Annotated in this window: 44 protein-coding genes, 39 tRNA genes, 4 rRNA genes and 4 pseudogenes (2 of these 91 only partly in view); 21 read left to right on the forward strand and 70 right to left on the reverse strand. The window is 40.4% G+C overall.

All coding sequences use genetic code 11. The annotated features are described in order from the left end of the window. The 6 genes in view from NST76_RS16615 to NST76_RS16640 are tightly spaced (at most 50 nt apart) and all read right to left on the reverse strand, a layout consistent with a single transcriptional unit that may run on beyond the window. A protein-coding gene (locus NST76_RS16615; protein WP_342544170.1) for an ArgE/DapE family deacylase crosses the window boundary here: on the reverse strand, window positions 1–817 show its 5' portion. The gene continues 452 nt to the left of window position 1, outside the view; 817 of the gene's 1,269 nt are visible here — the first part of the coding sequence; its start codon is at window positions 815–817; the stop codon falls past the left edge of the window. Then, window positions 810–1,763 (reverse strand): DUF1177 domain-containing protein, encoded by a 954-nt coding sequence (locus NST76_RS16620; RefSeq protein WP_036118738.1) that lies wholly within the window; start codon window positions 1,761–1,763, stop codon window positions 810–812. Before NST76_RS16620 ends, NST76_RS16615 begins: the two co-directional genes overlap by 8 nt. A 50-nt stretch (window positions 1,764–1,813) precedes the next feature. Further along, window positions 1,814–2,821 carry a dipeptide ABC transporter ATP-binding protein gene (locus NST76_RS16625; protein ID WP_036118734.1) on the reverse strand — a complete coding sequence of 336 codons (1,008 nt, stop codon included), beginning with the start codon at window positions 2,819–2,821 and terminating at the stop codon, window positions 1,814–1,816. Beyond that, the gene (locus NST76_RS16630; protein WP_036118732.1) at window positions 2,805–3,827 is read right to left on the reverse strand and encodes an ABC transporter ATP-binding protein; all 1,023 of its coding nucleotides are present in this window, start codon (window positions 3,825–3,827) and stop codon (window positions 2,805–2,807) included. Before NST76_RS16630 ends, NST76_RS16625 begins: the two co-directional genes overlap by 17 nt. A 17-nt stretch (window positions 3,828–3,844) precedes the next feature. Further along, window positions 3,845–4,711 carry an ABC transporter permease gene (locus NST76_RS16635; RefSeq protein ID WP_058845041.1) on the reverse strand — a complete coding sequence of 289 codons (867 nt, stop codon included), beginning with the start codon at window positions 4,709–4,711 and terminating at the stop codon, window positions 3,845–3,847. Between the two features lie 2 nt (window positions 4,712–4,713). Next, entirely contained in the window at window positions 4,714–5,676 is a 963-nt protein-coding gene (locus NST76_RS16640) for an ABC transporter permease (RefSeq protein ID WP_036118726.1), read from the reverse strand. A 216-nt stretch (window positions 5,677–5,892) separates the two neighbouring features. Between NST76_RS16640 and NST76_RS16645 the strand changes: the two genes are divergently transcribed. The 4 genes from NST76_RS16645 (at window position 5,893) to NST76_RS16660 (ending at window position 10,443) form a co-directional block, all read left to right on the forward strand. Next, complete coding sequence (locus NST76_RS16645; protein WP_141905357.1) at window positions 5,893–7,494, forward strand: ABC transporter substrate-binding protein; 1,602 nt, start codon at window positions 5,893–5,895, stop codon at window positions 7,492–7,494. Window positions 7,495–7,556: 62 nt separating this feature from the next. Then, window positions 7,557–8,627: an amidohydrolase family protein gene (locus NST76_RS16650; protein ID WP_036118719.1), complete on the forward strand. Its 1,071-nt coding sequence runs from the start codon at window positions 7,557–7,559 to the stop codon at window positions 8,625–8,627. Continuing rightward, window positions 8,624–9,766, forward strand: coding sequence for an amidohydrolase (locus NST76_RS16655; protein ID WP_342544172.1), 1,143 nt, complete (start codon window positions 8,624–8,626; stop codon window positions 9,764–9,766). Before NST76_RS16650 ends, NST76_RS16655 begins: the two co-directional genes overlap by 4 nt. Continuing rightward, window positions 9,763–10,443: an AroM family protein gene (locus NST76_RS16660; RefSeq protein ID WP_342535045.1), complete on the forward strand. Its 681-nt coding sequence runs from the start codon at window positions 9,763–9,765 to the stop codon at window positions 10,441–10,443. Before NST76_RS16655 ends, NST76_RS16660 begins: the two co-directional genes overlap by 4 nt. Window positions 10,444–10,844: 401 nt before the next feature. Here NST76_RS16660 and NST76_RS16665 read toward each other — a convergent pair whose 3' ends face one another. Further along, window positions 10,845–11,162: a hypothetical protein gene (locus NST76_RS16665; protein WP_016992524.1), complete on the reverse strand. Its 318-nt coding sequence runs from the start codon at window positions 11,160–11,162 to the stop codon at window positions 10,845–10,847. Window positions 11,163–11,299: 137 nt separating this feature from the next. On the opposite strand from NST76_RS16665, the gene ytzI reads away from it, so the two are divergent. From ytzI to NST76_RS16685, 4 genes are all read left to right on the forward strand, one after another. Then, window positions 11,300–11,446 (forward strand): YtzI protein, encoded by a 147-nt coding sequence (gene ytzI, locus NST76_RS16670; RefSeq protein WP_271910751.1) that lies wholly within the window; start codon window positions 11,300–11,302, stop codon window positions 11,444–11,446. Window positions 11,447–11,476: 30 nt separating this feature from the next. Then, window positions 11,477–11,638: a hypothetical protein gene (locus NST76_RS16675; RefSeq protein WP_180957787.1), complete on the forward strand. Its 162-nt coding sequence runs from the start codon at window positions 11,477–11,479 to the stop codon at window positions 11,636–11,638. Then, window positions 11,635–11,868, forward strand: coding sequence for a membrane protein insertion efficiency factor YidD (gene yidD / locus NST76_RS16680; protein WP_036123166.1), 234 nt, complete (start codon window positions 11,635–11,637; stop codon window positions 11,866–11,868). Before NST76_RS16675 ends, yidD begins: the two co-directional genes overlap by 4 nt. 109 nt (window positions 11,869–11,977) lie before the next feature. Continuing rightward, complete coding sequence (locus NST76_RS16685) at window positions 11,978–13,039, forward strand: zinc ABC transporter substrate-binding protein (RefSeq protein ID WP_089934515.1); 1,062 nt, start codon at window positions 11,978–11,980, stop codon at window positions 13,037–13,039. On the opposite strand, the gene NST76_RS16690 is transcribed toward NST76_RS16685, so the two are convergent. The 6 genes from NST76_RS16690 to NST76_RS16715 form a co-directional block, all read right to left on the reverse strand. After that, complete coding sequence (locus NST76_RS16690; RefSeq protein WP_271910752.1) at window positions 13,036–14,259, reverse strand: transglutaminase domain-containing protein; 1,224 nt, start codon at window positions 14,257–14,259, stop codon at window positions 13,036–13,038. The two genes, NST76_RS16685 and NST76_RS16690, sit on opposite strands and share 4 nt — an antisense overlap. Before the next feature lie 131 nt (window positions 14,260–14,390). Further along, window positions 14,391–15,815 carry an o-succinylbenzoate--CoA ligase gene (locus tag NST76_RS16695; protein ID WP_342544173.1) on the reverse strand — a complete coding sequence of 475 codons (1,425 nt, stop codon included), beginning with the start codon at window positions 15,813–15,815 and terminating at the stop codon, window positions 14,391–14,393. 713 nt (window positions 15,816–16,528) lie between these two features. Next, entirely contained in the window at window positions 16,529–17,347 is an 819-nt protein-coding gene (menB, locus tag NST76_RS16700; protein ID WP_036123154.1) for a 1,4-dihydroxy-2-naphthoyl-CoA synthase, read from the reverse strand. Window positions 17,348–17,410: 63 nt separating this feature from the next. Beyond that, window positions 17,411–18,220 (reverse strand): 2-succinyl-6-hydroxy-2,4-cyclohexadiene-1-carboxylate synthase, encoded by an 810-nt coding sequence (gene menH, locus NST76_RS16705; protein ID WP_089934524.1) that lies wholly within the window; start codon window positions 18,218–18,220, stop codon window positions 17,411–17,413. Next, window positions 18,217–19,932: a 2-succinyl-5-enolpyruvyl-6-hydroxy-3-cyclohexene-1-carboxylic-acid synthase gene (menD, locus tag NST76_RS16710; protein ID WP_342544175.1), complete on the reverse strand. Its 1,716-nt coding sequence runs from the start codon at window positions 19,930–19,932 to the stop codon at window positions 18,217–18,219. Before menD ends, menH begins: the two co-directional genes overlap by 4 nt. Next, entirely contained in the window at window positions 19,925–21,310 is a 1,386-nt protein-coding gene (locus NST76_RS16715) for an isochorismate synthase (RefSeq protein ID WP_271910758.1), read from the reverse strand. Before NST76_RS16715 ends, menD begins: the two co-directional genes overlap by 8 nt. 247 nt (window positions 21,311–21,557) lie before the next feature. Between NST76_RS16715 and NST76_RS16720 the strand changes: the two genes are divergently transcribed. Then, on the forward strand, window positions 21,558–22,478 hold the full coding sequence (locus tag NST76_RS16720; protein ID WP_058845030.1) for a 1,4-dihydroxy-2-naphthoate polyprenyltransferase: 921 nt from the start codon (window positions 21,558–21,560) through the stop codon (window positions 22,476–22,478). 13 nt (window positions 22,479–22,491) lie between these two features. Here NST76_RS16720 and NST76_RS16725 read toward each other — a convergent pair whose 3' ends face one another. From NST76_RS16725 to NST76_RS16850, 26 genes and pseudogenes are all read right to left on the reverse strand, one after another. Continuing rightward, the gene (locus tag NST76_RS16725; RefSeq protein WP_089934526.1) at window positions 22,492–23,418 is read right to left on the reverse strand and encodes a dipeptidase; all 927 of its coding nucleotides are present in this window, start codon (window positions 23,416–23,418) and stop codon (window positions 22,492–22,494) included. A 47-nt stretch (window positions 23,419–23,465) separates the two neighbouring features. Beyond that, window positions 23,466–23,915 (reverse strand): TraR/DksA C4-type zinc finger protein, encoded by a 450-nt coding sequence (locus NST76_RS16730; protein WP_342544177.1) that lies wholly within the window; start codon window positions 23,913–23,915, stop codon window positions 23,466–23,468. Window positions 23,916–23,990: 75 nt separating this feature from the next. Then, complete coding sequence (locus NST76_RS16735; RefSeq protein WP_036123132.1) at window positions 23,991–24,752, reverse strand: MerR family transcriptional regulator; 762 nt, start codon at window positions 24,750–24,752, stop codon at window positions 23,991–23,993. Between the two features lie 844 nt (window positions 24,753–25,596). Further along, window positions 25,597–26,799 (reverse strand): diaminopropionate ammonia-lyase, encoded by a 1,203-nt coding sequence (locus tag NST76_RS16740; RefSeq protein WP_342544179.1) that lies wholly within the window; start codon window positions 26,797–26,799, stop codon window positions 25,597–25,599. A gap of 260 nt (window positions 26,800–27,059) precedes the next feature. Then, window positions 27,060–27,131, reverse strand: a tRNA-Glu gene (locus tag NST76_RS16745). A 2-nt stretch (window positions 27,132–27,133) separates the two neighbouring features. Continuing rightward, a tRNA-Ser gene (locus NST76_RS16750) sits at window positions 27,134–27,222 on the reverse strand. 9 nt (window positions 27,223–27,231) lie between these two features. Next, window positions 27,232–27,308, reverse strand: a tRNA-Asn gene (locus NST76_RS16755). 7 nt (window positions 27,309–27,315) lie between these two features. Next, window positions 27,316–27,389, reverse strand: a tRNA-Ile gene (locus tag NST76_RS16760). Window position 27,390: 1 nt separating this feature from the next. Beyond that, a tRNA-Gly gene (locus NST76_RS16765) sits at window positions 27,391–27,464 on the reverse strand. 5 nt (window positions 27,465–27,469) lie between these two features. Next, a tRNA-Phe gene (locus NST76_RS16770) sits at window positions 27,470–27,545 on the reverse strand. 57 nt (window positions 27,546–27,602) lie between these two features. Next, a tRNA-Asp gene (locus tag NST76_RS16775) sits at window positions 27,603–27,678 on the reverse strand. A 3-nt stretch (window positions 27,679–27,681) separates the two neighbouring features. After that, window positions 27,682–27,755, reverse strand: a tRNA-Met gene (locus tag NST76_RS16780). A 53-nt stretch (window positions 27,756–27,808) separates the two neighbouring features. Then, window positions 27,809–27,901 (reverse strand) — tRNA-Ser (locus NST76_RS16785). Between the two features lie 15 nt (window positions 27,902–27,916). Then, window positions 27,917–27,993: transfer RNA gene (locus NST76_RS16790), tRNA-Ile, on the reverse strand. Window positions 27,994–28,000: 7 nt separating this feature from the next. Beyond that, window positions 28,001–28,074: transfer RNA gene (locus NST76_RS16795), tRNA-Met, on the reverse strand. Between the two features lie 27 nt (window positions 28,075–28,101). Next, window positions 28,102–28,177: transfer RNA gene (locus tag NST76_RS16800), tRNA-Ala, on the reverse strand. 16 nt (window positions 28,178–28,193) lie between these two features. After that, window positions 28,194–28,270 (reverse strand) — tRNA-Pro (locus tag NST76_RS16805). Window positions 28,271–28,277: 7 nt separating this feature from the next. Continuing rightward, window positions 28,278–28,354, reverse strand: a tRNA-Arg gene (locus tag NST76_RS16810). 8 nt (window positions 28,355–28,362) lie between these two features. Then, window positions 28,363–28,446 (reverse strand) — tRNA-Leu (locus tag NST76_RS16815). A gap of 13 nt (window positions 28,447–28,459) precedes the next feature. Further along, window positions 28,460–28,534, reverse strand: a tRNA-Gly gene (locus NST76_RS16820). Window positions 28,535–28,569: 35 nt separating this feature from the next. After that, window positions 28,570–28,654, reverse strand: a tRNA-Leu gene (locus tag NST76_RS16825). A gap of 17 nt (window positions 28,655–28,671) precedes the next feature. After that, window positions 28,672–28,747: transfer RNA gene (locus tag NST76_RS16830), tRNA-Lys, on the reverse strand. Between the two features lie 8 nt (window positions 28,748–28,755). Further along, window positions 28,756–28,835, reverse strand: a tRNA-Thr gene (locus NST76_RS16835). Between the two features lie 3 nt (window positions 28,836–28,838). Next, a tRNA-Val gene (locus NST76_RS16840) sits at window positions 28,839–28,914 on the reverse strand. Window positions 28,915–28,924: 10 nt separating this feature from the next. After that, window positions 28,925–29,040 (reverse strand): 5S ribosomal RNA (rrf, locus tag NST76_RS16845). 319 nt (window positions 29,041–29,359) lie between these two features. After that, window positions 29,360–30,429: pseudogene (locus tag NST76_RS16850) on the reverse strand (cysteine desulfurase family protein). Between the two features lie 100 nt (window positions 30,430–30,529). Between NST76_RS16850 and NST76_RS16855 the strand changes: the two are divergent. The 6 genes and pseudogenes from NST76_RS16855 (at window position 30,530) to NST76_RS16880 (ending at window position 34,632) form a co-directional block, all read left to right on the forward strand. Next, the gene (locus NST76_RS16855; RefSeq protein ID WP_342544182.1) at window positions 30,530–30,859 is read left to right on the forward strand and encodes an FAD-binding protein; all 330 of its coding nucleotides are present in this window, start codon (window positions 30,530–30,532) and stop codon (window positions 30,857–30,859) included. After that, complete coding sequence (locus NST76_RS16860; RefSeq protein ID WP_342544183.1) at window positions 30,850–31,434, forward strand: FAD-binding protein; 585 nt, start codon at window positions 30,850–30,852, stop codon at window positions 31,432–31,434. Before NST76_RS16855 ends, NST76_RS16860 begins: the two co-directional genes overlap by 10 nt. Continuing rightward, the gene (locus NST76_RS16865; protein WP_342544185.1) at window positions 31,431–32,114 is read left to right on the forward strand and encodes an FAD-binding protein; all 684 of its coding nucleotides are present in this window, start codon (window positions 31,431–31,433) and stop codon (window positions 32,112–32,114) included. Before NST76_RS16860 ends, NST76_RS16865 begins: the two co-directional genes overlap by 4 nt. Then, window positions 32,071–32,930: pseudogene (gene nadC / locus NST76_RS16870) on the forward strand (carboxylating nicotinate-nucleotide diphosphorylase). The gene NST76_RS16865 and the pseudogene nadC overlap by 44 nt, the downstream one beginning before the upstream one ends. After that, window positions 32,917–34,019: pseudogene (gene nadA / locus NST76_RS16875) on the forward strand (quinolinate synthase NadA). The pseudogenes nadC and nadA overlap by 14 nt, the downstream one beginning before the upstream one ends. A gap of 197 nt (window positions 34,020–34,216) precedes the next feature. Then, window positions 34,217–34,632 (forward strand): annotated as a pseudogene (locus tag NST76_RS16880) (VOC family protein). A gap of 60 nt (window positions 34,633–34,692) precedes the next feature. Here NST76_RS16880 and NST76_RS16885 read toward each other — a convergent pair. From NST76_RS16885 to NST76_RS16995, 23 genes are all read right to left on the reverse strand, one after another. Continuing rightward, window positions 34,693–34,764 (reverse strand) — tRNA-Glu (locus NST76_RS16885). A 2-nt stretch (window positions 34,765–34,766) separates the two neighbouring features. Continuing rightward, window positions 34,767–34,859: transfer RNA gene (locus tag NST76_RS16890), tRNA-Ser, on the reverse strand. A gap of 9 nt (window positions 34,860–34,868) precedes the next feature. Beyond that, window positions 34,869–34,945: transfer RNA gene (locus NST76_RS16895), tRNA-Asn, on the reverse strand. 7 nt (window positions 34,946–34,952) lie between these two features. Beyond that, window positions 34,953–35,026: transfer RNA gene (locus NST76_RS16900), tRNA-Ile, on the reverse strand. Between the two features lies 1 nt (window position 35,027). After that, a tRNA-Gly gene (locus tag NST76_RS16905) sits at window positions 35,028–35,101 on the reverse strand. A gap of 5 nt (window positions 35,102–35,106) precedes the next feature. Further along, a tRNA-Phe gene (locus tag NST76_RS16910) sits at window positions 35,107–35,182 on the reverse strand. 57 nt (window positions 35,183–35,239) lie between these two features. After that, window positions 35,240–35,316, reverse strand: a tRNA-Asp gene (locus NST76_RS16915). Window positions 35,317–35,319: 3 nt separating this feature from the next. Further along, a tRNA-Met gene (locus tag NST76_RS16920) sits at window positions 35,320–35,394 on the reverse strand. Between the two features lie 53 nt (window positions 35,395–35,447). Then, window positions 35,448–35,540: transfer RNA gene (locus NST76_RS16925), tRNA-Ser, on the reverse strand. A gap of 15 nt (window positions 35,541–35,555) precedes the next feature. Continuing rightward, a tRNA-Ile gene (locus NST76_RS16930) sits at window positions 35,556–35,634 on the reverse strand. 7 nt (window positions 35,635–35,641) lie between these two features. Next, window positions 35,642–35,715: transfer RNA gene (locus tag NST76_RS16935), tRNA-Met, on the reverse strand. Window positions 35,716–35,742: 27 nt separating this feature from the next. Then, window positions 35,743–35,818, reverse strand: a tRNA-Ala gene (locus NST76_RS16940). Window positions 35,819–35,834: 16 nt separating this feature from the next. Next, window positions 35,835–35,911, reverse strand: a tRNA-Pro gene (locus NST76_RS16945). Window positions 35,912–35,918: 7 nt separating this feature from the next. Then, window positions 35,919–35,995, reverse strand: a tRNA-Arg gene (locus NST76_RS16950). Window positions 35,996–36,003: 8 nt separating this feature from the next. Continuing rightward, window positions 36,004–36,088 (reverse strand) — tRNA-Leu (locus NST76_RS16955). Window positions 36,089–36,101: 13 nt separating this feature from the next. Next, window positions 36,102–36,176, reverse strand: a tRNA-Gly gene (locus tag NST76_RS16960). Window positions 36,177–36,211: 35 nt separating this feature from the next. Beyond that, window positions 36,212–36,296 (reverse strand) — tRNA-Leu (locus NST76_RS16965). Window positions 36,297–36,313: 17 nt separating this feature from the next. Then, a tRNA-Lys gene (locus NST76_RS16970) sits at window positions 36,314–36,389 on the reverse strand. A 90-nt stretch (window positions 36,390–36,479) separates the two neighbouring features. Next, window positions 36,480–36,555, reverse strand: a tRNA-Val gene (locus NST76_RS16975). Between the two features lie 10 nt (window positions 36,556–36,565). After that, a 5S ribosomal RNA gene (gene rrf / locus NST76_RS16980) occupies window positions 36,566–36,681 on the reverse strand. A 190-nt stretch (window positions 36,682–36,871) separates the two neighbouring features. Further along, window positions 36,872–39,791, reverse strand: a 23S ribosomal RNA gene (locus NST76_RS16985). 307 nt (window positions 39,792–40,098) lie between these two features. After that, window positions 40,099–41,646, reverse strand: a 16S ribosomal RNA gene (locus tag NST76_RS16990). The 16S, 23S and 5S rRNA genes sit together here with 19 tRNA genes alongside, the layout of an rRNA operon. Before the next feature lie 269 nt (window positions 41,647–41,915). Next, complete coding sequence (locus NST76_RS16995) at window positions 41,916–42,815, reverse strand: DMT family transporter (protein WP_340811942.1); 900 nt, start codon at window positions 42,813–42,815, stop codon at window positions 41,916–41,918. A 369-nt stretch (window positions 42,816–43,184) separates the two neighbouring features. Here NST76_RS16995 and NST76_RS17000 point away from each other — a divergent pair, with 369 nt between their 5' ends. Further along, complete coding sequence (locus tag NST76_RS17000; protein WP_340811944.1) at window positions 43,185–43,907, forward strand: MgtC/SapB family protein; 723 nt, start codon at window positions 43,185–43,187, stop codon at window positions 43,905–43,907. Between the two features lie 14 nt (window positions 43,908–43,921). Beyond that, window positions 43,922–44,905 (forward strand): cation diffusion facilitator family transporter, encoded by a 984-nt coding sequence (locus NST76_RS17005; protein WP_036119886.1) that lies wholly within the window; start codon window positions 43,922–43,924, stop codon window positions 44,903–44,905. 54 nt (window positions 44,906–44,959) lie between these two features. On the opposite strand, the gene NST76_RS17010 is transcribed toward NST76_RS17005, so the two are convergent. The 5 genes from NST76_RS17010 to pruA form a co-directional block, all read right to left on the reverse strand. Continuing rightward, the gene (locus NST76_RS17010; protein ID WP_342503510.1) at window positions 44,960–45,697 is read right to left on the reverse strand and encodes a hypothetical protein; all 738 of its coding nucleotides are present in this window, start codon (window positions 45,695–45,697) and stop codon (window positions 44,960–44,962) included. A gap of 364 nt (window positions 45,698–46,061) precedes the next feature. Then, window positions 46,062–47,225 carry an iron-containing alcohol dehydrogenase gene (locus NST76_RS17015; protein WP_342544188.1) on the reverse strand — a complete coding sequence of 388 codons (1,164 nt, stop codon included), beginning with the start codon at window positions 47,223–47,225 and terminating at the stop codon, window positions 46,062–46,064. Window positions 47,226–47,495: 270 nt separating this feature from the next. Continuing rightward, window positions 47,496–48,740: a Glu/Leu/Phe/Val dehydrogenase gene (locus NST76_RS17020; RefSeq protein WP_036119879.1), complete on the reverse strand. Its 1,245-nt coding sequence runs from the start codon at window positions 48,738–48,740 to the stop codon at window positions 47,496–47,498. 83 nt (window positions 48,741–48,823) lie between these two features. Next, window positions 48,824–50,017, reverse strand: a complete 1,194-nt coding sequence (locus tag NST76_RS17025; protein ID WP_036119876.1) for an ornithine--oxo-acid transaminase — start codon at window positions 50,015–50,017, stop codon at window positions 48,824–48,826. A 251-nt stretch (window positions 50,018–50,268) separates the two neighbouring features. After that, window positions 50,269–51,813, reverse strand: a complete 1,545-nt coding sequence (gene pruA, locus NST76_RS17030; protein ID WP_036119871.1) for an L-glutamate gamma-semialdehyde dehydrogenase — start codon at window positions 51,811–51,813, stop codon at window positions 50,269–50,271. Window positions 51,814–51,958: 145 nt separating this feature from the next. On the opposite strand from pruA, the gene NST76_RS17035 reads away from it, so the two are divergent. After that, window positions 51,959–53,266, forward strand: coding sequence for a sigma 54-interacting transcriptional regulator (locus NST76_RS17035; RefSeq protein WP_058844857.1), 1,308 nt, complete (start codon window positions 51,959–51,961; stop codon window positions 53,264–53,266). A 43-nt stretch (window positions 53,267–53,309) separates the two neighbouring features. On the opposite strand, the gene yugI is transcribed toward NST76_RS17035, so the two are convergent. Continuing rightward, complete coding sequence (yugI, locus tag NST76_RS17040; protein ID WP_036119858.1) at window positions 53,310–53,687, reverse strand: S1 domain-containing post-transcriptional regulator GSP13; 378 nt, start codon at window positions 53,685–53,687, stop codon at window positions 53,310–53,312. A gap of 366 nt (window positions 53,688–54,053) precedes the next feature. Continuing rightward, window positions 54,054–54,314, reverse strand: coding sequence for a sigma factor (locus tag NST76_RS17045; RefSeq protein WP_244504873.1), 261 nt, complete (start codon window positions 54,312–54,314; stop codon window positions 54,054–54,056). 219 nt (window positions 54,315–54,533) lie between these two features. Here NST76_RS17045 and NST76_RS17050 point away from each other — a divergent pair, with 219 nt between their 5' ends. Beyond that, the gene (locus NST76_RS17050; protein ID WP_036119854.1) at window positions 54,534–55,874 is read left to right on the forward strand and encodes a sodium-dependent transporter; all 1,341 of its coding nucleotides are present in this window, start codon (window positions 54,534–54,536) and stop codon (window positions 55,872–55,874) included. 81 nt (window positions 55,875–55,955) lie between these two features. Here NST76_RS17050 and NST76_RS17055 read toward each other — a convergent pair whose 3' ends face one another. Beyond that, window positions 55,956–56,216 carry a DUF1871 family protein gene (locus NST76_RS17055; protein ID WP_080717041.1) on the reverse strand — a complete coding sequence of 87 codons (261 nt, stop codon included), beginning with the start codon at window positions 56,214–56,216 and terminating at the stop codon, window positions 55,956–55,958. Window positions 56,217–56,288: 72 nt separating this feature from the next. Between NST76_RS17055 and NST76_RS17060 the strand changes: the two genes are divergently transcribed. Both NST76_RS17060 and NST76_RS17065 read left to right on the forward strand, forming a co-directional pair. Continuing rightward, window positions 56,289–57,458, forward strand: coding sequence for a MalY/PatB family protein (locus tag NST76_RS17060; RefSeq protein WP_036119849.1), 1,170 nt, complete (start codon window positions 56,289–56,291; stop codon window positions 57,456–57,458). Between the two features lie 112 nt (window positions 57,459–57,570). Continuing rightward, window positions 57,571–57,671 carry the beginning of a hypothetical protein gene (locus NST76_RS17065; protein ID WP_271910771.1) on the forward strand. It continues 1,318 nt past the right edge of the window, so only the first 101 of its 1,419 coding nucleotides appear in the window; it begins with the start codon at window positions 57,571–57,573; its stop codon lies off the right edge, out of view.

Raw genomic sequence — 57,671 nt, forward strand, 5'->3', positions numbered from 1 at the left:
TAATTTTCTCTAAAACTTCTTGATATTTCAAACGATCTTTTTCCACCTCTCGCATGTATTTTTTAGATACCTCGATAAGTGGCAGTACCTCTTCTGGGATCGTAATTTCCAAATCCCATAGTGTACGAATCTCTTGAATAGCTCGAATGGCATCGACAATAGCATTTCTCCCAGCTAAAGGTGATAGGCTTCCATGTCCAGGTTCCCCACGAACCTCTAATTCAAACCAATAAGAACCCTTTTGCCCAATGGTTGGATTTAGCGGTGAAGAAGGCTCAGCGATTAAGCAACCATCTCCTTGCACAAAACCTCGCTCTAACAACCACGGAACACCAAATTCGCCGCCTGTTTCTTCATCTGGCACAATCGCCAATGTTAGTTTCCCTGGTAATTCAATATTCAATTTCTTTAGTAGCTTTGTTGCAAAAATAATACCAGCTAAACCAGCTTTCATATCACTTGCACCACGGCCCAGCATCCAGCCATCCTTCACCTCCCCTGAAAATGGATTGAATTCCCACTTTGATAAATCACCAACAGGAACAACATCTGTATGACCACAATAAATGAGTTCCTTTCCCTCACCACTCCCAATAGAAGCTACTAAATTAAACATTTTATCTGCAGCTTCGTATTTTTGATAAGTAATGCCAACATCCTGTAAATAGTTTTCGATAAAAGCAGTTATTTCAGTCGTATCTCCTGGAGGATTGACACTAGGAATTTGAATGAGTTTCGAACAAAATGCAATCAGTTCATCTTGATGCTTTTCAACTGCCTCTAATAATTGCGCTTTGAGTACTTGTAAATCATTCATGTGTATATACCTCTTTTCCTTTCGTTTGTAGATGATGCATGCTTCCATATAAATTTTTCATATGTGTAAACTGCTTTTCGTCAAAGAAGGAACATTTATGAGCTCCATACGTTTTTGCTACTTCTAATACAAATCGAACTACATTTTCTACATCTGTTACATGTGTGGCGCCTGTTGCACAGCCTGCCACGACAGATTCTGTTGTGATAGCCACACCTACAACAGGGCTTGTTGTTGCCACAGCTGGTTGTAAAATACTATTAATATGGAATAAACCATTGCCATATGGTGTAATGTCTTGCATGGTAATCGGTAGTACAACTGGAGAAATTCCTGCTGCTTGTGTGTAAACGTGCAATAAATCATCACTGATTTTTAATATGTAACCTTCTTTGACTGTTGGCGTAATGGCAAACCCTTTATGGTTACATACTTGATTGCCTTTCGTTGTATCGATTGATAGAATGGCATCCATTGTTTCTTCCACTTCATTTTCGTTCATGACACTAATATCCACTGGAGAGTTCATAAATGGCACTGGCTCATGTGGCAAAGTGGGTGCTGTTGGACAAATATGCGTTGAGAAAATAACATCTCCTTCTAACTGATCACCCTTTAACGCCATATCAATGGCTTTGGCTGCACCTGCCATACATGCTAGTGCTCCATCTCCATCTGATACAAAGCCTGTCATTTCAGGACGTGCTCCAATACCACCGAGACGACCAATAATGCCTAACGTCGGTGCCTGACCACCAGAGGATTTTCCTTGCTTTCCTTTCACTAGTACACGCACAAAATCCGTTGAGCCACTTTCACCTTTAATCGTTTTGATCTTCACATCTGCTGTTGGATCAATGCTGTGTAAATAGGCTTTAATCGTTTCTCCGTTAACATGGAAATTATCCATTACCTCGTATAATTCAATAACATGCTTCAATGACATAATCAGTCCGCTCCTTTTTACTTCTATAATTTATTCAATTACTTTCTGCTCTAAGTCGTCGACACTTCTTGCTGTATCGACGAAAATAAATGACAAGAAACTTGATGTGTAGCTGTCACAGTATCGAGTGTCGGTTGGACGTCTGCACATTTGTCTGTAGCAAAACGACAACGCTTGTGGAATGCACAGCCACTCGGTGGATTTACTGGACTGGGAACATCTCCAGATAAAATAATACGGTCCTTTTTATCAAAGGGATTTTCCTTAGGAATTGCCGATAATAAGGCTTGTGTGTAGGGATGTTGAGGGTTCTCATAAATTTCCTTATATGTCCCGATTTCCACAATTTTACCCAAGTACATGACGGCAATCCGATCACACATATAATTCACAACATTTAAATCATGTGAAATAAAAATATATGTTAAACCGAAGTCTCTCTGTAAGTCTTTTAATAGATTGATTACCTGTGCTTGTACAGAAACATCTAATGCTGAAACAGGTTCATCGCATACAACAATATCTGGATTAAGCGCAAGGGCACGAGCAATATTGATACGTTGTCTTTGTCCCCCAGAAAATTCATGTGGATGGCGCTTTGCATGATAAGCACTTAATCCTACTGTTTCAAGTAATTCAATAACACGCTTTTTACGTGATGCTTCATCACCAATACCATGGATGACTAATGGCTCGGCAATGAGATATTCAATCGTTTTTCGAGGATCGAGTGATGCATATGGATTTTGGAAAACCATTTGTATCGACTTTCGAGCAGAGCGAATATCCTTTGTATTTAAGCTTGCTAAATCCGTACCCTTAAACTCTACGATTCCCTCTGTTGGAGAAATCAGCTGGTTGATTAAACGAGCAACCGTCGATTTCCCACAACCTGATTCACCTACAATCCCAAGTGTTTCGCCCTTATATAATTCAAAACTGACGCCATCTACTGCTTTCACAAATTGTGTTGATTTTTTAAAAGGGATTGAACTTTTAATGGGAAAATGCTTTTTTAAATTACTTACCTTTAAAACAAGTTCATTGTGCTGTTGCATTAAAAATTCCCTCCTTCCTTGCGACAATTTGATTTTTCGCTTGTAAATGGCAGGCTACAAAATGGTTGTCCTGCACTTCCACTAAGTCGGGTACTGTATGACGACAAATATCTGTTGCTAAAGGGCAACGTGATGAAAAGTGACAGCCGCTATGTGGCATTGTTAAATCCGGTGGACTACCTGGAATGGCTGGCAATCTTTGTTGCTCCTGTGTGCCCATTGTAATTTGAGACTCTAATAATCCCCACGTATAAGGATGTAAAGGTTTTTCATAGAGCTGTCTTGTTGTAGTCGACTCAACTGTTCGACCTGCATACATAACATTTACTTTGTCACATAACTCCCAAACCACACCTAAATCGTGTGTAATCATAATGATGGCTGTATCATGGTCTTGTTGTAATTTTTTCATTAAATCAAGAATTTGAGCTTGTACAGTTACATCCAGTGCAGTTGTTGGCTCATCAGCAATGAGTAGTTTCGGGTTACAAGCAAGAGCAATAGCAATCATGACACGCTGACGCATGCCTCCTGAAAATTCGTGAGGATACATTTTTAATCGTTTCTCTGGCTCGGGAATACCAACCATTTTTAACATATCGACAGCTTTGATAGCGGCATCTTTCTTCGAGATCTTTTCATGTGCTTGGATGACTTCAATAATTTGATTGCCCACTGTTAATACAGGATTCAAACTTGTAATAGGATCTTGGAAAATCATTGAAATATCATTACCTCGCACATTGCGCATTTCTTTTTCAGAAATGCCAATTAAATCACGACCATTAAAGTCAATTTTTCCATTCGTTATTTTTCCTGGCGGAGATGGAATTAAACGCATGAGAGCAGTGGCTGTAACACTTTTTCCCGACCCTGATTCTCCAACAATCCCTAGTGTTTCCTTCTTATTTAATTGTAAATTTACTCCATTGACAGCTTTCATTGTAGAGCCGCCACTTTTAAATTCTACTGTTAAATTTTCTACATCTAGTAAACGTTCAGTCATGACTCCACCCCCTTCCATTAAACTTTCATTTTCGGATCTAACGCATCACGTAATCCATCTCCTAAAAGGTTAATACCAAGAACTGTTAATAAAATACAGATTCCTGAAAATGTCGCCATTTGAGGATTTAATACTAAAAAATCTTTACCATCTTTTAAAATACTACCCCACGAAGCTGTTGGCGGTTGAACTCCTAATCCTAAAAAGCTCAGTGCCGCCTCCGAAATAATAGCGCCCGCTGTACTCATCGTTCCATAAACAATTAAAGGAGCTAAACAGTTCGGTAATATATGGCTAAAAATAATTCGACTATGTGTAGCACCTAGAGAATGCGTCACTTCGATGAATTCTTCTTCTTTTACACTTAAAACCTGACCACGAACAAGTCTTGCGAACCCTGGAATGTTTGCAACACCAATAGCAACAATAACGTTGACAAGTCCTTGCCCTAATACCGTCATTAGTGTAATAGCAAGTAAAATGAATGGGAATGCAAAAAGACCATCCATCGTACGCATAATGATCGAATCAATGCGACCACCGAAATACCCTGCCACTAACCCTAATAATGTTCCAAACACAGCTCCAAATAGCACCGCTGCAATGCCGACAATCATCGATATTTGTGTACCGTAAACTAAACGACTAAACAAATCACGTCCATAATTATCCGTTCCTAGCAAATGCCCTTCTGTGTTCATTGGTAAAAATGATTTACCGACAATCATTTCATTTGGTGGATGGGTAGCAATCAATGGTGCAAAAATTGCAACAATGGCCATCAAGGTGACAATGACTAACCCAATTGTCGCTAATTTATTTTTTAGCAACTTGCGCAACAACGTATTTCTTTTTCTTGTTTCATTGACGATTGCTTGAGTCATTGTTATTTTTTCCCTCCATCCGATTCTAAATTGACCTTAGGATTGACAACTTTATAAAGCACGTCCACTACTAAGTTAACAAGTACAAAGATAAATGCGATGAAAATAACAGTACCTTGTACAACAACAAAATCACGTTTATCAATGGCATCTACAATTAGTCGCCCCATTCCAGGCCAACTAAAAATCGTTTCTGTTAAAACCGCTCCCCCCAGTAAATTGGATATCTGCATCCCTAATACCGTTAAAATAGGTGTTAGCGCATTTTTAAAGGCATGTTTACCAATCACTAAATATTCTTTAATGCCTTTAGAACGAGCTGTTTTAATATAATCTTGCGAAATAACCTCTAACATGCTTGAACGGGTAATCCGTGCAAATGTCGCCATTGGAATCGTTGCTAATGCAAATGCTGGCAAAATTAAATGTTTCAAATAGGTCCATAGACCATCACTGATGTTGCCCATTCCAGTGGCTGGGAACCAACCAAGATTGACACTAAAGAATAAAACAAGCATGATCCCCAACCAAAAAATGGGCATGGATACACCAACTAATGATACAAGCATGACAATATAATCAATGATTGTATTTTGCTTTCTAGCAGCTAATATTCCTGCTGGGATACCGACCACAACCGCTATAAACAAGGCTGCCAATGCTAGTATCACTGTGTTAGGGAATCTTTCTATAATAAGCCCGATGACAGACTCACTATAAGAATAGGAATATCCTAAATTTAACTGTGCTAAGTCTCCTACATATGAAATAAATTGCGAAGGCATTGATTTATTTAATCCTAGCTCTTCTCTTAAATTCTCTACATCTTCCACACTGGCTTGTGGCCCAAGCATTACTGAAGCTGGGTCACCTGGAATCATTCGCGTAATAATGAAGACGATGATTCCTACTACTAGCAGTGTCGGGATAAGGTTGACTAACCTTTTTAAAATAAATGAGCCCATCTTATTAAGACCTCCTTTTCATTATTAGAATCAGTGGTTCATATTGTGAATAACCACATACTACACCATGTGATAATTATTTGTAAATATATTTTTTCTGAATTTTTTTAATTTTATATTTACTTTCTATTTACAAATGTGCTAATTTTAATTCGAACCTATCATTTTTGAATCAACGGTTCATATTGTGAAACAAAATAAAGGAGGCTTATGCAGATGAAGAAGATAAACGTAAAAAAACCTTTACTACTACTCTTTTTAACTTTATTAATTGGTGTTTTAGCAGCTTGTGGTGGGAACACAGAAAAAAGTAATTCTTCAAATGAAAAAGATGGAGAAGTCACTTCAGGTGGCAAATTAAATGTTGGTCTTTCAGCCAATGCCAAAACATTTGACCCTATCAAATATACAGGGGTTTATGAATCGCAAGTTATGCGTCAAATGGGTGATACTTTAGTTGTTTATAACAAAGATCTATCAGATATCATCCCCTCTTTAGCAACAGAATGGAAAGTGTCAGATGATATGTTAGTCTATACGTTCAAATTACGTGAGGGTGTGAAATTCCAAAAGGGGCAATACCAGGATGGCCGTGAAATGACAGCGGAAGATGTGAAATATTCTTTAGAGCGCTCCGCCAAAGAATCCGCTATGAATCGTTTAAGTGGTGTGACAGAAGTTAAAGTGTTGTCAGATTATGAAATAGAAATTCACTTAACTACACCGAATGCTGCCCTTCTTGCTATGCTAACGGATGCAGGAAATATCATTATTCCAAAAGAAGAGGTTGAAGGCTGGGGCGATAACTTCTCAGAACACTTCATTGGTACAGGCCCATTCCAGTTAACAGAATGGAAAAAAGACCAAGAAGTAAAACTAGTTCGCCATGACAATTATTGGGGTGAAAAACCTCACGTTGATAATTTATCCATGAAGTTTATCTCCGATCAAAATATGATGACAAATGCATTACGTTCTGGTGATATAGATATTGCCATGGATGTCAAAGGCCAAAACAGAGAAATTATTAACCAAGATAGCAACCTTGAGCTTTTAACGAATCCAGGTTTATCTATTGTTTATCTTGACCTTAACAACAAAGTTGGTCCGACTGCTGACAAACGTGTTCGCGAGGCACTTTATATGGCAACAAATGTTGAGGAAATCATTTCTGGTGTTAACCAATGGGGTGGCGGTGATGTTTCTTATTTACCATTACCACCAGGTTCATGGGGATATGATAAATCATTAGTTGATTTAGTACCAAAATATAATCCAGAAGAAGCAAAAAAATTGCTAGCAGAGGCTGGTTATCCTGATGGCTTCAAAACAGAGATTTATGTATCAGAAGCACGTGTGCCTTACGCAACGATTTTCCAAAGTCAATTAAAGAAAAACTTAAACATTGATGTGGAAATTAAAGTGCTTGAATGGGGTACTTACAGTGATACTGTTGCAAAAGGGAACGCTCCAATGAATATTGGTGGCTGGACTTGGTATCCAGATCCTTATTTCTTCCTATATCAATTATTCCACACAAATCAAATCGGTGCGTTAGGTAATGGGAAAGGCTATAGCAACCCAGAGGTAGATAAATTATTAGAGCGTGCCGTATCTGAAACAGTGGTACAGGAAGAACGTGCTAAATTATACCAAGAAGCATTAAAACTGATTTTAGCAGATGTTCCGCGTATTGAATTAGAAGCAACACAAACCGTTGCAGGTGTAAACAAAAAAGTACAGGGCTTTGAGGTTTCTACTGACAACTCCGTACAAATTGTACATCCAAACGGTACGAACGTATCCATTTCTAAATAATTAACTGGAAAAGTGGAGATGCTTGTCTCCGCTTTTCTCTTCATAAGGAGAGATTTAATCCCATGACTCGATATATAAATGGACTTGTTTTTAACTCTGAGACACGTAGCTTTAACAAACAGTCATTTCAAGTACAGGGGCAATACTTTGCTCCATCTTCTACAACGTCTGAAATAGACATCGATTTAGATGGCTATTATATTACACCTGGCCTTATCGACAGTTGTTCACAAATTGGCTTAGCTGAAATAGGGATTCGTTGGGAGGGAGATGATAGCTATGAATTTGACTCACATCTGGACTATTCTGTAGTTGATGGCATTTATCCATTCGATGCTGCCTTTCAAAAAGCTATCTCCCATGGGGTGACAGCCTCTCATATCGTTCCCTCCCCTAAAAGCTTGGTCGGTGCAAAAACAGCTATTATTCATCATACACATACAACGGTTGATGAAATGGTCATTGCCAAAGATATTGCTTATTCCTTCTCCATTGGACACCAAGCAAAAAGCACTTTTTTCGCTGAAAAGAGAAAGCCACTAACCCGTATGGGGATTGCCAAAATTTTAAGAGAAACATTGCAACAGATTCAGCAGCAAGAACCTTTAATTAAGAAAATTGTCATACGGGCACATAAAGCTGTGGATCTTGAATTCATTGACCGTCTTCAACAAGAGTTTAAGTCTACTTTTGATTTTCATATTATTCACGGCACTGAAGCTTCACTGCTTCAAGGGACATCCTTCAATACGGTCATTGCTGGCCCAACGTTTCGATATATCGAGCATAACGAGATGATGGCATTATCACCAAAACTATACCGCCAGTTGTCCCAACAACATACTCCGTTTGTTTTTTGTACGGATCATCCTGTTAGTAGCACCTCTCACCTAACATTAGAAGGTTGCTTAGCTGTAAGAGAAGGGCTGACACGTCAGGATGTTCTGTATGCACTAACAACAGGAGCTGCTAATTTCCTTGGAATCGCTCATAAAACTGGCACTATTCGTGATGGCCTTCTAGCTGATTTTGTCATATGGGATAAGCATCCATTAAATTTAGATGCACAGGTTGTAGCTACTTTTATTAAAGGAACAAAAGTTTATGCAAGGGAAGAAGGGTTCTCAGAATGATTATTTATCATCATGCAAAGTTTCTCACAGTCAATGAACAAAATGATATTTTTGAACAGTTATGGATCGAAGATGGACGTATAGTCTATGTCGGTCCAGCCAAAGATTATCCTCCTCAAGCAGAGTTAGTCGATCTTCAGGGAGCTTATGTCACACCAGGCTTAATTGATATTCACGCCCATGTTGGGACATGGGCAGAGGTTACTGAAGACATTAATGATGCTAATGAATATAGCGAGCCCTTTACACCTCTTATGCACGCTCTAGATAGTGTAGATATCCGACACTTTTCCTTCCAACATGCGTTAGAAGGCGGTGTGACGACTGTACAAACTGGTCCAGGTAGTGCCAATGTCATTGGGGGCATTTGGAGTATTCTTAAAACAGCAGGGCCCACTCTTCCCTCTCGTGTTTTAGTAGAACGAAGCGGTTTAAAGGGCGCGTTAGGAGAAAATCCAAAGAATGTTTTTGGCAATCAATACAAACGAAAGCCAAGGACTCGCATGGCCATTGCCCAGCTTTTACGTGATGGTTTCCAACGTGCAAGTCAACTGAATGAACAACAACGAGCTGAGCAAATTAAACAAAATTCAGAGTTGCGTCCATTCATTGAAGTGCTACGAGGTGACATGCCCCTTCGCCTTCATTGTCACAGAGCAGATGACATTATGACAGCTATAAGAATTGCTAAAGAATTTAATGTGAAGCTCCATTTAGAGCATTGCACAGAAGGCTATTTAATAGTCGATGCGGTAAAGAACAGTGGCTTTCATGCGACACTTGGGCCCTATATGTTAACCCCATCTAAATATGAAACACGTAATTCTACACCAGCGATTGCAGCCATTTTTAAAGAGCATAATATCCCATTTGCCATCATGACAGACCATCCATTCGTACCAATTCAGTACTTAAAATATTGTGCTACTGAAGCTATTCGCTATGGTTTAGATGAGGACACCGCCTTAAAAAGTATTACAATAAATGCCGCTGAGCTTGTACAGCTAGATCACCGCATTGGCAGCCTTGAGGAAGGCAAGGATGCTGATTTTGTTGTTTGGTCACACCCTATTTTTGAAACAGAAGCAAAGGTCTTACAAACGTATGTCAATGGACAAAAATATTACGAAGCGGAGTGAGCTTATTGAAACATTCAAAAATTGCCGTAGTCACAATTGGTCAAGCGCCTCGCAAAGATATGGCGGAGGATATTCAGCAATTAAGAGCATCTGGTTTACATATTCATGAGTTTGGCGTACTGGATTCACTCTCTCCAGCCGAAATCACTTCCCTTTCACCCTCTAGTGAAGACACAGATGTTTTAGTAACACTTTTGACAAATGGACAACAAGTCAAGCTAAGTAAACAAAAGCTGATGCCCTATATTCAGACATGCATTGATGATTTACATGAATTCACTTGGGTTTTGCTTATGTGTACAGGAGATTTTACGAATAAGCTGTCATGTAAAAACCTGTTACTACCTGATCGCATGATGACAAATTTAGTGAAAGGGTTACAAACAGAATTAGCACTTGGTTTAATAGGCCCTGAGCCTGAGCAACAACAAACTGTTGCGGAGAAATGGCAAAGTGCACAGTTCGTTGTCACCTTTTCAGCTAGCTCACCCTATCATTTTAATGCACAACATTTATTAGCAAAAGCACAGCTATTAGAATATCAAGGAGCTGATTTGCTCATTCTTGATTGTATGGGTTATTCCACAACAATGAAAAACATGATTAAAGATCAACTCACTATTCCCGTCATTGTTCCTAGAGAAGCAGTATTTACGGTTTTAAAGGCCATTTGTTAATGGTAAAAAAGGTGATGTCAACAGCAGAAACAACCATTTTGAAAGGCGAGGGTTGATTTCCGTTCCGCCAGCGTCCCTTCCAGGGAATGCCCGATGAGCCGCTTCACTCACAGGGTCTCATCAACCATGTGGAGAAGTGATGAGTGACAGCACCCCTCCATAAAGAGTAGTGAATACCCTCACTTTATTTGAAAACCTTGCTAAAAAGAAATATTTTTATGGATTGGGAGGCTATTTGACTCCGTGGGCGAGCGCCCCTGCATGAAGCGGCTCGCCCACAGGAAAGCAAGTAGCCTGCCATGGAAATCCATTTTCACCTTTAACATAAATTCTATGGATGGTTTTGTTTTTCAACACTATGAAAAAGGGCACTGCCGATGCAGTGCCCTTTTCCCGTTCCGCTAGACACGTTTATTGAAATAAGGAAGCTGCTCAACAAATGCCTTTGTGTCATCATCCCCATATTCATGAACGAGTGCATAAATTTTCATTAATCGCTTATCGATTTCATCATTTTCCCTGTCTAAGTGATACTGTATATACGGTAATTGTGCACGCCATGCATTTGAAATTTCTAGCAGCTGCATTTGCTGAAAGATTCTCTCAAATACATCTAATGCCTGTCGATCTACATTCAGTTCAAAATTCCACGGCCCAGCATAAGGATTTGTATAATAGGTTCTATTGGCAAGTGAAAAATATACGCGCTGACGATCCATCTTTATGATTCACTCCTTTTTCCATAGTATGGAGAGAACGGAGTTGTTTTATTCGCTTTAATGTCAAACTTCCTTCACAATTAATAGAACCACATAATTTATAATAGGTATGATGAACAAAGAACGGAGTGAATACTATGAGTTTAACTACGCTCTTAATAGTCGCAGTTATCATTGTTATCTTTATCACTATTGCGACGATTATCAGTGTCAACCGTGCCTATGCCTTTAAACATACTATTGATGAAAAACCACAGCAAAACTATCATCAAGAGGATAACTAATCATAATTTATTGAATTTGGAGTGAAAGCAATGGGTGTACCTTTACCAATTATCATTATGATTGCCATGATGATGTTAATGTTTGGTCTTTCTGTCATTATTATTTTGAAGAAAAAAAATCATATCTTTACACAAACTATTGATCCAAAACCTGAACAAATGACGTCTCAGCAAGAGGAAGAACAACGATGAAATACCCCTTTATTTGGCTCATTCAGTTTTATAGAAAATTCATTTCACCTATGACGCCACCAACTTGCCGTTTCCATCCTACTTGTTCTTCTTACGGGCTGGAAGCTTTTCAAAAGCATGGAGCATTGAAAGGCTCCATCTTAACCATTACACGTATATCGAAGTGTCATCCGTTTCATCCTGGTGGCTTTGATCCTGTGCCTGAAAAATGGCCTTCGAAAAAGAATTAACTTTCGGAGGGCATTTTTTTCTTGTACTTTTTTAAGTTGTGCGTTATTATAATAACTGTTCTAAAAAATAAATCGTAATGATTACTATTTAAGAGAGGTATCTGATTATATGAAAAAATTGTATTTATTATTGTTAGTCGCAGTCCTTGCCTTATTCACTGCTGCTTGTGGAGACAAATCTTCCACTTCCCAAAAGTCTGATGACAAGGATACGTTAAGCATCTATACAACGGTTTATCCGTTAAGCTATTTTGCACAGCGCATTGGTGGCGATTTTGTTGAAGTATCTTCTATTTACCCAGCTGGTGCGAACGAGCATACATTTGAACCCACTCAAAAAGATATGATGAAATTAGCAGATGCAAATATCTTCTTCTATATTGGCTTAGGACTGGAAGGCTTTGTCGAAAACGCTAAAAAGACTTTAGCAAACGAAGATGTCACGATGGTGGCAACTGCTGACACAGTTTCAGATGAAAAATTAGCTATCAGCACAGGCCATGTTCATGCAGAAGATGAGCATGACGAGCATAATCACGCTGCCACAGAGGAAGAGCACGATCATGAGCACGATCACGCTGCCACAGAGGGAGAGCACGATCATGAAGCTGATGAGCACGGACATGATGAGCATGAACATGGCGATATCGACCCACATGTTTGGTTATCTCCTACAATTAGTCAGGATTTAGCACTTGCTATTAAAAATACACTAGTTGAAAAAATGCCTGCTCAAGAATCGACTTTTAATGAGAATTATGAAGCACTAGTAAAAGAACTGCAGGATTTGGATAATGACTTCAAAGCAATGGCTGACAAAGCACCAAATAAAACATTCTTTGTATCACATGCTGCCTTTGGCTATATTGCAGGTCAATATGGTTTTACACAAGTGCCAATTGCCGGCTTAAATTCACAAAATGAGCCATCTCAAAAAGAATTAACAAAAATCGTTGATAAAGCAAATGAATTGCATATTCACTATATTTTATTTGAACAAAATGTTTCTTCTAAATTAGCAGAGGTTATTCAAAAAGAAGTTGGCGCAGAATCTCTTGTCCTGCATAATTTAAGTGTATTAACAGCTGACGATGAAAAAAATAAAGAAACCTACTTCACCTTGATGCAAAAAAATATTCAAACACTAGAAAAAGCGTTAAACGCACATTAATCAAGTAAGAGCCAATAAGTAGAGATTAAGCCAGTGTAAACCAACATATTATGAGTAAGGAGGTGCCCCGACGAATGGGACACCTCCTTTATTATGACGTATTTTTCTTGTGGCATGCGTTTCCCCGTTCGATAAAAAGATGGTCGGCATTTTGTTGTTTTTAGTTCCTTATCCTGCATCACTTTTGGCTGAATCGCAATAAAAACGGACATACTTCCCACTAACATTGGTGTCCATTCAGTAAAGTCAAACTGAACTAAAGTGTTTGGATCATTTGTTTTTTGTGCAATAAGCTTTGTCGGCTGTTCCACTAATTGTTGTACTGAAAGCTTATTTTCTCCAATAATAGAGATTCCTTTATTTTCAGTAAAGCTAGCTTGTAAAGGCATTGTTACACTCTGTATTTTCGTTTCTTCTAGCATCTCCGTATACTTCTCGCTTGTTGCAGCAGGAAAACTTGCGTAGTCCCAAGTATGATCCTGTGCTAATTGACGATCCGACACTAAAAAATATTGATAGCGTACTTCTCCCTTACGATCCGGCAATGGATCATCCCAAGTGACATCAATATGATACCAATCACGATCCAACTTTACTAATACCCAGGCATGGAGCTGTTCACCCACTTTTCCTGGCACATATTGTACCTCAAAGCCCAACATTTCTAACATTCGATAAAGCACTAAAGCATATGCCTGACAAACTCCCTTATTTTCTGTTAGTAACGTGTAAGGGGAATATTGACTTCCTTCTGTTTCTTTGGAGTATTCCGCAGTTAAAACAATAAAATCATGTGCAGCCTGCAGTTTTTCTATGTCACTTAATCCATGCATGGGTGCAATAATATTCGCCAAAGTTTGCCCTACAAATGCTTCCTCTGTTGGGGAAATATGATAGGTAAAGGCAAATGCAATGACAATATTATTGTTATAACCATCGTACTTCCATTTAAAGCTAGAAATATTAGTATAAATATAAGAGTTTTGAATCGCAGTTTTTGTAATGTCTGTTAGTCCATCTTTTATTTCAGTTATGTCACCAGTATAGCGAATGGAAAATTCCGAAGATAGCTGCGTAACTTCTTTATTAATGAGAGATTGTAGTGTTTCAATTGAATGAGCAGTTGCTACATTATCTTTTTCATCGTTTGCAAATACTTGCACATGACTCATTTGTAGAACAAATACTATAATGACAACATTATATATATATTTCCTCATATGAGTCATTCTCCTTTACTAACTAGTTTATGCCTCTCATTTTTTATTATGTTAATGAATGATTAATTTCATGCTAAAAGTGCGAATAAAAAAGAAGCCTTCATTTTAAGAAGACTTCTTTCACAAATTTTTTATTGTAATAATTTTCGTCTCAGCAATTTATCCGCACCATTTCGCGGAAGACTGTCTGTAATAATAATTTCTTTAGGTACTTTATATTTAGCAAGTTTCTGTAAACAAAAGGCTTGGAGCTGCTCAACAGATGCCTGCTCATGTAACACGATAAAGGCAATCGGAACCTGTCCCCATTGCTCATCTGCCACACCACATACCCCCGCTTCTTTGACAGCAGGATGTGTGAGTAACACATTTTCTATTTCTGCAGGATAAATATTTTCTCCCCCTGAAATAATTAAATCTGCTCTACGATCAATGACGAATAAATAACCTTCCTTATCGATATAACCAATATCACCCGTATGCAGCCAGCCATCCATCGTTGCATCTTTTTGTGCAAAACGTCCAATATAGCCAGGAGTAACATGAGGCCCTCGAATACAAATTTCTCCCTCACCTTTCGCATTGGGCTGCGCAATCTTTATTTGATTAAAAAATAAAGGCTTGCCAGCAGAACCAATTTTTCGCATGGCATCTTCACTTGCCAATGTAGCTGTTTGTGAGGAAGTTTCTGTCATGCCATAGGTTTGCGCGACAGCTAAGTTTAACGCATGTGCTCTCACTAAATAATCAACGGGCACTGGCCCACCTCCAGCTAACATCAACTTAAAGTGTGGCGAAGCTTTCGTATTATGCTGCTCTAACGTATGTAGAATCCGTTCCAATGTCACTGCTACAACAGACATATGAGTTACTTCCCCAACTATAATATGTTGTGAGATAGCCTCTACATCAAATTGATCGTATAAAACAACCTGATTGCCATACAGCAGTGAACGTACTAATATTGAAAATCCACTAATATGGAATAATGGTACAGCACATAACCAAACATCATGAGCCTGTAGTCCAATGTTTAAAACAGAGGCAGTCGCACTCGCCTGATGATTCCCAACCGTTTGGCGAACTCCCTTTGGAAAGCCAGTAGTACCCGATGTATACATGATCGTTGTAGTTTGATGTAAAGGCCACTCCTTTTCAATATCTACGGTGCGCTCAACCCCCTCTTCAATCGTTGAAAATAAATGATGACCTGTTTCAGGTGGCAACTTTGCTATATCCTCATCTGCAATTAACACGCACACCGCTCCTGAATCCTCTAGCTGATAAGCCAGTTCATCCTGTGATAGTCTACGATTAAGCATCACCATCTCACATTGTAAATGCATACAAGCATACATCACAATAACTAGTTCAGGCTTACTTGGCCCCATAATCGCAATTCGGTCTCCCCGTTGAATACCGAGTGCCACTAATTGTCGGGCACGTTTTATAGATAAATCCTGTAGTTCCTGAAAAGTCCAGCTTTGTTTTTTATAAGCCAATGCCTTCCGTAATGGTGTTAAATAGGCTCGTTGTAAAATCCAATTTGGATACATCTTTGTCACTCCAATCACCCTACATCTTAACGCTTTCCCATCAACTTTGTCTATTAGTCAATGGTCTTTCTCGCCCTTTTGTATGTCTATCTGTTCCGCTAATCGCTCTCTCCTTCTCTCTTTTTCAAAGTACTACTCTATCCCCCACACCTTGAATTCTATCCACCACTTTTGATGTTTTATCAACCTCTTTTTGCATTTTATCCTCCAATTTGAGCGCTCTACCCTTCTCTCTTTTTCAAAGTACTGCTCTATCCCCCACATTTTGAGTTCTATCCAACACTTTTGATGTTTTATCAACCTCTTTTTGCATTCTATCCACTATTTTGAGCGTTCTATCCAACACTCTTTTTCAAAGTACTACTCTATCCCTCATACCTTGAGTTCTATCCAACACTTTTGATGTTTTATCAACCTCCTTTTGCATTTTATCTTCCAATTCGAGCGTTCTATCCTTCTCTCTTTTTCAAAGTACTGCTCTATCCCTCACATCTTGAGTTCTATCCAACACTTTGTGCATTTTATCAACCTCTTTTTGCATTTTATCCACCAATTTGAGAGTTCTATCCATCTCTTTTATTATAAGTACTACTCTATCCCTCACATTTTGAGTTCTATCCGCAACTTCGAGCGTTCTATCCACCACACTCCCCGTGCATGCATACAAAAAGCTCGTATCTCCAAAAAGATACGAGCTTTACACCCTTTCATCATCAAGGGAATCTTGGGAATTGACCAAAGTCTGGTTGACGTTTTTCTTTGAATGCATCGCGACCTTCTTTTGCTTCATCTGTTGTGTAGTAAAGAAGTGTAGCGTCACCAGCCATTTGTTGAAGACCTGCTAAGCCGTCAGTATCTGCGTTCATCGCTGCTTTTAAGAAGCGTAGTGCAGTTGGTGACATTTGTAGCATTTCTTCACACCATTGAACGGTTTCATCTTCTAATTGCTCATAAGGAACAACTGTATTGACTAAGCCCATATCAAGTGCTTGTTGTGCATCGTATTGACGGCAAAGGTACCAAATTTCACGTGCCTTTTTATGTCCAATAATACGAGCAAGATAGCCTGAGCCGTAACCAGCATCAAATGAACCTACTTTTGGTCCAGTTTGTCCAAAACGGGCATTGTCAGCAGCAATTGTTAAGTCACAGACAACATGTAAAACATGTCCTCCACCAATTGCATAGCCTGCAACCATTGCCACTACAGGTTTTGGAATTACACGAATTAAACGTTGTAAATCAAGAACGTTTAGACGTGGGATTTCATCATCGCCTACGTAGCCACCATGACCGCGAACTTTTTGATCTCCGCCTGAGCAGAAAGCATGTTCACCTTCACCAGTTAAAATAATCACACCGATATTTTTGTCATCGCGTGCACGTGAGAATGCGTCAATCATTTCCATTACCGTTTTCGGGCGGAATGCATTGCGCACTTCTGGACGGTTAATCGTAATTTTTGCGATACCGTTATAGAATTCATACTTAATGTCTTCATAAGTATGTAATGTAGTCCATTGACGTGTCATTGAATTGCCTCCTATATCAATAAATTCGTCTCGTTACTAGCGAGGCGCTAACGTAACAGTATATTACGTTAAATACTCCTCTACTATTGTAGCAAATTCAGCGGGATTTTCCACATGAATTGCATGTCCAGCGTCATTTACTGTAAGATGGCTAACAGTATTTAATAGCGCTTTCATTTCTAGTGCAATTTTACAAAATTTCTCATCCAATGAACCAGTAATGAGTAGTACAGGTATTTCCACTTGCGCTAGGCTCTCCCAATTTGAAGGCTGAACACCTGTTCCAATACCTCTCAGGCTTCCAGCCAGTCCCTCTTCTTTCTGAGAAAGTCTTTCTGCTCGAATGGTTTCTCGTACGCTTCTAGGAAGACGATGCTGTGTTGCAAAAAGAGGTATGTTCTCCCAAGCATGGACAAATGATTGTAACCCATTTGCCATTATTTTTTGTGCCAGTACTTCATCTCGCTCACAGCGTTCCTTTCGTTCTTCTGCTGTTCGTAAACCTGGAGAAGCACTTTCTAAGATAAGCTGTTGAATATGGCCTGGGTGTGCAATAGCATACGATAAGGCAATTCTTCCTCCCATTGAGTAACCTAACAACGTAAATTTCTCTAGATGAAGCTGGCAAAATAATTCTTCTAAATCTTGTAATTGTTCCTCCATGGAGAAACGCTGTATATCCTCTGGAATAGCTGTTTGACCATGACCAATTAAATCAATGGCAATAACACGAACATTAGGTAGAGCTTGCGCTAGATCGTGCCATGTAGCCGTGCTGCCTGTAAATCCATGTAACGCAACAAGTGTATGTTCACTATTGTCATTCCATATTTCAATATGTGTTTCAAGTCCTCGAATCATGCATTTTGTCATGCTTTTAGCTCCGCATTAATTCGATTCCATAGCGCTCGATGAGCATTAACATTTTCGGTTCTATCGGTAAATATTTCAACCAAACGTAAAGGATGATGTTGCTTTGTTGAAAATTTCTCTGAAAGCTCGGAGATTGTTTCCACACGCACATAGTCCATCTCATACATATGGGCAATGTCACGGAATTCAAGTGCAGTCGGTGTGCCAAATAAATCTTCATAATGATCTTCGACAGTTGACTGTGGTAAATAAGAAAAAATACCGCCACCATCATTATTCATGACAAGAATGGTTAAGTTACACTTCTGATATCTGGAGGCAATCAATCCATTTACATCATGTAAAAAGGCTAAATCCCCAATCAGCAAATAGGTTGCTCGTTTATTTCCTTGACTGAAGCCCATCGCGGTTGATACTACGCCATCGATTCCATTCGTGCCTCGATTGGCAAAAATACGCAAATCTTTCGGTGTGGCCAATAAAAATGTATCGATATCACGCACTGGCATACTGCTACTAACGAAGATATCACTACCGTCAGGAATCATTTTAAGTAAACGGCTAACTATAGCGCCTTCATCTTTCTCTACTTCTGAATACTGCTCAATAGAAATGGATGCCAGCTCATTCGCATTTTGCCATTTGGCTAAGTATGTTTCTTCAAGGGCTGTATCATTGATAGCTAATTGTGTCAGCCACTGACCGATAGTAGCATGAATAAAATGCGTAGATACGCCCGTAGCATCTCTAAACATAGGATCTTCATCGATAATCACATAAGCGTTTGGCTGTGATTTTGTGATGAATTGCATAATAAATTTTGAGACGGGCTGGGCCCCAATACGTAATACTGTATCTGGTTGAACAAGTGCTTTAAAATCCTCGCTTTTCATAATGGCATCATAGGTTGTTACGATATATGGTAAACAATCCTCTGGTACAGATGCACGCATATTCGATAAGCTTTCAACAAGGACTGGCCACTTGAGCTGACGGACAAATTCCCAAACGATGGATAAGTCCGTGCCAAGCGCTAATTCCCCAATTATAATAAAGCCTCTTTTAGTCAATTGTAGTATAGAGGAAAGCTCCTGCTGATTAGCCAACGTTGGGGTTAGTTGTCCCATGTTGCTATGTTTGAATGTTACTGTTGGCAGTTCATGCTGTAAATCAATTAATAATGGTTCGCGGAAAGGTACATTAATATGTACTGGTCCAAATGGTGCACTTGTGGCAATCGCTACCGCACGAGCAAGGTGACGCTCAATCAAAGGTAATGTCGGATCAGCCCCATCTGCTAACGGAAAATCTACACTCCATTTCACATGTGAACCATATAAATTAAGCTGATTGATAGCCTGTGGTGCACCTACCTCACGTAATTCATGAGGGCGATCTGCCGTTAAGACAATCAATGGAACTCGTGCATAGCTTGCTTCTACAATCGCAGGAAAATAGTTTGCTGCTGCTGTACCAGATGTACATAAGAGGACAACAGGCTTAGCAGTAGCCTTAGCCAGGCCTAACGCAAAAAATGCAGCTGAGCGTTCATCTACTTGACGATACATGTTTACTTCTTTCGTTGAAGCAACTGCATAGGCAAGAGGAGTGGAACGTGAGCCTGGACTGACGACAACATTTTCTACACCGGCTTGTACTAACGATGCAACCATTTTATAAACATAATCTGTTAATCTTTTTCGTTCACTCATGTAATCGTCCCCCTAGCGCACGAAGCATTGGACGGAATTTCACTAATGTTTCTTCATATTCAGCTTGTGGTTCTGAATCTGCTACGATCCCTCCACCTGCATATAAATAAGCTTTATCACTTAGTAACGCAGCTGAACGTATCGCAACTGCAAATTCACCATTCCCTTCAGCGTCTAACCAGCCAATTGGCGCGGCATATAGACCACGATTCATCGGCTCATACTTACGAATGGCTGCCAATGCTTCTTTGCGTGGTACACCACCTAAAGCTGGTGTAGGATGTAATGATTTTGTCAATTGTAAAATTGTAGCATTCTGATTTAATTGACCTTCTACAGGTGTATATAGATGTTGAATATCACGAATTTTTAATAGGCGTGGTCTATCTGGCACTGTCATGTCCACGCAATTTTTACGGAAAGTATCCACAATCATATCGACAACATACTGATGTTCACCACTATTTTTCGGATCATTTAATAAACTTTGTCCATAAGTCTCATCTTCCTCTGCCGTCTTGCCTCGTTTAATCGAGCCAGCAATGCAAGAAGAAAACGCACGACCCTCTTCTACTTTTACAAGGCGTTCAGGTGATGCACCAAAAAACAATAAATCTTTATGCTCTAAACCGAATAAATAGCTTTCTGGCTGCTCATGAATAATTTGAGAGAGTACTTGTGGTGCAGATACATCCTCTTTAAATTGCAATGCAAGTGAGCGTGCAATAACTACTTTATCCGCTTTTTTCTGTTTGATTAATGCTGTCACTTGGTCAATCGAGGCTAAATAAGGTTCCTTATAGGGTTCGAAATAATTTGTGATATCAGGTTTTGTATACGTTTTCACTTCTTTAACCTGGGCTGCATGAATTAAATGATCTCGCTCTTTTCTCAATACTTCTAGCTGATCTTCAGCCTGATGATTTTGTGTCAACAGATGAATACTCACGTATGCTTTATCATCACGAATCACAAGTTGAAATGTTGCTAATGCAAAATAAGCCTCAGGAAAATCCGTCCATTCTCCATCAACATTATTTTGCGGATCAAATGTAAAACCACCAAACAAAATAGGCTGTAACTCACTTTGTCCTTTTGGACAGTTTTTCGTTAAGTTTTTCCATTCTGCTTCCACAGCATCGAAACGTTCATGTTGAGCATTGTTTTGAATAGTATGAGCATGTCCTAGCCCAACTAATGTCATTGTTTTTTCTCTATTTTGCCAATAAAATCGTTCACCTTTATAACACTCTTCGCCTGCTGCATAGAACGCCAGTGCAGATAAGCGACTTACTTCAATTGTTTCCATATAAAAATGAAGGCTTTGGCCCAAAGAGTCCACTTCTACCTCTGTGGATTGGTACCACTTCTGTTGCATGAAAATTACCTCCGTTGCTGCAATGTTCATAATCAATGATGATTAAAATACATCATTTTTTTGGTTGGCAACACTGTTATTCGTACTGTTGCTAATCATTCTTATTTATTTTCAGTTCATAAATGCATGTTCTATTGTATCATTTTTTTTCATTAAACAGTATGTAATAAGCTGTGAACCTACCCATTTTCTCATTCTTCGTTTAAAATAAGAAGAGTCGACAACATTTGAAGGAGAGAAAGACCTTATGACCAAAGTCATTGAAGCTGATAGGGGTTTGAAAGTTTGGTGGCATTTAACACGTCCACATACTTTAACCGCTTCATTTGTTCCCGTATTTCTTGGGACAGCAATTGCTCTAGCAATTGAAAAAGAAGCAATTGATTTTGGACTATTTTTTGCTATGCTCATTGCAAGTATGCTTATTCAAGCAGCAACGAATATGTTCAATGAATATTATGATTACAAATTAGGATTAGATAACGAGCATTCTGTGGGAATTGGCGGAACGATTGTCCGTCATGGTGTACAGCCGAAAACAATTATGTTGATTGCGTTAAGCTTCTATGCCATTGCTATGCTTCTTGGCATTTACATATGTGCCTCAACATCTTGGTGGTTAGCAGCTGTAGGGCTTGTTTGTATGCTTATTGGTTTCTTATATACAGGTGGACCTTATCCAATCGCCTATTCCCCATTTGGAGAAATTGTTTCTGGGGCAGTAATGGGCATGGGCATTGTGTTAATCGCCTTCTATATTCAAACGCTTACAGTGACACTCGATGCTGTATTGCTGTCTGTGCCAAGCATGATTTTAGTCGGTGCTATTATGTTATCGAACAATATCCGTGATATTGTTGGCGATACAGAAGGTGGACGAAAAACATTGGCTATTTTAGTAGGACGCGATAATGCGATTTCTGTGTTATCTGGCTTTTTTATCGTCTCGTATTTATGGGTAATCGCCCTTGTAGCAGTTGATGGCATTACTTTTTGGGCATTAATTATTTTCCTAAGTATTCCAAAACCATTACGTGCTATTCAAATTTTCCGAGACAAAAAAGAAGCTAAAGAAGTAATGCCTGCGATGAAATATACAGCACAAACGAATACATTCTTCGGCTTCCTATTAGGAATCGGTTTATTAATTTATTATTTCTTTTATTAAAAATGCGGCAGCCTTAACGGGTTGCTGCTTTTTTTATATAACGTCTGAAATTTTGACTTGCGATACCATGCACTTCTTCGGCTGAAAAACGTGAGCGTAGTGCCTCTACTAAATTTTGTGCTTCTCCTGCATGCGCTAAGCCTTTGACAGTCCTATCAATCCCATCGAAATCTGAACCTAATCCTATGTGCTCGACACCTACTAATTTTGCTAAATGCTCCACATGATCCACTAAATGTTCTAGTGTTGCATCTTTACCAATGAAGGGTGGGAAGTAAACTACATGGATATGTCCCCCATGTTCTACAAGCGCCTTTGCTTGGGCATCCGTTAAATTACGTGGGTGGTCACATAGTGTACGTGCATTACTATGACTTGCAAGAATATGCTTCGCTAAAGGCAACACGTCCCAAAAGCTTTGTTCATTCAGATGAGAGACATCAATAATAATATCTCGCTCATTTAGTAATTGTATAACTTCTTGGCCAAACGGCTTCAATCCTAAACTTGCATCCTGTTCAGCTCCATGTGCAACAGCATTTTCTTCATTCCATGTTAAGCCTACTAATTTTACACCAGCATCTAGTACGGCTGTCAGTTTTGCTAAATCATCACCAATGGCATTGCAGCCCTCTAAGCTTAAAATAGCTCCTATCTCATGTGGAGCTATTCGGTCTAACTGCGCCCAATCTGTTATATGCACCATGCCCTCTGTTTGTAAAACATGGGTATGAAATGCTTCAATTTGGCGCATGACCTCAAGAAATTGCAGATTTTGTGGGATTTCTGGGTCAATAAAGATGGCGAATACTTGAGCCTCTATTTGCCCTAATTGCAGTCTTTTTTGATTGGTATGAAGACGCTCATCCTCTGCAAAATTTGCCGTTTCAAGAGTTGTTAATTTTAAAAGCGCATCACAATGTAAATCAATAATCTTCATATCCTCACCTCTACAGCTATTATACTGCTTTCACGAGGAAAAACTTACTAAATTTTATCTTGCGGTGTATCGGAAGAGCCAAATTCCTCAAGTTCAATAAAATCATCAGATCTTGGTGTTGAAGATAGTACATCTTCTTCCACCGGTCGTAAATTTTCTTGTTTCTGTTCTGCATGCTCCACGCATGTCAGAGCTTGCGGCATAGCCTCTAAACGTCCTAATGGAATGTCTTCACCACAGACCACACATTTACCATATGTTCCGTCTGCCATTGCTTGAAGAGCTTTTTTAATTTCCTCCGCATTGTCGCCAAGATGCTCATCCATAGCCATTTCTGTTAGCTGATCCGTTAAATCACTCGCATTATCAGCAGGATGATTATCATAATTAGATAGCTCTGTCGCTTGGGGACGCTCTGATTCCTCTAATCGTCGTTCAATTTCTTGCAATTCTTGCTCTAGTTGTCTTTTTAATTGTTGCATTATTTGTTGATCCAAAAAAATCTCCTCCTCATGCCTTCATTTTTTCCTAATTTACGATTTCTAAAACATGTCAGCATAAGGAAGACCTATTTATTTACTCGTGTAAGCTATGATTGCATCGTGTAAAAATTGTGCAGTTCCCATTGCACCTCGCTCATCATAATAAGCCGTAAATCGTTCGTCAGCTATATACATTTGTGCAAGTCCTGCATGGGCCTCTTGAGAATATTCATTCCATGTAAAGCTTAGCCAGCGTTTATGCAATTCTGCCACTTCCATCGCAATGTCACTTGTAGGATTCCCGAGCTCCATAGCCTCTGCTAACCGCTCAAACATTTGCTGTTCTAGCTCTTGCATCGCCTGATATTGTTGCTCTGTCATATTCATAAGCTTAGCATTCGAAGCATCCACTGTGCCTTCTCCATATTTCGCACGAATTTCTTGTCCGTATTGCTTTTCATTATCTTCGATTAACCTTTCTTTAAAACCTTTAAATTTTTCTTCATTGGACATCGGTTGTTCCCCCTCAATGGATTGTATTGTTTTTTCTACCGTCTGTAAGATTGTTACAAGTTGTTCCTGGCGTTGAAGCAAAGCTGCTCTATGTGTTTTTAGCGCCTCTGCATGTTGAAAATTTGGCGCCTTAATAATCGCTTGAATCGTCGCAAGTTTCATATCTAATGCACGATAAAATAAAATCTGCTGTAGCATATCGACCTCCAATTGGCCATAGAATCGATACCCTGCCTCATTTGTTCTGGCTGGCTTCAGCAACCCAATTTCATCATAATAACGCAATGTTCTCGTGCTAACACCCGACAATTGAGCAAGCTCCTGAATGGAATATTCCATGTGCTCACCTCCTCTAATGCTACTGTAAACTTTGACGCAACGTTAAGGTCAAGACAAAATAAAAAATATTAATCGAACTATAATCATCCTTTCAGAATATATAATTCCATAAAAATCTATAATCTGAGTTTTTATACACCGATATGAATAATAAATATTTCACAGGAACGTGATAGGATGAAGTGTCCAAATTGTCACCATGAGAGTCATACAAAACAAGTACTAACTTTGCCTTCTCCATCCCTCTTTACAGTATGCTTGACCAATTTTGATGGATTGCTAAGCCACTTTCAGCAAATGAAGTTCGTGCTGTTGCGAATGTTTATGAAAACAGTCAACTATCTATTATTGAAACAGAATCCACTAACGAAGCAGACGCTATACTAGCTGGTCAATTCGTGTAAGCATTCCGTTTGTATTATGAGATGGCACTCAATGAGGGTGATTTTTATTGGATTGCTGATATGCTTGCACTTGGCAGTTCAGCTTATCAAAAATTAGAGAAATATAGTAATGAAATTACATATTACTTCTATTTAAAACAATGGGGTATTAGATGTACAATTTTCAAATGGTCAATACTATGTGGATATGAACGAAACGTGTGATTTTTATGATGCACAAGAAAATTATCAATTCTATGATTGCTATAAGACCTATACTGTTACAATAGATGATTATGGTGCTTTTAAAATTGCCCATATTACTATTCACTAATAAGGTCTTTTACAATCGTAAAATAAGCAAGGAAAAAATAAACTATCGCGAGATACTCTTATTTCGCAATAGTTCGTTTCTTCTGCATTGTTTTGGTAGTTTAAAAATGATCCAGCTATCTTACTGTTCATTGATTCGCATATTTCCCATGCCACACTATGTGATGATAATTCTTTTTATCTGTGTCACCCTCTGTATTAATAAACAACACCCTCGCATGTTCGTCTAGCTGTAGGTCGAGTATTAAATCTTTGTAGTGTTCATTAGTCATTAATTCATAAAAGCAACCAAACGGAGCCGCTCCTGATTCTCCTGCTATAATACGTGAGTCTGAAGCCAATGGATTTGCAAGAACGCGCATTCCTGTTGCTGCTATTTCTTCTTCACAGGAGATGCTTATTTTTATATGGGCTTTTAAGAATCGCCAAGCCTGTGGATTAGGTTCACCGCAAGCAAGGCCCGCCATTATGGTTTTCATCTCTCCACCAACAGTTACATATTGCTCAGTACCTGCCTTAAAGCTCTCATAATAACAATTAGCAACATGTGGCTCAACTAACACAAATGTAATATCCTGCTCATAATATTGTTGTAAAAAAGCTACTACTGCCCCTGCAAATGACCCAACACCAGCTTGTAAAAATACATGTGTCGGAGCTTGCTGCATCTGTTCAACGATTTCATGTACAAGTGTTGTGTAGCCTTGCATAATCCATAATGGTATTTCTTCGTAGCCATCCCACATCGTATCCTGAATCAGGACCCAGCCATTTTCTTGTGCTAGCTGCGAGGAATAACGCACGGTTTCATCATAATTCATTGTCGTTATTTCAGCATAGGCTCCTTCTTTTTTAATATGCTGTAAACGTTCATCGGCACTGCCAGCTGGCATATATATTCGCGCTTGATACCCTAGTTCACGAGCCGCCCATGCCACACCACGACCATGGTTACCATCTGTTGTTGAAATAAAGGTTAAATTTCCTACCTGCGCTTTTACTTCTGATGATTTTAATTGTTCAAACGATAGTTCCTCTATATTTTTCTGGAGTCTATTGGCAACATACTGCGCAATTGCATAAACTCCGCCTAATACTTTAAATGCGTTTAAGCCAAATCGATAGGATTCGTCTTTTACCAAAATTTTTTCTACACCCATCCATGAAGCAAGTGAATTAAGATGATGGAGAGGTGTCTTTTCAAATTGCTCATATGTACGTAGAAATTGCCCCACTTTCTTTACTTGTTCCAATGTAAAATATGGCAGTAAAGCTGTTCCGTCATTTGCTTTATCCAGCTGATTGTGCACCCACTTTAATTTTTCATTCATTCCTATCCCTCCTTTATCATTAGCTTAGTCCATCTAGCTTCAAAATACAAAATTATACAATACAGAACTTACATTTGTCTAAGTTCCTTGTTATGCGTTTATGATCCCCTACGGAAAAGGGAGAAAAATTTCTTAACTTCCTATATAATTAACAAGCCTTCACAGATTCGATGTTCTGTGAAGGCTTCATTTTTATAGTAACTATGTTATCAAATCAATTAAAAAGTGCAGTAGATGTAATTCATCTACTGCACTTAGTATGACCCGTACGGGATTCGAACCCGTGTTACCGCCGTGAAAGGGCGGTGTCTTAACCACTTGACCAACGGGCCAATGGCGGAGAAGGAGGGATTTGAACCCTCGCGTATTACCCGACCTACACCCTTAGCAGGGGCGCCTCTTCAGCCTCTTGAGTACTTCCCCACATAAAAATGGCTCCGAAGGCAGGACTCGAACCTGCGACAACCTGATTAACAGTCAGGTGCTACTACCAACTGAGCTACTTCGGAATAATGATGGGCCTAAATGGACTCGAACCATCGACCTCACGCTTATCAGGCGTGCGCTCTAACCAGCTGAGCTATAGGCCCTTGGAGCGGGTGATGGGAATCGAACCCACGACATCAGCTTGGAAGGCTGAGGTTTTACCATTAAACTACACCCGCATAAATGGTGGGTCAGGACGGAATCGAACCGCCGACACTTAGAGCTTCAATCTAATGCTCTACCAACTGAGCTACTGACCCATTTCGTCCATGCTAAGCTTATTTTCTTTTGCTTTTCATATCTTCTTATGAAAATAATGGCGGTCCCGATAAGGATCGAACCTACGATCTCCTGCGTGACAGGCAGGCATGTTAACCGCTACACCACGGGACCATTTGGTTGCGGGGGCGGATTTGAACCAACGACCTTCGGGTTATGAGCCCGACGAGCTACCACTGCTCCACCCCGCGATAATTTTATACGGTTTCGAGTTTTTAAAGCACCATTTATAAAGATTTAAAACTGGAGGAGGTAGAGGGATTCGAACCCCCGCGCGGTGTTACCCGCCTGTCGGTTTTCAAGACCGATCCCTTCAGCCAGACTTGGGTATACCTCCGTTGCAATATATAAATGGTGGACCTTGCAGGACTCGAACCTGCGATAGGACGGTTATGAGCCGTCTGCTCTAACCAACTGAGCTAAAGGTCCTTTAAGATGGCGGCAGAGGGGATCGAACCCCCGACCTTACGGGTATGAACCGTACGCTCTAGCCAGCTGAGCTACGCCGCCAGGATCTTTATACTGGTTAATTTATTATGGTGGAGCCTAGCGGGATCGAACCGCTGACCTCCTGCGTGCAAGGCAGGCGCTCTCCCAGCTGAGCTAAGGCCCCATAATTTCTTTGGAAATGGTCGGGAAGACAGGATTCGAACCTGCGACCCCTTGGTCCCAAACCAAGTGCTCTACCAAGCTGAGCTACTTCCCGTTCTTTTTGGCGCGCCCGACAGGAGTCGAACCCATAACCTTCTGATCCGTAGTCAGACGCTCTATCCAATTGAGCTACGGGCGCATTAAAAATGGTGCCGAGGACCTAATCGAACCTAAGTACGGTAGTCACCTACCGCAGGATTTTAAGTCCTGTGCGTCTGCCAGTTCCGCCACCCTTTAAGACATTTGGAGCGGAAGACGAGGTTCGAACTCGCGACCCCCACCTTGGCAAGGTGGTGTTCTACCACTGAACTACTTCCGCATGTGCATAAGTTTTTTTATCTGGCAATGAAATAATGGTGCGGGTGAAGGGAGTCGAACCCCCACGCCTTACGGCGCTAGATCCTAAGTCTAGTGCGTCTGCCAATTCCGCCACACCCGCTTATTATTATTTAAAAATGGTGAGCCATGAAGGACTCGAACCTTCGACCCTCTGATTAAAAGTCAGATGCTCTACCAACTGAGCTAATGGCTCTAAAAAAATGGTGCTTAAGCTATAGGAATCGAACCCACGACCTACTGATTACAAGTCAGTTGCTCTACCTGCTGAGCTAAACCTAAGCATATGGTGGAGGATGACGGGCTCGAACCGCCGACCCTCTGCTTGTAAGGCAGATGCTCTCCCAGCTGAGCTAATCCTCCTGGGTATTATGCCTAGCGACGTCCTACTCTCACAGGGGGAAGCCCCCAACTACCATCGGCGCTAAAGAGCTTAACTTCCGTGTTCGGTATGGGAACGGGTGTGACCTCTTTGCCATCATCACTAGACTTGCACATGGATGTGCTGGCTTCTGCGTTCTTAGCAGAAGTTTCTTTATGTATCTTGTTTTGAAGTTGTTTACCTGTCCTTCAAGACAAGAATTATTGTATAACGTTTTCTCACATTGTGCAATACTTTTTTATAAAAAAAAGAAATTATTACTTTTTGAAGTTATTTTTGCTAAGTAAGAGAAAATATTGCCCTGCAAAATATTATAACAATTGTTGTTTCAAAAGAAAACAATTATTTTATTTCACCTATTTTCTTAGCTTATAATCTATTTCTAAACAAGGAAAGGGTATAGAAAACCCTTCACTTGTTGTTTCATTAAATAGTTAAAAGCTCTTGTTTCAATCTTAGAATTTCTTCAAATGTAGTGGAAGCTCCAAAAGATAGTCTAAAAAATTGGCGTGCTGCTTCCAAAGAGTAACCCATTGATAAAATGGCTTTCGTTCCAGATTCACTATGAATATCACATGCACTACCCGTCGAAATACAGATTCCTGCCTCATTTAACTTTAAAAGAACATATTGTCCCTCTATTTTATCCATCATTACGCCACAAATAGTAGGCAATTGTTGGTTACATTCTATTAATTGGCATGTTTCAGGCAAATTGTTTTTCAAAAATCTTCTTAAAGTCTCATAATGTTGTCTTTCATATTGATAGTTTTCAATTGCTGCCGCAAAGGCTACAATTGCTGGTGTATCTAATGTGCCGCCTCTTAAACCCCTCTCATGAGTCACACTTATGTTAAGGCAGGTACTCGGAGCGCAGGATTCAGATAGACAGCACCACACCCCTTTGGTCCACCTATTTTATGAGCTGAGATTGTGATGGCATCTACTCCACTTGGTATAGCAAGCTTCCCAAATGATTGTACACAGTCAATATGGCTGAAAACATCAGATTTTTTAGCCATCTCTATTATTTTCTCTACAGGCTGAATAGCACCAATTTCAGAATTGACATGTTGAATTGTAATCAAAGCCGTATCTTTGCGGATTGCTTGCTGTAATTGTTCAAGGTCAATCCATCCATCCATCTGTAAAGGCAATTTTGTCACTATAAAACCCATTTTCTCAAGCGTATTCAACGCTGCATGCACAGACGTATGCTCAGCTTGAGATGAAATAATGTGTTTTCCTTTTTTAGAGGCCAGCGCTAATGACAAGATAGCCAGGATATTTCCTTCTGTCCCGCTCCCTGTAAAAATAATACCGTCACTATTTACGCCTAAAGCATTGGCTACAACCTCTCTTGATTGCTGGACAAAATAATAGGCTTGTCCTCCTAAATCATGAAGACTTGCACTATTTCCATAATACCGCTGTGCTACCTCTACATAAGCTGCAAGAGCCTCCTTCGTCATCGGTGATGTCGCAGCATAATCCATATAAATCATTGTCTTCTCCCTCTCTAGTTCATCAAGTCTTGTTTTCTTTTTTATTTTATGTAAAGATAAGTGTCAAGACAACTGTAAAGAGGGTATAACTATGGATGTAAAGGCAGATGTCCTTATAATCGGCAGTGGAATTGCTGCACTTCAAGCTGCTTTACTGCTCGAAGAACATTTTCAAGTACAAATTGTTACAAAATCATCTCTTTATATGAGTAGTTCTTATCGTGCACAAGGTGGCATCGCTGCTGTTACAAGTGAGAAAGATCATATTGAACACCACATTGCTGATACATTGAAAGCTGGAGAATATCATCACGAGAAAAAACATGTTACTACACTCATAGAAGATGGCACTAAAATCATGCAGAAATATTTAAAGACTGGTCTCCCTATCGATCGTCATGTTGATGGAAAATGGCTCTAGGACTCGAAGGGGCACATAGTCATCATCGTATTCTACATGCAGGTGGTGATCGTACTGGTCAAATTTTCATAGATTACTTACTTCATAAACTTTCGCCTAAAACAAAGGTGAATTGCTATGAAATGGCTTATGAGCTTTTACGGAATACAGATGGTGACTGCATAGGCGCACTTACCAAAGGACAAAAAGGCATTACACGCTATTTGGCCCATCATGTCATTTTAGCGACAGGTGGTGCAGGTGCACTCTATTCAAGCACATCTAATTATCCAACCAATACAGGTGACGGCATCGCGTTAGCATTTTGCGCAGGTGCTGCCATCAGTGATATGGAATTTATGCAGTTCCACCCTAGTCTGCTTTGGTGTGAAAATGAGGCGAAGGGATTAGTTTCCGAAGCTGTTCGAGGTGCTGGTGGCATCTTTGTCGATGCACAGCGTCAGCCCATTATGACAGGCTTACATGCCCAACTTGACTTAGCACCAAGACATATTACGGCACTTGCACTTTTTAAAAACGTGCTGCTGGTGAGGAGACGTTTATTGATATTACTAACATTCAAAATTTTGAAGTGAAATTCCCAACAATTGCTCAGCTTTGCTATGACAATCAAGTTTATTTACAAGATGGCTTAATTCCTGTAGCTCCAGGAAGTCATTTCTTAATGGGGGGCGTTATTGCTGATGACAAAGGAAGAACCACTATACCTAATCTATATGCAGTGGGGGAAGTTGCCTGTACAGGTGTCCATGGTGCGAACCGTTTAGCAAGTAACTCCCTATTGGAAGGTATTACGTTTGGGCAAAGAATGGCTCAGTTCATCATTCAACATGGTTGCCATCAAAAAAATTTCACACATGACCACCATCAATGTGCTGAAATAATGCCATCTTTATTTAGCAAACAGCAGTTACAGCAATACATGATGCAGTTTTTAGGCATCGTGCGAAACGTTAATGACTTGCAGCATTTTATTCAGCAATTACCCTCCTTACAATCACTTCTTTATACGAATCTAAAGGGTCTAGAACAAGCTGAATTGGAACTATTTATGATGCATGTTGTTGCAACATTAATGGCACATGCTGCAATTACACGAACGGAAACGCGTGGTGCTCACATTCGTACGGATAAATTAGAAATGGACGCACACTGGGCAAGTCGTTGGATTATTTTTTCGCAAGGCCAAATGAAAGTGAGGAACTCATTGTATGAATATCATCAAACTCGAGGAAATGCTCAAGCAATTTTTTAATGAGGATTTAGGTGATGGGGATTTATCGAGTGAATATATCTTTTCAGCTGAACAGCAGGGATCATTTTCTTTTTATGCTAAAGAAAATGGGGTTTTCTGCGGGGCGCTCATTATTGAGTATGGCTTTCACTTACTCGATCGATCAATAAAAATCCAACTTCTAAAAAAAGATGGAGAGACAGTAAAGGCTATGATGTGCTTGCTGTGGTAAAGGGACCCTTACAAAAATTATTAATAGGTGAGCGCGTTATATTAAATCTTATTCAGCGTATGTCCGCTATTGCGACAGCGACCCATCATGCCGTTCGAGAAACAGCTGGTACGCATGCGAAAATATGTGATACGCGTAAAACCATGCCTGGATTGCGTATGCTGGATAAATATGCTGTTAGAACCTATGGTGGCTTTAATCATCGTAATGGCCTGTATGATGCCATCATGCTAAAGGATAACCACATTGCCTTTGCTGGTAGCATTACAAAAGCTGTTCAGGCTGCTAGAGCAAAAGTCGGTCATACTGTAAAAATCGAAGTGGAAATTGAAACAAAGGACCAGCTAGAAGAAGCCATCATTGCTGGAGCAGATATTATTATGTTTGATAACCGTAGTCCAGAAGAAATACGAGCATGGCTTCCCACTGTCCCTTCTTCTATTGTGACAGAGGCATCAGGAGGCATCACACTTGAAAATTTAAAGGCCTATGCACAATCAGGTGTTCAGTTTATTTCACTTGGTTCATTAACGCATTCCGTTAAAGCCTTTGACATTAGTGCACTCGTTCAAATGAAAGGAGATCATTCCCTTGTCCATAACTAGTTTATTACAACAAACGACACTACTTCCAGAGCATTCTGGGCATTATCAGTAAAGGAAATGGAATCTCGTATTTTATCAATAAAGCAAAAATTAGGATCTAAACTATTTATACCAGGACATCATTATCAAAAAGATGAAGTCATTCAATTTGCAGATGCAACTGGTGATTCCCTACAGTTAGCTCAATTATCTGCCGCAAACAAGGAAGCTGAGCATATCGTATTTTGCGGTGTGCATTTTATGGCTGAAACTGCTGATATGCTGACAACGAAGCAGCAACATGTCTATTTACCAGATATGCGTGCAGGTTGTTCAATGGCTGATATGGCTGATATTTATCAAACAGAACAAGCATGGCCGATTCTTCAGCAACTCTTTGGTGATACAATTATCCCGCTAACTTATGTCAATTCAACTGCTGCCATTAAAGCCTTTACGGGAAGACATGGTGGTGCCTGTGTCACTTCATCGAATGCTAAGGAGCTTGTTCAATGGGCATTTACACAAAAACAGCGTATTTTCTTTTTACCTGACCAACATTTAGGAAGAAATACTGCCTATGATTTAGGTATTCCACTTAAAAATATGGCTGTTTGGAATCCCCATAAGAATATACTTGAAACAAATGAGCCGCTTGAGAACATTCAGGTTATTCTATGGAAAGGTCATTGCTCTGTACATGAAGGATTTACGGTTCACCATACGGAGGTCGTTCGCAAAGAACATCCAACTATGCAAATTATTGTTCACCCTGAATGCAGTCGTGAAGTTGTAGCAGCTGCTGATGATGCAGGTTCCACAAAATACATCATTGAGACAATCAATCGTGCACCAAGCGGATCGGCATGGGCTATTGGAACAGAAATGAATCTTGTCAATCGCATAATGAAGCAGCATCCAGATAAACATATTATCTCTTTAAATGAAAATTTTTGTCCTTGCTTAACAATGAATCGCATTGACCTTCCCCATCTGTTGTGGAGCTTAGAAAGTATTGAGCAGGGGCAACCACATAACCGTATCCAAGTAGATGAATATACTACAGCTGAAGCACTTAGCTCTCTCGAAAGAATGCTAGCACGAGGATAATTAGGTTGCTTTAAAAGCAGAGATGGTGTAAAAAAACGTCTCTGCTTTTTATGTTCATATAACATCTATTTTGAATAGCTTAAACAACTGCCATTTTCAAATGCATCATCATCGATCCAATCAAAGAATATCCATCTATTGCTAAAATTGACATGGCTTTATGCTCTATGCTACTGTCGATTTGGAGGTGAAAATAAATGGCTTTTCAATCGAAAAATATTTTTATCAATTTACCAGTGAAAGATCTAAACAAATCCATCAACTTCTTTAAGGAACTAGGCTTTGAGTTCAATCAACAATTTAGCGATGAGACTACAGCCTCAATGATTATTAGTGAAAATATCTTCGCATTAATGATGGTGGAAGAACGATTCAAAGGGTTTAGTAAGAAGGAAATTACAAATACTGCTACGTCTGCAGAAGCAATTTTATGTCTATCTGCTGAAAATCGAGAGCAAGTAGATCAATTAGTAAATAAGGCACTGGTCTCGGTGGTAAATCTTATAGTGAACCCCAAGATCATGGGTTTATGTATGGCTGGGGATTTCAGGATGTAGATGGGCATATCTGGGAAGTAGTTTATATGGATGAAAATGCATTGAATCAAGAGTAATATTTATATCTATGAATATGAAAAAACAGTAGATGCGTGTGCATCTACTGTTTTTTAGTATGACCCGTACGGGATTCGAACCCGTGTTACCGCCGTGAAAGGGCGGTGTCTTAACCACTTGACCAACGGGCCAATGGCGGAGAAGGAGGGATTTGAACCCTCGCGCATAGGTTACCCGACCTACACCCTTAGCAGGGGCGCCTCTTCAGCCTCTTGAGTACTTCCCCACATAAAAATGGCTCCGAAGGCAGGACTCGAACCTGCGACAACCTGATTAACAGTCAGGTGCTACTACCAACTGAGCTACTTCGGAATAATGATGGGCCTAAATGGACTCGAACCATCGACCTCACGCTTATCAGGCGTGCGCTCTAACCAGCTGAGCTATAGGCCCTTGGAGCGGGTGATGGGAATCGAACCCACGACATCAGCTTGGAAGGCTGAGGTTTTACCATTAAACTACACCCGCATAAATGGTGGGTCAGGACGGAATCGAACCGCCGACACTTAGAGCTTCAATCTAATGCTCTACCAACTGAGCTACTGACCCATTTCGTCCATGCTAAGCTTATTTTCTTTTGCTTTTCATATCTTCTTATGAAAATAATGGCGGTCCCGACCGGGGATCGAACCGGCGATCTCCTGCGTGACAGGCAGGCATGTTAACCGCTACACCACGGGACCATTTGGTTGCGGGGGCCGGATTTGAACCAACGACCTTCGGGTTATGAGCCCGACGAGCTACCACTGCTCCACCCCGCGATAATTTTATACGGTTTCGAGTTTTTAAAGCACCATTTATAAAGATTTAAAACTGGAGGAGGTAGAGGGATTCGAACCCCCGCGCGGTGTTACCCGCCTGTCGGTTTTCAAGACCGATCCCTTCAGCCAGACTTGGGTATACCTCCGTTGCAATATATAAATGGTGGACCTTGCAGGACTCGAACCTGCGATAACGGACGGTTATGAGCCGTCTGCTCTAACCAACTGAGCTAAAGGTCCTTTAAGATGGCGGCAGAGGGGATCGAACCCCCGACCTTACGGGTATGAACCGTACGCTCTAGCCAGCTGAGCTACGCCGCCAGGATCTTTATACTGGTTAATTTATTATGGTGGAGCCTAGCGGGATCGAACCGCTGACCTCCTGCGTGCAAGGCAGGCGCTCTCCCAGCTGAGCTAAGGCCCCATAATTTCTTTGGAAATGGTCGGGAAGACAGGATTCGAACCTGCGACCCCTTGGTCCCAAACCAAGTGCTCTACCAAGCTGAGCTACTTCCCGTTCTTTTTGGCGCGCCCGACAGGAGTCGAACCCATAACCTTCTGATCCGTAGTCAGACGCTCTATCCAATTGAGCTACGGGCGCATTAAAAATGGTGCCGAGGACCGGAATCGAACCTAAGTACGGTAGTCACCTACCGCAGGATTTTAAGTCCTGTGCGTCTGCCAGTTCCGCCACCCTTAAGCACATTTGGAGCGGAAGACGAGGTTCGAACTCGCGACCCCCACCTTGGCAAGGTGGTGTTCTACCACTGAACTACTTCCGCATGTGCATAAGTTTTTTTATCTGGCAATGAAATAATGGTGCGGGTGAAGGGAGTCGAACCCCCACGCCTTACGGCGCTAGATCCTAAGTCTAGTGCGTCTGCCAATTCCGCCACACCCGCTTATTATTATTTAAAAATGGTGAGCCATGAAGGACTCGAACCTTCGACCCTCTGATTAAAAGTCAGATGCTCTACCAACTGAGCTAATGGCTCTAAAAAAATGGTGCGGGGCTATAGGAATCGAACCCACGACCTACTGATTACAAGTCAGTTGCTCTACCTGCTGAGCTAAATACTGGCATATGGTGGAGGATGACGGGCTCGAACCGCCGACCCTCTGCTTGTAAGGCAGATGCTCTCCCAGCTGAGCTAATCCTCCTGGGTATTATGCCTAGCGACGTCCTACTCTCACAGGGGGAAGCCCCCAACTACCATCGGCGCTAAAGAGCTTAACTTCCGTGTTCGGTATGGGAACGGGTGTGACCTCTTTGCCATCATCACTAGACTATGGTCGACCTTCAATACACGGCGTATTACTGCGTCAGCTGCTCTCGTTCAATCAGTCACGTACAGAAGTACGCTCCTTCAATCACTCGTTTGCTTCCTTGTTCTACTTGTGTCTTGAAGCTCTTTTTTTATTGAAAGTTTTGTTCTTTCAAAACTGGATAAACGGTTCATTGAATGGTTCAAACATTTTGGTTAAGTCCTCGATCGATTAGTATTCGTCAGCTCCATGTGTCACCACACTTCCACCTCGAACCTATCTACCTCATCGTCTTTGAGGGATCTTACTTACTTGCGTAATGGGAAATCTCATCTTGAGGGGGCTTCATGCTTAGATGCTTTCAGCACTTATCCCGTCCACACATAGCTACCCAGCGATGCCTTTGGCAAGACAACTGGTACACCAGCGGTGTGTCCATCGGTCCTCTCGTACTAAGGACAGCTCCTCTCAAATTTCCTACGCCCACGACGGATAGGGACCGAACTGTCTCACGACGTTCTGAACCCAGCTCGCGTACCGCTTTAATGGGCGAACAGCCCAACCCTTGGGACCGACTACAGCCCCAGGATGCGATGAGCCGACATCGAGGTGCCAAACCTCCCCGTCGATGTGGACTCTTGGGGGAGATAAGCCTGTTATCCCCGGGGTAGCTTTTATCCGTTGAGCGATGGCCCTTCCATGCGGAACCACCGGATCACTAAGCCCGTCTTTCGACCCTGCTCGACTTGTAGGTCTCGCAGTCAAGCTCCCTTGTGCCTTTACACTCTACGAATGATTTCCAACCATTCTGAGGGAACCTTTGGGCGCCTCCGTTACCTTTTAGGAGGCGACCGCCCCAGTCAAACTGTCCGCCTGACACTGTCTCCTGCCCCGCTAAGGGGCATGGGTTAGAATTTCAATACAACCAGGGTAGTATCCCACCGACGCCTCCTTCGAAGCTGGCGCTCCGAGATCTCTGGCTCCTACCTATCCTGTACAAGTTGTACCAAAATTCAATATCAGGCTACAGTAAAGCTCCACGGGGTCTTTCCGTCCTGTCGCGGGTAACCTGCATCTTCACAGGTACTATAATTTCACCGAGTCTCTCGTTGAGACAGTGCCCAGATCGTTACGCCTTTCGTGCGGGTCGGAACTTACCCGACAAGGAATTTCGCTACCTTAGGACCGTTATAGTTACGGCCGCCGTTTACTGGGGCTTCAATTCGCAGCTTCGCTTGCGCTAACCACTCCTCTTAACCTTCCAGCACCGGGCAGGCGTCAGCCCCTATACGTCACCTTACGGTTTTGCAGAGACCTGTGTTTTTGCTAAACAGTCGCCTGGGCCTATTCACTGCGGCTCTCATGCGCTTGCACGCTCAAGAGCACCCCTTCTCCCGAAGTTACGGGGTCATTTTGCCGAGTTCCTTAACGAGAGTTCTCTCGCACACCTTAGGATTCTCTCCTCGACTACCTGTGTCGGTTTGCGGTACGGGCACCTCTCACCTCGATAGAGGCTTTTCTTGGCAGTGTGAAATCAGGAACTTCGTCCATACGGACTCGCCATCACAGCTCAACGTTACAGTGTGCGGATTTGCCTACACACACGCCTTACTGCTTGGACGCGCATAACCAACAGCGCGCTTACCCTATCCTACTGCGTCCCCCCATTTCTCAAACGGTGAGGAGGTGGTACAGGAATATCAACCTGTTGTCCATCGCCTACGCCTATCGGCCTCGGCTTAGGTCCCGACTAACCCTGAGCGGACGAGCCTTCCTCAGGAAACCTTAGTCATACGGTGGACGGGATTCTCACCCGTCTTTCGCTACTCATCAGCATTCTCACTTCTAAGCGCTCCACCAGTCCTTTGGTCTGACTTCAACGCACTTAGAACGCTCTCCTACCACTGACATCGTAGATGTCAATCCACAGCTTCGGTGAATCGTTTAGCCCCGATACATTTTCGGCGCAGCGTCACTCGACCAGTGAGCTATTACGCACTCTTTAAATGATGGCTGCTTCTAAGCCAACATCCTGGTTGTCTGTGCAACGCCACATCCTTTTCCACTTAACGATTACTTTGGGACCTTAGCTGGTGGTCTGGGCTGTTTCCCTTTTGACTACGGATCTTATCACTCGCAGTCTGACTCCCGTGTATAAATATCTGGCATTCGGAGTTTGTCTGAATTCGGTAAACCGGGATGGCCCCCTAGTCCAAACAGTGCTCTACCTCCAGTATTCTCATCACGAGGCTAGCCCTAAAGCTATTTCGGAGAGAACCAGCTATCTCCAAGTTCGATTGGAATTTCTCCGCTACCCACACCTCATCCCCGCACTTTTCAACGTGCGTGGGTTCGGGCCTCCAGTAAGTGTTACCTTACCTTCACCCTGGACATGGGTAGATCACCTGGTTTCGGGTCTACGACCACGTACTATTTCGCCCTATTCAGACTCGCTTTCGCTGCGGCTCCGCCTTCTAAAGCTTAACCTCGCACGTAATCGTAACTCGCCGGTTCATTCTACAAAAGGCACGCTATCACCCATTAACGGGCTCTAACTACTTGTAGGCACACGGTTTCAGGATCTCTTTCACTCCCCTTGGGGTGCTTTTCACCTTTCCCTCACGGTACTGGTTCACTATCGGTCACTAGGTAGTATTTAGCCTTGGGAGATGGTCCTCCCAGATTCCGACGGAATTTCACGTGTTCCGCCGTACTCAGGATCCACTCAGGAGAGAACGAACTTTCGACTACAGGGCTTTTACCTGCTCTGGCGGACCTTTCCAAGTCGCTTCATCTAACTCGCTCTTTTGTAACTCCGTATTGAGTGTCCTACAACCCCAAGAGGCAAGCCTCTTGGTTTGGGCTCTTCCCGTTTCGCTCGCCGCTACTCAGGGAATCGATTTTTCTTTCTCTTCCTCCAGGTACTTAGATGTTTCAGTTCCCTGGGTCTGCCTTCAAGACGCTATGTATTCACGTCAAGATACTACGCCATTAAACGTAGTGGGTTCCCCCATTCGGAAATCTCCGGATCAAAGCTCACTTACAGCTCCCCGAAGCATATCGGTGTTAGTGCCGTCCTTCTTCGGCTCCTAGTGCCAAGGCATTCGCCGTGCGCCCTTAATAACTTAACCTAACGGCTTTCAATACACATCACATTTCGTTGTCAGCTTCACTCGTTCAATCAGTCACGTACTCAAGTACGCTCCTTCATTCACTCGATTGCTTCCTAGAACTGCTCGTGTCTTGAAACCTTCTAATGTTATTAAGCCTATAAAAAAACTTAAAAAATAAATGTGTTTGTTACAATTTCAATGTCGTTTTATCCAGTTTTCAAAGAACAAGTTTTGAAGCTTTTCATTCAAGAAGAATGAACCTTCAAAACTGAACGCAAAACGTAATCTTACAAACCCTAGGTTTGTATTCCGAAATAATCCTTAGAAAGGAGGTGATCCAGCCGCACCTTCCGATACGGCTACCTTGTTACGACTTCACCCCAATCATCTATCCCACCTTCGGCGGCTGGCTCCAAAAGGTTACCTCACCGACTTCGGGTGTTACAAACTCTCGTGGTGTGACGGGCGGTGTGTACAAGGCCCGTGAACGTATTCACCGCGGCATGCTGATCCGCGATTACTAGCGATTGGCTTCATGTAGGCGAGTTGCAGCCTACAATCCGAACTGAGAACGACTTTATCGGATTAGCTCCCTCTCGCGAGTTGGCAACCGTTTGTATCGTCCATTGTAGCACGTGTGTAGCCCAGGTCATAAGGGGCATGATGATTTGACGTCATCCCCACCTTCCTCCGGTTTGTCATAAGCAGTCACCTTAGAGTGCCCAACTAAATGATGGCAACTAAGATCAAGGGTTGCGCTCGTTGCGGGACTTAACCCAACATCTCACGACACGAGCTGACGACAACCATGCACCACCTGTCACCGTTGCCCCCGAAGGGGAAACTATATCTCTACAGTGGTCAACGGGATGTCAAGACCTGGTAAGGTTCTTCGCGTTGCTTCGAATTAAACCACATGCTCCACCGCTTGTGCGGGCCCCCGTCAATTCCTTTGAGTTTCAGTCTTGCGACCGTACTCCCCAGGCGGAGTGCTTAATGCGTTAGCTGCAGCACTAAGGGGCGGAAACCCCCTAACACTTAGCACTCATCGTTTACGGCGTGGACTACCAGGGTATCTAATCCTGTTTGCTCCCCACGCTTTCGCGCCTCAGTGTCAGTTACAGACCAGATAGTCGCCTTCGCCACTGGTGTTCCTCCAAATCTCTACGCATTTCACCGCTACACTTGGAATTCCACTATCCTCTTCTGCACTCAAGTCTCCCAGTTTCCAATGACCCTCCACGGTTGAGCCGTGGGCTTTCACATCAGACTTAAGAAACCACCTGCGCGCGCTTTACGCCCAATAATTCCGGACAACGCTTGCCACCTACGTATTACCGCGGCTGCTGGCACGTAGTTAGCCGTGGCTTTCTAATAAGGTACCGTCAAGGTACAGCCAGTTACTACTGTACTTGTTCTTCCCTTACAACAGAGTTTTACGAACCGAAATCCTTCTTCACTCACGCGGCGTTGCTCCATCAGGCTTTCGCCCATTGTGGAAGATTCCCTACTGCTGCCTCCCGTAGGAGTCTGGGCCGTGTCTCAGTCCCAGTGTGGCCGATCACCCTCTCAGGTCGGCTACGCATCGTCGCCTTGGTGAGCCGTTACCTCACCAACTAGCTAATGCGCCGCGGGCCCATCCTATAGCGACAGCCGAAACCGTCTTTTAGTGTTTCACCATGAGGTGAAACAGATTATTCGGTATTAGCCCGGTTTCCGGAGTTATCCCAAACTATAAGGTAGGTTGCCCACGTGTTACTCACCCGTCCGCCGCTAACGTCGAAGGAGCAAGCTCCTTCTCTGTTCGCTCGACTTGCATGTATTAGGCACGCCGCCAGCGTTCGTCCTGAGCCAGGATCAAACTCTCCATAAAAGAAATTTGAATAGCTCAAATTGTTTTGCTGGCATCATTTTGATGTCCAAAATTTCGTTTCGTTCACTAACCGAAGTTAGTTACTGAAAACTTTATTGATTACGTTTTGCTTGTTCAGTTTTCAAGGTTCATTTTATTCAAGTCGTTTTCAGCGACTTTATTATCATATCTTGTTCACAACAAGAAGTCAACAACTTTTTAAAACTTTATTTTCAAGCGTTCCTTCTTGTTAAGGACAAGTAATAATATATAATATAGCATTATAAAAATCAAGCATTTTTCGTAAAAAAATTAAAAATCTTTTTAACATCGATGACAAACAATAGAATCCCTGCTAATACAATCAATCCACCAATGATTTGTGTCATAATCAAATACTCTTTAAATATCAGCAAGGCTAAAAGAGCTGCCCCTACAGGTTCAAATAATATAGCAATTGAAACAACATTCGTACTAACATATTTAATAGACCAATTAAATAGAGTATGACCCAATAAATTAGGGACTAACGCTAATAAGAAAAACCATAACCAATCCATCGAAGAGTATGGACCAAAAGATTCTCCTTTAATCAATACATAAAAAAGTAAAGTAATGGTACACACAACATACACAACCATCGTATACGTCATTAAAGATAATCTTTTACGCACATCCTGTCCTAATAGAAAATAAGCCGTAGCAAGCGCACAAGCAATGAGCGCGAGTATATCCCCATAAAAAGCTGTTCCACTTACTTTAAAATCTCCCCAACTGATTAACACACTGCCTACTACGGCGATGGTACCTGCAACGATCGTTTTCTTTGTTATCTTCTCTTTAAAGAAAAAGTATGTTCCCACAAATGCAAACAACGGCTGTAATGTCACCAAAACTGTAGAGCTTGCTACTGAAGTATAGTTGAGTGATTCAAACCATAAAATAAAATGGAAAGCTAAAAAGATTCCCGCAACTGAAGAAAATAACCAATCACGTCTCCTTAAAGCTGTTAACTCCTTTGTATACTTCCTCAAAAATAACGGTGCCATTATTAAAACAGAAAATAGCATACGATAAAAAGCTATGATGCCAGCTTCCGCTGATGCTAATTTCACAAAAATAGCGGACATGGATACTGAAATAACACCAATTACGATTGGGATGTATGGATGAATTTTAGGTTGCTCCAAAAATCTCACCTCCATCATTGATGCCTCGCGCGTAATATTCAAACTGAATCCCCAGAAGCTATTACGTCTTGTAACAACAGTTAATTGATCTGCCTCATGCAAACACATTACCTTAGCACATAGGTTCCCCTATTTCACCAGGTGTTTGAATCCCCGCTGAAAAAACAAGCTCCACTCCATTCATTACAAGAAGGAGATTTTCTACGTCTGATGCTTCTCTTTCATTTCCAAAAAAACATCTGCTTAATCAAGAAAAAAATAATTATATTTCCTTACTTCCATGATGTACAATACAAAAAAGTAATGCACATATAATAATGACAGCTTGCATATCTCTTAGCAATACGAAATATCTATGGAGGGTTGTGTATGGAAACATTATTGGAAAATATGATTACATATGAAGTTGGCATAAAATTAATTATTGCAGCCACATTAAGTTTAGTGATCGGTATCGAAAGGGAATTAAAGAAGAAGCCAGTTGGATTAAAAACCAGTTTAGTTATTGCTACTTTCAGCTGCCTATTAACCATCATCTCCATTGAAACAGCATACTCAACTCCTTCCAGAGAAGATATTAATATTACGATGGATCCTCTCCGTTTAGCTGCACAAATTGTCAGCGGGATTGGGTTTCTTGGAGCAGGTGTCATTTTAAGACGTGGCAATGATAGCATTACGGGATTAACAACTGCAGCCATGATATGGGGAGCCGCTGGTATCGGTATTGCAGTTGGTGCAGGATTTTATATGGATGCAACGCTAGCTGTCGTAATTATTGTATTCGGCATTGAAATACTATCGCCTTTCCTGATGAAAATTGGACCTAAGCGAATTCGAATGCGAGAAATTTTATTAAAAGTCCAAATTGATGATGACAACCATACGGAATCATTTCTATTATTTTTAAAGGACAACAACATTATCGTCGAAAATATCCGCATTAAAGATGTACCTTTAAAAAATGATAATGTTTTACATGAATTGGACTTGCGGCTATCCTTAATTGTCTCTGATAACCTATTATCATTTTATCGTTCATTACGAGCACTATCTTATATAGAAAAAATCGAAATGGAAATTTTAAACTAGTTGGAGGATTTTTTATGGCAGAACTATTAAAATTACTAAAGGATGGCAACAAACCCTCCCTATTGGCAGCATGTGTCAACACCTTTTTAGGAATCATCAAAGGAGTCGCCTTTTTCTTAACTGGTAATGTTGCCATGTTTGCAGAAATGATGCACTCTCTCGGTGATGCAGCAAACCAATTATTTGTGTATATAGGCTCAGCACTTTCAAAAAAGGCACCTACAAAACAATTTCCCGGTGGTTTCGGTCGAATTGTCAATTTAGTCTGCTTATTTGCTGTCATTATTGTAGCTATCCTTTCTTATGAAACGATAAAAGAAGGTTGGCATCATTTTATTCATCCTACAGGAGAGTCTAGTGGAATACTAATTGCACTCGGGGTATTATTCATAGGGATTGTTTTAGAGGGTACAGTGCTTGCCAAAGCAGCTGCTGAAGTGCTGCATGAAGCGGGTCAAGAAAAAGCAGGTCTCTCCACAATTCCAAAAGCGTTTTCTTATTTAAATCGTGCAAAGCCTGCAACCAAATTAGTCTTTATGGAAGATTTAGTTGCTACTAGCGGAAACTTTTTAGCCTTTGCTGCCATTTTAATTGCCTACTTTACTGGTTGGGGCCGAATAGAAGGTCTTGTTTCGATGATTATTGGCGCGATGATGTTTTATGTTGTCGGTAAAGTATTTCTAGATAACGCTCGTGGCGTCATTGGGGAGACTGACGAGGAAATGTTAAATCACATCGCCCATATTGTAATGGATGATCCCAATATTAAAGATATCTTCCGCCTTGAAGTAATTAAAGAAGGAGAATTTTTGCATGTCGAATTAGTAGCTGAAGCGGATCCTCATTTATCGCTGGCTTTTTTAGATGACGTACGTGACCATTTAACAGAGGTCATCTTAAGCCAAAAAGGGGTATCGAAAGTAGCGATTTTATTTGATGAAGATGATGGAAAAACAAATTGGGTACATGTTAACGAAAAACCAAAAGACACCATATAATCATTTAAAGAAAACAAATAGCCAATTGCCATATTTCAGGCAGTTGGCTATTTGTTATACTGGTATTAAACAATCTCGTTTGACATAATTTTCAACTTCATTTTGATAATCAGGTATATCCTCGTACCCAACAAAGACATGGTTGGTAATCATAAAAGTAAGCAGTCTGTCACAGGCTATCGCCTTTCTCTTCCCCCTTTGTAGAATGATGATTTTCGAAAATTGTAATGAAGCTTGACGGTTAGCTAAAGCATATTCATTAGCATTTTGAATTTCTCTGCCATCCATATGATAACCTAATACAAAATGTCCAGCAAAAGAATCCTTTAAAACATTTGGATGCATGGATTGATAGTGCACCTCTGCAATCGAATCTTCTCTGTTCATGAATTGATGGGCCACCAGATAATGTTTTAAAGCACCTTTTAAATCAATTGCGATAAATGTATCCGCTAAAATTGTTCGATAATACACAGTGACAATTTCAGCTTCTCCTAAATAAGGCTTTACTTCTACAACAATTTCTCCAGAAGGACGAACAAATAATTGTACAATTGCTTTATTTACACCATCCGAAAAATGAATAATCGTTTGTCCAAAACGTAAGCTTTTGAAAAATATACTTTGATCATCAATGTATCCTGTGATAATTTTATTATTTTCAATTTGTAGAGATTTCGCTTCAATTCCCAATACTTCTACACAATTTTGCATTTTATAAACATGCTGTTGAAATGGTATCTCCACACAATTTAATGTAACAATGCGCTTCTCTAACAATCGTTTCAACATTTGATCCCTCTCCCCTTTGTTTTAAATTGTCATTATTTTAATAAAGATGGCTGAACAATTTCTGAACATCTTTACATCATTCGAGCAATTACGACAAAAATACTTTTCTTCTTATTCAAAAGTAATATTGTTTTCAACAATTAACCAACAATTCAATTTTCACATGACTTTTCTCACCTAAAAACAATGAAAATTATATTTCTACCATCTTATTCATCTATCTATTTCACTATATCGCAGGACTTAAGAAACTTCTACGACAAAATTCAACATAAATCGTTAATTTTTCTTAACATTTCGATTCATGAAACCTAAAAAAAACAATGCGTGCAAGACCATAAATCATAGCCTCACACTCATTGTTTTAAAGAGAATTTTGTAAAATGGTTCTTACATCTTCCTCTTGCAGTTTATTAAAGTTTCCAAAAGGACCGTTCTGCATAGCATGCTCTACAATCTGTTGGAATTTCGAATCATCAATATCATAATCAGCCAAGCGATTAGGCGCCCCTAATGACGTCCAAAATGCTGATAGACGATCGATTCCTTCGTAAGCAACTTCTTCTACTGTCTTGCCTGTTGCGTCGACCCCAAATACACGTGTTGCTATACCCGCAAAACGCTCAGGATTCACAGGCACATTTAAACGCATCCAATGTGGCTGGAGGATAGCTAATCCCCCTGCATGTGGAATATCGTATACAGCGGATACAGCATGCTCAATATTATGAGATGCCCAATCACCACGAGAGCCGATTGATAAGAATCCATTTAAACCAATTGTCCCCGCCAATAAAATCGTTTCACGTAATGTCGTATTCTCTAAATCCTCAAGTAATTTGGGCGCTGTCGTAATAACCGTTCGTAATACTCCTTCACACATTTCATCTGTAATCGGGGTATTCGTTGTGTTATGGAAATATTGTTCGAAAACATGTGACATCATATCAACGATTCCATAAACGGTGTGGTTTTTAGGTACCGTCACAGTATAGACTGGATTCAGTATTGAAAATTTCGGGAATGTCGCTGGGCTACCCCAGCTTAGTTTTTCTTCGGTAGCTGCATTGGTAATAACAGATCCTGAGTTCATTTCAGAACCAGTAGCTGCAAGCGTTAATACCGTTCCTAACGGTATGGCTTGCTCTACAATTACCTTACGTTTTACGATATCCCAAGCATCACCATTATATTTTGCACCGGCAGCAATTAATTTGGAACAATCAATAACAGAGCCGCCACCAATAGCTAGCACTAAATCAATGCCTTCAGTTTTACAAATTTCAATACCACGTCTCGCTGTTTCCACACGTGGATTTGGTTCAACACCACTTAATTCAACTATTGTTTTATTTGCCTGTTGTAATTTCTCTATAACAGCATTGTAAACACCATTCGCTTTGATGCTTCCGCCACCATAGACAACTAGTACCTTCTCGCCATATTGCGCTAATTCGTTCGGTAATTTTTCCAGTGCATCTTCACCAAAATGGAGCTTCACTGGGTTAAAAAATGTAAATGAATCCATTTAATTCGCCCCTTTCTAGTTGGATTTTCTCATATTTATATTGGAGAAAGCAAAGATTAAACGCCGACTTTGCAATCATAATACTAGTGATTGTTCAGATTTTGTTGAGTCACCCTCTATATAAATGGAATATTGCGTATACTTATTACGTCATTACTACTTAGATTAGTACAACAGCGCCTTGAGCACCTTATTCAAACAAATAAACAAGAAAAAACGAGTCACCCCATTATTATAGGAATGACTCGTTTCATTTCATTTATCTTCTACTTAAACCCATCCACGGAAGCGTGAAGCTTCAGCAGTACGGCGAACACCTACCATGTAAGCCGCTAAGCGCATGTTGATGTTACGTGTTGTTGCTGTTGTATAAACATTGTCAAATGCTTCAACCATTTTTTTGTATAGACGCTCTTCAACTTCTTCTTCTGTCCAATAATAACCTTGGTTATTTTGTACCCATTCAAAGTAAGAAACTGTCACACCACCAGCAGAGGCTAATACGTCTGGTACAAGTAAAATGCCACGTTCTGTTAAGATTTTAGTTGCTTCAGATGTTGTTGGACCGTTTGCTGCTTCTACTACGATAGTGGCTTTAATATTGTGTGCATTGTCAGCAGTAATTTGGTTTTCAATAGCAGCTGGCACTAAAATATCACAATCAAGCTCTAATAATTCTTTGTTTGAAATCGTGTTTTCAAATAAAGTTGTTACTGTTCCGAAGCTATCACGACGATCTAACAAATAGTCGATATCTAAACCTTCAGGATCATGCAGTGCACCATAAGCATCTGAAATACCGATTACTTTTGCACCTAAATCATGCATGAATTTCGCAAGGAAGCTACCTGCGTTACCAAATCCTTGAATTACAACGCGAGCACCTTTAATGTCAATGCCACGTTTTTTTGCTGCTTCTTCGATTACGATTGTAACACCTTGTGCAGTCGCACGATCACGACCTTGAGAACCACCAAGTACTAGTGGCTTACCAGTGATGAAGCCTGGAGAGTTGAATTCATCCATGCGGCTATATTCATCCATCATCCATGCCATAATTTGTGCATTTGTAAATACGTCTGGCGCAGGAATATCTTTTGTTGGTCCTACGATTTGACTTACTGCACGTACATAACCACGGCTTAAACGTTCGATTTCGCCCATAGACATTTGACGAGGATCACAAATGACACCGCCTTTACCACCACCGTATGGTAGATCGACAATACCACATTTCAATGTCATCCACATTGAAAGCGCTTTAACTTCCTCCTCAGACACTTGTGGGTGGAAACGAACCCCACCTTTAGTTGGTCCTACAGCATCATTATGCTGTGCACGGTAACCAGTAAATACTTTTGTTGTACCATCATCCATTTTCACTGGAATGCGTACTTGTAGCATGCGAAGTGGTTCTTTTAGTAATTCATACATTGCTTCATCATAGCCAAGTTTATTTAGAGCATCTTGAATGACATCTTGTGTTGATGTGAAAAGATTTAAGTTTTCAGACATATTAAATCGCCTCTTTGTTTTTTTTAATGATAGTATATCGGCATCATTGTAACATACTTCCGAATTAAAATGTGAACATTTTGTTAAAGTTTAAATACTTTTTCAATTTGTTCAATTGACCAATCTAAATCCTCTTGAGAAATAACAAGTGGTGGTGCAAAACGAATAACTGTATCATGTGTTTCTTTACATAATAGACCTAATTCTTTTAGTTTTTCACAGTATGGACGCGCTGCCTCTGTTAATTCCATACCGATAAATAAGCCACGACCACGTACTTCTTTAATAACCGGGTTGTTAATTTCTCTTAATTTACCTTTGAAATATTCACCAAGGTCATGTGAACGTTCTGCTAATTTTTCATCTAATAACACTTTAATTGATGCAATTGAAACTGCACAAGCTAAAGGATTTCCACCGAAAGTTGAACCATGAGAACCTGGGTTGAATACGCCTAGGATATTACGGTTTGCAGCCACACAAGAAATAGGGAATACACCGCCACCTAGTGCTTTACCTAAGATGTACATATCTGGTTCTACTTCTTCCCAATCACAAGCAAACATTTTACCAGTACGTGCTAGACCTGCTTGAATTTCGTCAGCAATGAATAATACGTTGTTTTCACGGCAAAGTTCACGAGCAGCTTTTAAGAAGCCTTCTGTTGGAATAACAATACCAGCTTCGCCTTGAATTGGTTCGATTAAGAATGCTGCAGTGTTTGGTGTAATAGCTGCCTTTAATGCTTCAAGATTACCATAGTCTACTAATTTAACGTTTGGTAACATTGGACCGAAGCCACGACGATATTCTTCGTCAGAAGATAAAGATACAGCAAGCATTGTACGACCGTGGAAGTTACCATTACATGCAATAACTTCAGCCTTGCCATCTTCTACGCCTTTTACATCATATGCCCAACGACGAGCTGCTTTAAAGGCAGTCTCTACTGCTTCAGCACCAGTATTCATTGGTAATACCATTTCTTTATTTGTTAATTTTCCTACTAGCTCATACCATTCACCAAGATTTTCGCTGTAAAATGCACGTGAAGTTAACGTTACTTTATCAGCTTGTTCTTTTAAAGCAGCAATAATTTTTGGGTGACGGTGTCCTTGGTTTACAGCTGAATAAGCTGATAGCATATCTAAATATTTGTTGCCCTCTGGATCTTTAACCCAAGCACCCTCAGCCTCTGAAATTACGATTGGCAGTGGATGATAGTTTGCTGCACCATAATTTTGTGTTTGTTCAATAACTTGTTGAGTTTTTGTCATATCCTATTCTCTCCTTACTAAATCATGATGAAAAATCTATGGAAGATAGGGACTATGTATCTCTATGAGTAGAATAATTAAGAATTCAGCAACAATTCAACCATAAATTTGCTCACTTCTCCAAAATAAACTACCTCGTCATGAGTGTCTACGGTTTGAGCCAGGGATAGTATTACCTGGAGAAGTTTTGCAAATCCTGTCATAATGCTTTAATTTCTACTTATTAGAGTAGCCCTAACGTCAATATAAAATTAAAGCATTTCTGAAGTTGTTTTTGCTTGCATATGCAGCTGAAGGTAGTCTGGTCCACCTGCTTTTGAGTCTGTACCTGACATGTTGAAGCCACCAAATGGTTGGTAGCCAACGATGGCACCTGTACAGCCACGGTTGAAGTAAAGGTTTCCTACATGGAATTCTTCACGTGCTTTTTCTAAGTTCACACGGTTTTTCGTGATGACTGCACCTGTTAAACCGTATTCTGTATCGTTCGCAATTTCAATAGCGTGATCGAAATCTTTTGCTTTTGCGATCGCTACCACTGGCCCGAAGATTTCTTCTTTCATAATACGTGCAGAAGGTTCTACGTCTGCGAACACAGTTGGCTGTACAAAGTAACCAACTGAATCATCTGCTGTACCACCAGCCACTAGACGACCTTCGCCTTTACCGATTTCGATGTATTCCGTAATTTTGTTGAATGCCGCTTGGTCAATAACTGTTGCCATGAAGTTGCTGAAATCTGTTGGATCTCCAACTGTTAAAGCATTTGTTAATTCTTCTACACGATTAACAACTTGCTCATATACATCTTCTACGATGACTGCACGAGAACAGGCTGAACATTTTTGACCTGAGAAGCCAAATGCTGATTTGACGATTGATTGTGCAGCTAATTCTAAGTCTGCTTCTTTATCAACTACGATTGTATCTTTACCGCCCATTTCAGCGATGACACGTTTAATCCAAATTTGACCATCATTTAATACAGAAGCACGTTGGTTGATACGTAAACCAACATCACGTGAACCTGTGAAGCTGATGAAGCGTGTTTTTGGATGATCGACTAAGTAGTCGCCTACTTCAGCACCAGAACCTGGTACGAAGTTCACGGCACCTGCTGGAAGACCTGCTTCTTCTAATACTTCGATAAATTTATACGCCACTACTGGTGTTGTAGAAGCTGGTTTTAATAAGACTGTGTTCCCTGTTACTAAAGCGGCCACTGTTGTACCAGCCATGATAGCAAATGGGAAGTTCCAAGGAGAAATAACGATACCGATTCCTAATGGAATATAGTCATAACGGTTGTATTCGCCTGGACGGCTTTCTACTGGTTGACCGCCTTTAATGCGTAGCATTTGGCGACCATAGTATTCCAAGAAGTCGATTGCTTCCGCTGTATCTGCATCTGCCTCTGCCCAAGGTTTCCCTGCTTCTTTTGTTAGTAATGCAGAGAATTCATGTTTACGACGACGAATAATAGCTGCTGCTTTGAACAAAACGTCAGCACGAATCGCAGGGTCAACTTTTTTCCATGTTTTGAATGTTTCATCCGCTGCTTGCATCGCTTTTTCAGCTAACTCTTTGCTTGCTTTTGACACACGGCCGATCACTTCTGTTTTCTTTGCAGGATTGTACGAAACGATTTTATCTTCTGTTGTAATGCGCTCGCCACCAATGATAAGTGGGTAGTCTTGACCTAAGTAACCTTCAACTTTATTTAAAGCCTCCACATAAGCATTGTAGTTTGCCTCTTGTGAAAAATCTGTGAATGGTTCGTGTTTGTATGGAATCATACTTAATCCTCCCTTGTGAGATGTATTTGGGTATGCAAAAAACATTGACGCAAAATATCTTTGCGTATAAAATATTCTTACACTTATTATAATGCAAAATTTCGTTGCATATTTCAAGTAAAAAATTTTTGAGGTGCACATTTTTATGAAAAATTCTGAACCTTTACTACCTTTTTATGAGTTTATTGCAACAAATGTATCCGTTGGTATCCATGCAGTAGACCTATCTGGTAAAACAATTATTTACAATACAAAAATGAAAGAAATTGAAGGATTTCATTTTGATGAACTTGCGGACCGTTCCATTATTGAAATGTTTTCGTTCCGTCAACACGAAAGTACATTAATGCGTGTTTTACAAACAGGAAAAAAGGAAATCAATGTTAAACAATCCTATTGGAATAAAAATGGTCATGAAATTACAACAATCAATGATACTTTTCCACTTTTTGTGGAAGGTAAACTCATCGGGGCAATAGAATTTGCTCGAGATATTACCTCACTTGAAAAGCTTGTTTATCAACCCCTTCGTCGTTATGATGAACCATTAACATTTGATATGATTAAAGCTGATTCAGAATCAATGAAGCAGGTTATCGAGAATGCTAAAAAAGCAGCAGCCGTAAAATTACCTGTATTATTAATTGGTGAATCTGGCACAGGGAAAGATTTAGTGGCTGAAGGAATCCACCATGCAGCCTCTCCAGATCCTGAAGCTTTTGTGACGCTTGTCAGCCGCCGTTCTGCTCAATCCGTGCTGGATAAATTACAGCAACTGTTAGAAGAAGATACGGACTATACCTTTTTCTTTGAACGCATAGATTTTTTGAGCTTAGACATTCAGGAACAACTTTTAGCTATACTACAATCCCTTCCACAGTCCAAATATATGCTGATTGGAAGTGTGGGCAGTGACCCCATTACATTGATCGCTGAAAAAAAGCTGTCTAAGTCACTTTATTATTTCTTTGCAACAATGGCTATTACCATTCCTAATTTAACGGATCGAAAAGAAGATATTCTTCCATTTGTCGATGATTATTTTACTCGACATCGAGAACGCTTTGCCTCCCAAGTCACTGAACTTGCACCAGATGTACAGGAATTATTTTTACAATATGATTGGCCAGGAAATCTTAAGGAACTTGAGCTGCTATTGGATGAAATCGTTTCATTTATGACAACAGAGTCAACGGTTACTTCAGATTTATTGCCACTCCATTTCCGCTTCAAGGTACAACAGCAAGACACAAACAACCGTGAGCCAGAATTTTTTATGTTTCATCAAAATCATGAAGTCATGCCACTGGATGCTTATTTGCGTGAAGCCGAATCATATTATGTGCAAAATGTCTTAAATTTATATGAGGGCAATATTACAAAAGCAGCGAATGCACTTGGCATGAGTCGCCAAAACCTGCAATATCGAATCCGAAAAATAAAAAAACAATAGCAAAAAAACGAGGATCCCTTCCGTCGAAAGTATCCTCGTTTTTTTAGTGTCCTGATTGTTCGATCCAGTCTTGCAACTTATCTTTTAAGGAATTAAAACCATTTGCATCCGATTCATCTACACGGTCCTGCAATGTTTTACGCGGCGGTGCATCTTTTTTTCGTACTGATGTGGGGCGTTCCTGTAGCGCTCTCATCGATAAACTAATTTTTTCGGCCTCTTCATCGATTTCAAGAATTTTTACTTCTACTTCCTGCCCAACAGCTAAAAACTCACTAACGTCTTTAACAAAGCCGTACGTTATTTCCGAAATATGCACAAGGCCTTGCGTATTGTCATCTAGTGCTACGAATGCACCGTATGGTTGAATACCTGTAACTTTTCCGGTCAACACGTCTCCTAATTCATATTTTTTTACCATAACCTTTGCCCACTTTCTTTTTGTTTGCTACGTATATATCGCTTAAATTATAACATACGTGTAAAAACGGGGCAAAAAATCTCCTTACTCGGAAATGGCCGTAATGATGCAACGTTCTCCGCCTTTTTCTGTAGACATTGTACTTAGCTGGAAGGTTAAATGCTGACCAATCTTCTGCATTGATTCTGGTTTAACGCCCACTTTAATTGTTGTTTGGGATGGATTTATTGCATAGCGATACTTTACATCAAGAGTTTGAATGGCACTATGTAACAGCCTGTCCTCTTCAAATAGAAGAACATTATCTTCTGCAGATGAGTAGTTATTTTGTTGTTGAGCGTGTAGCTTGTCCTCTTTTTCCTGCTGTCATTGTTCCTTGCGGTAGTAATCACGAGTAGCATTTAAGGTGATTTTATAGAGCCACGTTGTAAGACGATCCTGCTTAAATTGATGTAAAAAGCGGTACAATTTGACAAATACCTCCTGTGAAACATCAGCTAAATCATTCCTATGTACATCACATTGAAAGGCAAATTTTTCAACAGTTCGTTGATGGATACGAATAAGCTCGGTATAGGCCTCCTTATCTCCTTGTTGGGCCCTTGCTATTAAGTCCGACTCCGTCAAAGCGATTCCCCCTTTTGTTAGTGAAACGAAATATTATACCCAATTGTTACAAAAATAATATATCTTTTACTCAAAAAGAAGACCCTTCCTAATATGTTATTATTCTATTTCTAAATAGCTGCTGATATAGGAATATCCGTCGTCAATTTTCTGATATCTGCTTGTGTTATGAGAATATTGAGGTAAAATAAAACTTTAGTATAAGGAGGATTTATTTTCGTGTCATCGAGAGATCAGTTTACAACTAAAATTGGTTTTATTTTAGCTGCTGCTGGAAGTGCTATAGGGTTAGGAGCCATTTGGAAATTCCCCTATATGGCAGGTACTAATGGCGGTAGTGTCTTTATTTTATTATTCATTTTATGTACATTTTTTATCGGCTTACCAGTGCTTATTGCTGAGTTTATGATTGGTCGTCGAGGGCAAAAAGACGCTGTCACTTCCTTTAAGGAACAAGCGCCAGGAAAGCCGTGGTATTTGATTGGCTGGGGTGGCATGGTGATTGCGGGCCTTATCTTATCGTTTTATAGTGTTGTTGGTGGATGGATTTTAAGCTATTTGGGTCGTGCCATTACATTTAAGCTAACAAATGCTAGTTCTGAGATGAATTACGCAGATTTATTTACCAATATTATTTCAAGCCCCTCCGAAGCCATTCTAGTACAGGGACTATTCATGCTATTAACAGTAGTGATTGTATCGGCAGGTATTAAGGGTGGAATCGAAAAAGCCAGCACATGGATGATGCCCTTGCTCTTTATTTTCTTCATTGTCTTAGTTATACGCTCATTAACTTTAGATGGCGCAATGGAAGGCGTTAAATTTATGTTTGTGCCTGATTGGTCTTACTTTAACGCTGAAACATTTTTAATGGCTTTAGGACAAGCCTTCTTCTCTTTAAGTGTAGGTATTGCCGTTATGATTACATATGCTTCCTATTTGTCTAAAACAGAGAAGATTGGTAATTCAGCAATCAATGTAGCTTCCATGAATATTATTATTTCTTTACTTGCGGGTCTTGTTATTTTCCCCGCAGTATTCGCTCTAGGCTATACGCCTGACCAAGGGCCTGGCCTTGTTTTCATTATTTTGCCAGCTGTTTTCGAGCAGTTGCCACTTGGTGGTCTATTCTTAACCATTTTTTTCATCCTGTTGCTATTTGCTACCGTCACTTCCTCCATTTCTATGTTAGAAATTGTTGTAGCCATTGCGATTGGAGACCATCCAGAAAAACGTAGAAAGATTGCTTGGATTGGTGGAATCATCATTTTTATTTTCGGTATCCCAAGTGCGCTGTCGTTTGGTATATTATCAGATGTAAAAATATTAGATCGCTCTATTTTTGACTTTGTTGATTTTCTGACGAACAGCATCGGCATGCCGATAGGAGCCTTCCTTATTTCTATATTTGCAGGTTATTATTATACGAAGGATATTTCACGTAAGGAATTAGCCGCATCTAGCTTAATGTTTAATATCTGGTATATTTTAGTTCGTTTCGTTTCTCCAATTGCCATTTTCATTATTTTCATTCAGGGGATTTTACCTTTATTTAAATAAGAACTAGCCTCAAACGTGCACATTAAAAAAGAGGTTGTCGAATGACAGCCCCCTTTTTTTATAAGAAATATGCAAAATATTTTAAATAATACATTTTGCTTCAAATTTAATAGCAATTAGTTTGTAAGAAATGGCTACACAATCTTCAAATGGTATCCATTGTTCAAACGAATGCTCATATGTTTCTTGAATAATTTTTGCAAGTGTCGATGGATCATCTATCCCTTGCAATGCTGCTACTACATCTGCCGTTTCTGTATCATAATGGTCTGGACCTAAGTGGAATGGATCCCACTCCTCTAGCAGATGTACAGCTGCTTGATTCATTTTTATATTTTCCAAAATACTCACCTGTTATCCTTTGATCATACCCGTATGATACCATATTAAATAAAAAAGAAAAGAGTGATTTGCTTGTCTATTTTTGATCAAACTTTCAAACGTCGATGTACAAACTCTGTAAAATGGGACGCAATGGAAAAGGTATATGGCCTAGATGATGCGTCAGATATCTTGCCAATGTGGGTAGCCGATATGGATTTTGCAGCACCAATAGCCGTTTCAAAGGCATTACAGAAACACGCTGAACAAACTATTTTTGGCTATAGTTTTATGGGTGAAGAAGCGATTCAGTCAATCGTAGACTGGCAAAATACTCGCCATGCCTGGCATATTGATAAAGAATCTATCCTATTTTGTAATGGTGTTGTAGCGGCATTAGCCAATAGCATTGTAGCCCTAACAAACCCTGGTGACAAAGTACTCATTTCGCCACCAGTCTACCCACCATTCTATAACATCCCCAAAAGTAATGGGCGTGAAGTTGTAAGCTGCCCATTAGTTGAAAAAGATGGTGTGATTGGCTATGATTTCGAAGCCTTTGAACAGGCATTAGCGCAAGATGTGAAAGCCTACATATTATGTAACCCTCACAATCCAGGAGGCTATGTATGGGATGAAGCTACTTTAAAGGAGATTGTACGACTTTGTGCTAAATACGATGTCATCATTATTTCTGATGAAATACATGCTGATTTAATGTTAAACGGGGATAAGCATATTCCTCTAGCAAAGGTTGCAGGTGATGAGATCAATCGTATTATTACTTGCATGGCTCCTACCAAAACATTTAATTTAGCAGGAATTCAAGTTTCTTATATGATCGTAACAGATAGGAAAAAACGTCTACAGCTAGAGGCAATAAATATGGCAAGTGGGCAAGGCTCGTTAAATACATTTGCCTCTGTTGCACTTCATGCCGCTTATACAGAAGGAGCTCCTTGGTTAGACGAGTTACTTCCATATATTTCTACAAATATGGAATATGTAAAAGCCGAGTTAGAGCAGCTTCCAGGCATTCGTGTCACAATACCACAATCCACTTATTTAATCTGGATTGATTACCGCGAGCTAGAGCTTGAAGAAAAGGACATCATGAATCGCTTATTAAAAATCGGAAAGCTTGCATTAGAGCCAGGGACAAAATATGGGGAAGAAGGTCATGGCTTCCTACGTATGAATGTCGCTTGTTCATTTGAAACCGTTCAAGATGGTGTAAAACGCTTTAAAAAAGTGTTTGAATAGAAAATGACAGTAAAAAGGATATCTCAACTTTTGGAGATATCCTTTTATATGTTTAAAATAATGATTTTGTGGAAAAGTTTCTTATCAATCGGATGTAAAAAGAGGTGTTTTCATGGACTTAGCGCCATTAATGATTAAACGTGCATATATGACATTCTTATTTCCCTTTGCCTATTCCACGAAAAACCGTCAAAAAATTGGAGAGGTACTACT

This window comes from Lysinibacillus sp. FSL W7-1291 (assembly GCF_038593415.1).
Lineage (GTDB): Bacteria > Bacillota > Bacilli > Bacillales_A > Planococcaceae > Lysinibacillus > Lysinibacillus fusiformis_D.

Excerpts from the sequence above, each read along its gene's own strand:
- NST76_RS16620 (WP_036118738.1), bottom strand. The coding sequence starts at position 1,763 with ATGTCATTGAAGCATGTTATTGAATTATACGAGGTAATGGATAATTTC.
- NST76_RS16625 (WP_036118734.1), bottom strand. The coding sequence starts at position 2,821 with ATGCAACAGCACAATGAACTTGTTTTAAAGGTAAGTAATTTAAAAAAG.
- NST76_RS16630 (WP_036118732.1), bottom strand. The coding sequence starts at position 3,827 with ATGACTGAACGTTTACTAGATGTAGAAAATTTAACAGTAGAATTTAAA.
- NST76_RS16635 (WP_058845041.1), bottom strand. The coding sequence starts at position 4,711 with ATGACTCAAGCAATCGTCAATGAAACAAGAAAAAGAAATACGTTGTTG.
- NST76_RS16640 (WP_036118726.1), bottom strand. The coding sequence starts at position 5,676 with ATGGGCTCATTTATTTTAAAAAGGTTAGTCAACCTTATCCCGACACTG.
- NST76_RS16645 (WP_141905357.1), top strand. The coding sequence starts at position 5,893 with ATGAAGAAGATAAACGTAAAAAAACCTTTACTACTACTCTTTTTAACT.
- NST76_RS16650 (WP_036118719.1), top strand. The coding sequence starts at position 7,557 with ATGACTCGATATATAAATGGACTTGTTTTTAACTCTGAGACACGTAGC.
- NST76_RS16655 (WP_342544172.1), top strand. The coding sequence starts at position 8,624 with ATGATTATTTATCATCATGCAAAGTTTCTCACAGTCAATGAACAAAAT.
- NST76_RS16665 (WP_016992524.1), bottom strand. The coding sequence starts at position 11,162 with ATGGATCGTCAGCGCGTATATTTTTCACTTGCCAATAGAACCTATTAT.
- ytzI (WP_271910751.1), top strand. The coding sequence starts at position 11,300 with ATGAGTTTAACTACGCTCTTAATAGTCGCAGTTATCATTGTTATCTTT.
- NST76_RS16675 (WP_180957787.1), top strand. The coding sequence starts at position 11,477 with ATGGGTGTACCTTTACCAATTATCATTATGATTGCCATGATGATGTTA.
- yidD (WP_036123166.1), top strand. The coding sequence starts at position 11,635 with ATGAAATACCCCTTTATTTGGCTCATTCAGTTTTATAGAAAATTCATT.
- NST76_RS16685 (WP_089934515.1), top strand. The coding sequence starts at position 11,978 with ATGAAAAAATTGTATTTATTATTGTTAGTCGCAGTCCTTGCCTTATTC.
- NST76_RS16690 (WP_271910752.1), bottom strand. The coding sequence starts at position 14,259 with ATGAGGAAATATATATATAATGTTGTCATTATAGTATTTGTTCTACAA.
- NST76_RS16695 (WP_342544173.1), bottom strand. The coding sequence starts at position 15,815 with ATGTATCCAAATTGGATTTTACAACGAGCCTATTTAACACCATTACGG.
- menB (WP_036123154.1), bottom strand. The coding sequence starts at position 17,347 with ATGACACGTCAATGGACTACATTACATACTTATGAAGACATTAAGTAT.
- menH (WP_089934524.1), bottom strand. The coding sequence starts at position 18,220 with ATGACAAAATGCATGATTCGAGGACTTGAAACACATATTGAAATATGG.
- menD (WP_342544175.1), bottom strand. The coding sequence starts at position 19,932 with ATGAGTGAACGAAAAAGATTAACAGATTATGTTTATAAAATGGTTGCA.
- NST76_RS16715 (WP_271910758.1), bottom strand. The coding sequence starts at position 21,310 with ATGCAACAGAAGTGGTACCAATCCACAGAGGTAGAAGTGGACTCTTTG.
- NST76_RS16720 (WP_058845030.1), top strand. The coding sequence starts at position 21,558 with ATGACCAAAGTCATTGAAGCTGATAGGGGTTTGAAAGTTTGGTGGCAT.
- NST76_RS16725 (WP_089934526.1), bottom strand. The coding sequence starts at position 23,418 with ATGAAGATTATTGATTTACATTGTGATGCGCTTTTAAAATTAACAACT.
- NST76_RS16735 (WP_036123132.1), bottom strand. The coding sequence starts at position 24,752 with ATGGAATATTCCATTCAGGAGCTTGCTCAATTGTCGGGTGTTAGCACG.
- NST76_RS16740 (WP_342544179.1), bottom strand. The coding sequence starts at position 26,799 with ATGAATGAAAAATTAAAGTGGGTGCACAATCAGCTGGATAAAGCAAAT.
- NST76_RS16855 (WP_342544182.1), top strand. The coding sequence starts at position 30,530 with ATGGATGTAAAGGCAGATGTCCTTATAATCGGCAGTGGAATTGCTGCA.
- NST76_RS16860 (WP_342544183.1), top strand. The coding sequence starts at position 30,850 with ATGGCTCTAGGACTCGAAGGGGCACATAGTCATCATCGTATTCTACAT.
- NST76_RS17000 (WP_340811944.1), top strand. The coding sequence starts at position 43,185 with ATGGAAACATTATTGGAAAATATGATTACATATGAAGTTGGCATAAAA.
- NST76_RS17005 (WP_036119886.1), top strand. The coding sequence starts at position 43,922 with ATGGCAGAACTATTAAAATTACTAAAGGATGGCAACAAACCCTCCCTA.
- NST76_RS17010 (WP_342503510.1), bottom strand. The coding sequence starts at position 45,697 with ATGTTGAAACGATTGTTAGAGAAGCGCATTGTTACATTAAATTGTGTG.
- NST76_RS17015 (WP_342544188.1), bottom strand. The coding sequence starts at position 47,225 with ATGGATTCATTTACATTTTTTAACCCAGTGAAGCTCCATTTTGGTGAA.
- NST76_RS17020 (WP_036119879.1), bottom strand. The coding sequence starts at position 48,740 with ATGTCTGAAAACTTAAATCTTTTCACATCAACACAAGATGTCATTCAA.
- NST76_RS17025 (WP_036119876.1), bottom strand. The coding sequence starts at position 50,017 with ATGACAAAAACTCAACAAGTTATTGAACAAACACAAAATTATGGTGCA.
- pruA (WP_036119871.1), bottom strand. The coding sequence starts at position 51,813 with ATGATTCCATACAAACACGAACCATTCACAGATTTTTCACAAGAGGCA.
- NST76_RS17035 (WP_058844857.1), top strand. The coding sequence starts at position 51,959 with ATGAAAAATTCTGAACCTTTACTACCTTTTTATGAGTTTATTGCAACA.
- yugI (WP_036119858.1), bottom strand. The coding sequence starts at position 53,687 with ATGGTAAAAAAATATGAATTAGGAGACGTGTTGACCGGAAAAGTTACA.